The organism is Paracoccus sp. SCSIO 75233 (assembly GCF_027912675.1).
Lineage (GTDB): Bacteria > Pseudomonadota > Alphaproteobacteria > Rhodobacterales > Rhodobacteraceae > Paracoccus.
This window is the reverse complement of record NZ_CP115757.1, coordinates 2,357,501-2,412,083: the sequence shown is the minus strand read 5'-3', so window position 1 is coordinate 2,412,083 and position 54,583 is coordinate 2,357,501. Positions and strand designations below refer to the sequence as shown.

Annotated in this window: 58 protein-coding genes, 1 tRNA gene and 1 pseudogene (2 of these 60 cut by a window edge); 28 read left to right on the top strand and 32 right to left on the bottom strand. The window is 62.1% G+C overall.

Annotated elements, in window-relative coordinates; translation table 11 throughout:
• From aat to hisA, 7 genes are all read right to left on the bottom strand, one after another.
• On the bottom strand, positions 1 to 86 hold the 5' end (the start) of the coding sequence (gene aat, locus PAF12_RS11760) for a leucyl/phenylalanyl-tRNA--protein transferase (protein ID WP_271109698.1). Its footprint begins 526 nt before the window's first position; only the first 86 of its 612 coding nucleotides appear in the window; its start codon is at positions 84 to 86; its stop codon lies off the left edge, out of view.
• Positions 87 to 100: 14 nt separating this feature from the next.
• Positions 101 to 1,450 carry an acetyl-CoA carboxylase biotin carboxylase subunit gene (gene accC, locus PAF12_RS11755; protein ID WP_271107128.1) on the bottom strand — a complete coding sequence of 450 codons (1,350 nt, stop codon included), beginning with the start codon at positions 1,448 to 1,450 and terminating at the stop codon, positions 101 to 103.
• 7 nt (positions 1,451 to 1,457) lie between these two features.
• Entirely contained in the window at positions 1,458 to 1,979 is a 522-nt protein-coding gene (gene accB, locus PAF12_RS11750) for an acetyl-CoA carboxylase biotin carboxyl carrier protein (RefSeq protein ID WP_271107126.1), read from the bottom strand.
• A 188-nt stretch (positions 1,980 to 2,167) separates the two neighbouring features.
• Complete coding sequence (locus tag PAF12_RS11745; protein WP_271107125.1) at positions 2,168 to 2,488, bottom strand: phosphoribosyl-ATP diphosphatase; 321 nt, start codon at positions 2,486 to 2,488, stop codon at positions 2,168 to 2,170.
• On the bottom strand, positions 2,485 to 3,246 hold the full coding sequence (gene hisF / locus PAF12_RS11740) for an imidazole glycerol phosphate synthase subunit HisF (protein WP_271107124.1): 762 nt from the start codon (positions 3,244 to 3,246) through the stop codon (positions 2,485 to 2,487). Before hisF ends, PAF12_RS11745 begins: the two co-directional genes overlap by 4 nt.
• A gap of 72 nt (positions 3,247 to 3,318) precedes the next feature.
• The gene (locus PAF12_RS11735) at positions 3,319 to 3,576 is read right to left on the bottom strand and encodes a hypothetical protein (RefSeq protein ID WP_271107122.1); all 258 of its coding nucleotides are present in this window, start codon (positions 3,574 to 3,576) and stop codon (positions 3,319 to 3,321) included.
• Between the two features lie 28 nt (positions 3,577 to 3,604).
• Entirely contained in the window at positions 3,605 to 4,324 is a 720-nt protein-coding gene (hisA, locus tag PAF12_RS11730; RefSeq protein ID WP_271107121.1) for a 1-(5-phosphoribosyl)-5-[(5-phosphoribosylamino)methylideneamino]imidazole-4-carboxamide isomerase, read from the bottom strand.
• A gap of 161 nt (positions 4,325 to 4,485) precedes the next feature.
• Between hisA and PAF12_RS11725 the strand changes: the two genes are divergently transcribed.
• Entirely contained in the window at positions 4,486 to 4,872 is a 387-nt protein-coding gene (locus PAF12_RS11725) for a DUF2147 domain-containing protein (RefSeq protein ID WP_271107120.1), read from the top strand.
• Between the two features lie 12 nt (positions 4,873 to 4,884).
• Here PAF12_RS11725 and hisH read toward each other — a convergent pair whose 3' ends face one another.
• Together hisH and hisB are read right to left on the bottom strand one after the other, a co-directional pair.
• A complete protein-coding gene (hisH, locus tag PAF12_RS11720) occupies positions 4,885 to 5,520 on the bottom strand; it encodes an imidazole glycerol phosphate synthase subunit HisH (protein WP_271107119.1) in 636 nt (211 codons plus the stop codon).
• Positions 5,520 to 6,107, bottom strand: a complete 588-nt coding sequence (gene hisB, locus PAF12_RS11715; protein ID WP_271107118.1) for an imidazoleglycerol-phosphate dehydratase HisB — start codon at positions 6,105 to 6,107, stop codon at positions 5,520 to 5,522. The genes hisH and hisB overlap by 1 nt, the downstream gene beginning before the upstream one ends.
• Before the next feature lie 171 nt (positions 6,108 to 6,278).
• Between hisB and PAF12_RS11710 the strand changes: the two genes are divergently transcribed.
• From PAF12_RS11710 to zapA, 3 genes are all read left to right on the top strand, one after another.
• Positions 6,279 to 8,057: a BCCT family transporter gene (locus tag PAF12_RS11710; RefSeq protein ID WP_271107116.1), complete on the top strand. Its 1,779-nt coding sequence runs from the start codon at positions 6,279 to 6,281 to the stop codon at positions 8,055 to 8,057.
• A gap of 99 nt (positions 8,058 to 8,156) precedes the next feature.
• A complete protein-coding gene (locus PAF12_RS11705) occupies positions 8,157 to 8,627 on the top strand; it encodes a hypothetical protein (protein ID WP_271107114.1) in 471 nt (156 codons plus the stop codon).
• A 4-nt stretch (positions 8,628 to 8,631) separates the two neighbouring features.
• Positions 8,632 to 8,979, top strand: a complete 348-nt coding sequence (zapA, locus tag PAF12_RS11700) for a cell division protein ZapA (RefSeq protein WP_271107113.1) — start codon at positions 8,632 to 8,634, stop codon at positions 8,977 to 8,979.
• 108 nt (positions 8,980 to 9,087) lie between these two features.
• Here zapA and purF read toward each other — a convergent pair whose 3' ends face one another.
• The 3 genes from purF to radA form a co-directional block, all read right to left on the bottom strand.
• Positions 9,088 to 10,575 carry an amidophosphoribosyltransferase gene (gene purF, locus PAF12_RS11695; RefSeq protein WP_271107112.1) on the bottom strand — a complete coding sequence of 496 codons (1,488 nt, stop codon included), beginning with the start codon at positions 10,573 to 10,575 and terminating at the stop codon, positions 9,088 to 9,090.
• A 125-nt stretch (positions 10,576 to 10,700) separates the two neighbouring features.
• Positions 10,701 to 11,330 carry a CvpA family protein gene (locus PAF12_RS11690; RefSeq protein WP_271107111.1) on the bottom strand — a complete coding sequence of 210 codons (630 nt, stop codon included), beginning with the start codon at positions 11,328 to 11,330 and terminating at the stop codon, positions 10,701 to 10,703.
• 42 nt (positions 11,331 to 11,372) lie between these two features.
• Positions 11,373 to 12,737 (bottom strand): DNA repair protein RadA, encoded by a 1,365-nt coding sequence (gene radA / locus PAF12_RS11685; protein ID WP_271107110.1) that lies wholly within the window; start codon positions 12,735 to 12,737, stop codon positions 11,373 to 11,375.
• Between the two features lie 475 nt (positions 12,738 to 13,212).
• Here radA and PAF12_RS11680 point away from each other — a divergent pair, with 475 nt between their 5' ends.
• Positions 13,213 to 14,502 (top strand): lipoprotein-releasing ABC transporter permease subunit, encoded by a 1,290-nt coding sequence (locus PAF12_RS11680; RefSeq protein ID WP_271107108.1) that lies wholly within the window; start codon positions 13,213 to 13,215, stop codon positions 14,500 to 14,502.
• Positions 14,495 to 15,175, top strand: coding sequence for an ABC transporter ATP-binding protein (locus PAF12_RS11675; protein ID WP_271107107.1), 681 nt, complete (start codon positions 14,495 to 14,497; stop codon positions 15,173 to 15,175). The genes PAF12_RS11680 and PAF12_RS11675 overlap by 8 nt, the downstream gene beginning before the upstream one ends.
• Here PAF12_RS11675 and PAF12_RS11670 read toward each other — a convergent pair.
• On the bottom strand, positions 15,172 to 16,914 hold the full coding sequence (locus tag PAF12_RS11670; RefSeq protein ID WP_271107105.1) for a chloride channel protein: 1,743 nt from the start codon (positions 16,912 to 16,914) through the stop codon (positions 15,172 to 15,174). The two genes, PAF12_RS11675 and PAF12_RS11670, sit on opposite strands and share 4 nt — an antisense overlap.
• A 27-nt stretch (positions 16,915 to 16,941) precedes the next feature.
• On the opposite strand from PAF12_RS11670, the gene PAF12_RS11665 reads away from it, so the two are divergent.
• From PAF12_RS11665 to aspS, 5 genes are all read left to right on the top strand, one after another.
• A complete protein-coding gene (locus tag PAF12_RS11665; RefSeq protein WP_271107104.1) occupies positions 16,942 to 18,321 on the top strand; it encodes an FAD-binding oxidoreductase in 1,380 nt (459 codons plus the stop codon).
• 58 nt (positions 18,322 to 18,379) lie between these two features.
• Complete coding sequence (locus PAF12_RS11660; protein ID WP_271107103.1) at positions 18,380 to 18,562, top strand: hypothetical protein; 183 nt, start codon at positions 18,380 to 18,382, stop codon at positions 18,560 to 18,562.
• Positions 18,563 to 18,669: 107 nt separating this feature from the next.
• On the top strand, positions 18,670 to 19,470 hold the full coding sequence (locus PAF12_RS11655; protein ID WP_271107101.1) for a GH25 family lysozyme: 801 nt from the start codon (positions 18,670 to 18,672) through the stop codon (positions 19,468 to 19,470).
• Positions 19,443 to 20,138: a CPBP family intramembrane glutamic endopeptidase gene (locus tag PAF12_RS11650; protein WP_271107099.1), complete on the top strand. Its 696-nt coding sequence runs from the start codon at positions 19,443 to 19,445 to the stop codon at positions 20,136 to 20,138. The genes PAF12_RS11655 and PAF12_RS11650 overlap by 28 nt, the downstream gene beginning before the upstream one ends.
• An 86-nt stretch (positions 20,139 to 20,224) precedes the next feature.
• Positions 20,225 to 22,000 (top strand): aspartate--tRNA ligase, encoded by a 1,776-nt coding sequence (aspS, locus tag PAF12_RS11645; RefSeq protein WP_271107097.1) that lies wholly within the window; start codon positions 20,225 to 20,227, stop codon positions 21,998 to 22,000.
• Between the two features lie 33 nt (positions 22,001 to 22,033).
• Here aspS and PAF12_RS11640 read toward each other — a convergent pair whose 3' ends face one another.
• Positions 22,034 to 22,768: a response regulator gene (locus tag PAF12_RS11640; protein WP_271107095.1), complete on the bottom strand. Its 735-nt coding sequence runs from the start codon at positions 22,766 to 22,768 to the stop codon at positions 22,034 to 22,036.
• A 154-nt stretch (positions 22,769 to 22,922) separates the two neighbouring features.
• Between PAF12_RS11640 and PAF12_RS11635 the strand changes: the two genes are divergently transcribed.
• Positions 22,923 to 23,192: a DUF1467 family protein gene (locus PAF12_RS11635; RefSeq protein WP_271107094.1), complete on the top strand. Its 270-nt coding sequence runs from the start codon at positions 22,923 to 22,925 to the stop codon at positions 23,190 to 23,192.
• Here PAF12_RS11635 and PAF12_RS11630 read toward each other — a convergent pair.
• Positions 23,182 to 23,865, bottom strand: a complete 684-nt coding sequence (locus tag PAF12_RS11630; protein WP_271107093.1) for an EI24 domain-containing protein — start codon at positions 23,863 to 23,865, stop codon at positions 23,182 to 23,184. The genes PAF12_RS11635 and PAF12_RS11630 overlap by 11 nt on opposite strands.
• On the bottom strand, positions 23,862 to 24,434 hold the full coding sequence (locus PAF12_RS11625) for a nitroreductase (RefSeq protein WP_271107091.1): 573 nt from the start codon (positions 24,432 to 24,434) through the stop codon (positions 23,862 to 23,864). Before PAF12_RS11625 ends, PAF12_RS11630 begins: the two co-directional genes overlap by 4 nt.
• A gap of 87 nt (positions 24,435 to 24,521) precedes the next feature.
• On the opposite strand from PAF12_RS11625, the gene PAF12_RS11620 reads away from it, so the two are divergent.
• The gene (locus PAF12_RS11620; protein WP_271107090.1) at positions 24,522 to 24,788 is read left to right on the top strand and encodes a DUF167 domain-containing protein; all 267 of its coding nucleotides are present in this window, start codon (positions 24,522 to 24,524) and stop codon (positions 24,786 to 24,788) included.
• 15 nt (positions 24,789 to 24,803) lie between these two features.
• Here the strand turns inward: PAF12_RS11620 and PAF12_RS11615 are convergent, their stop codons facing one another.
• Positions 24,804 to 25,049 carry a hypothetical protein gene (locus tag PAF12_RS11615; RefSeq protein WP_271107088.1) on the bottom strand — a complete coding sequence of 82 codons (246 nt, stop codon included), beginning with the start codon at positions 25,047 to 25,049 and terminating at the stop codon, positions 24,804 to 24,806.
• 103 nt (positions 25,050 to 25,152) lie between these two features.
• Here PAF12_RS11615 and PAF12_RS11610 point away from each other — a divergent pair, with 103 nt between their 5' ends.
• The 3 genes from PAF12_RS11610 (at position 25,153) to PAF12_RS11600 (ending at position 27,760) form a co-directional block, all read left to right on the top strand.
• On the top strand, positions 25,153 to 25,968 hold the full coding sequence (locus PAF12_RS11610) for a M48 family metalloprotease (RefSeq protein ID WP_271107087.1): 816 nt from the start codon (positions 25,153 to 25,155) through the stop codon (positions 25,966 to 25,968).
• A 6-nt stretch (positions 25,969 to 25,974) separates the two neighbouring features.
• Positions 25,975 to 27,243: a DUF2254 domain-containing protein gene (locus tag PAF12_RS11605; protein WP_271107086.1), complete on the top strand. Its 1,269-nt coding sequence runs from the start codon at positions 25,975 to 25,977 to the stop codon at positions 27,241 to 27,243.
• A gap of 280 nt (positions 27,244 to 27,523) precedes the next feature.
• Positions 27,524 to 27,760: a hypothetical protein gene (locus PAF12_RS11600; protein ID WP_271107085.1), complete on the top strand. Its 237-nt coding sequence runs from the start codon at positions 27,524 to 27,526 to the stop codon at positions 27,758 to 27,760.
• Here PAF12_RS11600 and ilvN read toward each other — a convergent pair.
• From ilvN to PAF12_RS11585, 3 genes are all read right to left on the bottom strand, one after another.
• Positions 27,757 to 28,317 carry an acetolactate synthase small subunit gene (gene ilvN / locus PAF12_RS11595; protein WP_271109697.1) on the bottom strand — a complete coding sequence of 187 codons (561 nt, stop codon included), beginning with the start codon at positions 28,315 to 28,317 and terminating at the stop codon, positions 27,757 to 27,759. The two genes, PAF12_RS11600 and ilvN, sit on opposite strands and share 4 nt — an antisense overlap.
• A gap of 9 nt (positions 28,318 to 28,326) precedes the next feature.
• Entirely contained in the window at positions 28,327 to 30,072 is a 1,746-nt protein-coding gene (locus PAF12_RS11590; protein ID WP_271107084.1) for an acetolactate synthase 3 large subunit, read from the bottom strand.
• Positions 30,073 to 30,234: 162 nt separating this feature from the next.
• Positions 30,235 to 31,077, bottom strand: a complete 843-nt coding sequence (locus PAF12_RS11585; protein ID WP_271107083.1) for an arginyltransferase — start codon at positions 31,075 to 31,077, stop codon at positions 30,235 to 30,237.
• Positions 31,078 to 31,280: 203 nt separating this feature from the next.
• On the opposite strand from PAF12_RS11585, the gene PAF12_RS11580 reads away from it, so the two are divergent.
• Positions 31,281 to 34,097, top strand: coding sequence for a glutamine-synthetase adenylyltransferase (locus tag PAF12_RS11580; protein WP_271107081.1), 2,817 nt, complete (start codon positions 31,281 to 31,283; stop codon positions 34,095 to 34,097).
• A gap of 21 nt (positions 34,098 to 34,118) precedes the next feature.
• On the opposite strand, the gene PAF12_RS11575 is transcribed toward PAF12_RS11580, so the two are convergent.
• The 3 genes and pseudogenes from PAF12_RS11575 to carA all read right to left on the bottom strand — a co-directional run bounded on the left by PAF12_RS11575 (position 34,119) and on the right by carA (position 37,219).
• Positions 34,119 to 35,504: a glycosyltransferase gene (locus PAF12_RS11575; RefSeq protein ID WP_271109696.1), complete on the bottom strand. Its 1,386-nt coding sequence runs from the start codon at positions 35,502 to 35,504 to the stop codon at positions 34,119 to 34,121.
• Between the two features lie 159 nt (positions 35,505 to 35,663).
• Positions 35,664 to 36,002: pseudogene (locus PAF12_RS11570) on the bottom strand (hypothetical protein); the annotation flags it as partial.
• Between the two features lie 59 nt (positions 36,003 to 36,061).
• The gene (gene carA / locus PAF12_RS11565; RefSeq protein WP_271107080.1) at positions 36,062 to 37,219 is read right to left on the bottom strand and encodes a glutamine-hydrolyzing carbamoyl-phosphate synthase small subunit; all 1,158 of its coding nucleotides are present in this window, start codon (positions 37,217 to 37,219) and stop codon (positions 36,062 to 36,064) included.
• A gap of 129 nt (positions 37,220 to 37,348) precedes the next feature.
• On the opposite strand from carA, the gene PAF12_RS11560 reads away from it, so the two are divergent.
• Together PAF12_RS11560 and PAF12_RS11555 are read left to right on the top strand one after the other, a co-directional pair.
• Positions 37,349 to 37,810, top strand: coding sequence for a GatB/YqeY domain-containing protein (locus PAF12_RS11560; RefSeq protein WP_271107079.1), 462 nt, complete (start codon positions 37,349 to 37,351; stop codon positions 37,808 to 37,810).
• A gap of 160 nt (positions 37,811 to 37,970) precedes the next feature.
• A complete protein-coding gene (locus tag PAF12_RS11555) occupies positions 37,971 to 38,510 on the top strand; it encodes a cytochrome b (protein WP_271107078.1) in 540 nt (179 codons plus the stop codon).
• Here PAF12_RS11555 and PAF12_RS11550 read toward each other — a convergent pair.
• From PAF12_RS11550 to PAF12_RS11530, 5 genes are all read right to left on the bottom strand, one after another.
• The gene (locus PAF12_RS11550) at positions 38,501 to 38,995 is read right to left on the bottom strand and encodes a DUF2244 domain-containing protein (RefSeq protein WP_271107076.1); all 495 of its coding nucleotides are present in this window, start codon (positions 38,993 to 38,995) and stop codon (positions 38,501 to 38,503) included. The two genes, PAF12_RS11555 and PAF12_RS11550, sit on opposite strands and share 10 nt — an antisense overlap.
• 116 nt (positions 38,996 to 39,111) lie before the next feature.
• Positions 39,112 to 40,785 (bottom strand): cytochrome c oxidase subunit I, encoded by a 1,674-nt coding sequence (gene ctaD / locus PAF12_RS11545; protein WP_271107075.1) that lies wholly within the window; start codon positions 40,783 to 40,785, stop codon positions 39,112 to 39,114.
• Positions 40,786 to 40,989: 204 nt separating this feature from the next.
• Complete coding sequence (locus PAF12_RS11540) at positions 40,990 to 41,466, bottom strand: cytochrome c family protein (RefSeq protein WP_271107074.1); 477 nt, start codon at positions 41,464 to 41,466, stop codon at positions 40,990 to 40,992.
• 91 nt (positions 41,467 to 41,557) lie between these two features.
• Entirely contained in the window at positions 41,558 to 42,253 is a 696-nt protein-coding gene (gene lipB / locus PAF12_RS11535) for a lipoyl(octanoyl) transferase LipB (protein ID WP_271107073.1), read from the bottom strand.
• A 47-nt stretch (positions 42,254 to 42,300) separates the two neighbouring features.
• A tRNA-Leu gene (locus PAF12_RS11530) sits at positions 42,301 to 42,387 on the bottom strand.
• Positions 42,388 to 42,578: 191 nt separating this feature from the next.
• Here PAF12_RS11530 and PAF12_RS11525 point away from each other — a divergent pair.
• The 4 genes from PAF12_RS11525 (at position 42,579) to PAF12_RS11510 (ending at position 47,186) form a co-directional block, all read left to right on the top strand.
• Positions 42,579 to 43,682, top strand: coding sequence for an ABC transporter ATP-binding protein (locus PAF12_RS11525; RefSeq protein WP_271107072.1), 1,104 nt, complete (start codon positions 42,579 to 42,581; stop codon positions 43,680 to 43,682).
• 104 nt (positions 43,683 to 43,786) lie between these two features.
• Positions 43,787 to 44,860 carry an ABC transporter substrate-binding protein gene (locus PAF12_RS11520; protein WP_271107071.1) on the top strand — a complete coding sequence of 358 codons (1,074 nt, stop codon included), beginning with the start codon at positions 43,787 to 43,789 and terminating at the stop codon, positions 44,858 to 44,860.
• 52 nt (positions 44,861 to 44,912) lie between these two features.
• Entirely contained in the window at positions 44,913 to 46,211 is a 1,299-nt protein-coding gene (locus tag PAF12_RS11515; RefSeq protein WP_271107070.1) for an ABC transporter permease, read from the top strand.
• Positions 46,212 to 46,214: 3 nt separating this feature from the next.
• Complete coding sequence (locus PAF12_RS11510; protein ID WP_271107069.1) at positions 46,215 to 47,186, top strand: ABC transporter permease; 972 nt, start codon at positions 46,215 to 46,217, stop codon at positions 47,184 to 47,186.
• Positions 47,187 to 47,296: 110 nt separating this feature from the next.
• Here PAF12_RS11510 and PAF12_RS11505 read toward each other — a convergent pair whose 3' ends face one another.
• Both PAF12_RS11505 and trpS read right to left on the bottom strand, forming a co-directional pair.
• Positions 47,297 to 48,898: a heparinase II/III family protein gene (locus PAF12_RS11505; RefSeq protein ID WP_271107068.1), complete on the bottom strand. Its 1,602-nt coding sequence runs from the start codon at positions 48,896 to 48,898 to the stop codon at positions 47,297 to 47,299.
• A gap of 122 nt (positions 48,899 to 49,020) precedes the next feature.
• Complete coding sequence (gene trpS, locus PAF12_RS11500; RefSeq protein ID WP_271107067.1) at positions 49,021 to 50,040, bottom strand: tryptophan--tRNA ligase; 1,020 nt, start codon at positions 50,038 to 50,040, stop codon at positions 49,021 to 49,023.
• An 81-nt stretch (positions 50,041 to 50,121) separates the two neighbouring features.
• Between trpS and PAF12_RS11495 the strand changes: the two genes are divergently transcribed.
• The gene (locus PAF12_RS11495; RefSeq protein ID WP_271107066.1) at positions 50,122 to 50,823 is read left to right on the top strand and encodes a rhomboid family intramembrane serine protease; all 702 of its coding nucleotides are present in this window, start codon (positions 50,122 to 50,124) and stop codon (positions 50,821 to 50,823) included.
• A gap of 311 nt (positions 50,824 to 51,134) precedes the next feature.
• Here the strand turns inward: PAF12_RS11495 and PAF12_RS11490 are convergent, their stop codons facing one another.
• Positions 51,135 to 51,926 (bottom strand): enoyl-CoA hydratase, encoded by a 792-nt coding sequence (locus PAF12_RS11490; protein WP_271107065.1) that lies wholly within the window; start codon positions 51,924 to 51,926, stop codon positions 51,135 to 51,137.
• Positions 51,927 to 51,985: 59 nt separating this feature from the next.
• On the opposite strand from PAF12_RS11490, the gene PAF12_RS11485 reads away from it, so the two are divergent.
• The 4 genes from PAF12_RS11485 (at position 51,986) to PAF12_RS11470 (ending at position 54,183) form a co-directional block, all read left to right on the top strand.
• The gene (locus tag PAF12_RS11485; RefSeq protein ID WP_271107064.1) at positions 51,986 to 52,408 is read left to right on the top strand and encodes a PaaI family thioesterase; all 423 of its coding nucleotides are present in this window, start codon (positions 51,986 to 51,988) and stop codon (positions 52,406 to 52,408) included.
• 272 nt (positions 52,409 to 52,680) lie between these two features.
• Positions 52,681 to 53,145, top strand: a complete 465-nt coding sequence (gene rplM / locus PAF12_RS11480) for a 50S ribosomal protein L13 (protein ID WP_271107063.1) — start codon at positions 52,681 to 52,683, stop codon at positions 53,143 to 53,145.
• Between the two features lie 2 nt (positions 53,146 to 53,147).
• A complete protein-coding gene (gene rpsI / locus PAF12_RS11475) occupies positions 53,148 to 53,666 on the top strand; it encodes a 30S ribosomal protein S9 (protein ID WP_271107062.1) in 519 nt (172 codons plus the stop codon).
• Between the two features lie 202 nt (positions 53,667 to 53,868).
• Positions 53,869 to 54,183: a multidrug efflux SMR transporter gene (locus tag PAF12_RS11470; RefSeq protein WP_271107061.1), complete on the top strand. Its 315-nt coding sequence runs from the start codon at positions 53,869 to 53,871 to the stop codon at positions 54,181 to 54,183.
• A gap of 216 nt (positions 54,184 to 54,399) precedes the next feature.
• Here the strand turns inward: PAF12_RS11470 and PAF12_RS11465 are convergent, their stop codons facing one another.
• Positions 54,400 to 54,583, bottom strand: the 3' portion of a protein-coding gene (locus tag PAF12_RS11465) for a hypothetical protein (RefSeq protein WP_271107060.1). The gene runs 209 nt beyond the window's last position; only the last 184 of its 393 coding nucleotides appear in the window; its start codon lies off the right edge, out of view; it ends in the stop codon at positions 54,400 to 54,402.

The window sequence follows — 54,583 nt, the reverse complement described above, 5'->3', positions numbered from 1 at the left end:
CGCTGCTGCGGATCGAACCAGTGCAAAACCGGATCGCTTGCGGACACCGCCATGGGGAAAATGCCGTTTGCATAACCCCACAGCATTTGCCCGGCGCTTATCAGGCCGGGGTATTCGCCGCCAGCCACCGTTCCAGCCAATGGATCGAGTAATTGCCCGTCAGGATGTCGGGCTCCTGCAGAAGCGCGTCAAACAGCGGCATGGTCGTGTCGACACCGTCCACGATCAGTTCTGACAAGGCACGGCTCAGCCGCGCCAGCGCCTCGGGCCGGTCGCGCCCGTGAACGATCAGCTTGCCGATAAGGCTGTCGTAATAGGGCGGGATGACATAGCCGTCGAAAATCGCGCTGTCGATACGCACCCCAAGCCCGCCGGGGGCGTGAAACTGGGTAATCCTTCCGGGGCTGGGGCTGAAATTCGGCAGTTTCTCGGCATTGATCCTGACCTCAATGGCATGGCCGTTGATGGTCAGATCGTCCTGCGCCAGCTCCATTTCCTCGCCCGCGGCGACGCGGATCTGTTCGCGGACCAGGTCGACGCCGAATATCGCCTCGGTCACGGGATGCTCGACCTGCAAGCGGGTGTTCATCTCGATGAAATAGAACTCGCCGTCCTCATAAAGGAACTCGATGGTGCCCGCGCCGATATAGCCGAGCTTCTTCATCGCATCGGCGCAGATCGTCCCGATTCGCTGGCGTTCCTCTGGCGTGATCGAGGGGCCGGGGGCCTCCTCCAGCACCTTCTGATGCCGACGTTGCAGGGAACAATCCCGCTCGCCCAGATGAACGGCATTGCCCTTGCCGTCGCCGAAGACCTGAATTTCGATATGGCGCGGCTTCTGAAGATATTTCTCGATATAGACATCCGGGTTGCCGAATGCCGCCTTCGCCTCTGACCGGGCGGTGCGGAAGGCGACCTCAAGCCCGCTTTCGTCCTCCGCGACCTTCATGCCGCGACCGCCGCCGCCTGCGGTTGCCTTGATGATGACCGGATAGCCGATCTCGGCGGCGACGCGCTTGGCGTCCTCCACCTCGTTCACCCCGCCGTCAGAGCCGGGAACGACCGGGATGCCAAGCTCCTTAGCCGTGTCCTTGGCGGTGATCTTGTCGCCCATGATGCGGATATGCTCCGCCTTGGGGCCGATGAAGGTGATGCCATGATCTTCCAGCATCTGCGCGAAACCGGCGTTTTCCGACAGGAAACCATAGCCGGGATGGACCGCCTGCGCGCCGCTGATCTCGCATGCCGCGATGACCGCCGCCGGGTTCAGATAGGACTGCGCGGAGGAATTCGGCCCGATGCAGACCGATTCGTCGGCCATGCGGACATGCATGGCATTGGTGTCCGCCGTCGAATGCACCGCGACCGAGGGGATACCCATCTCGCGGCAGGCGCGGATCACCCGCAGCGCGATTTCGCCGCGATTGGCAATCAGGATCTTGTCAAACATCCCGGCCTCATTCCACGACCATCAGGGGCGCGCCGTATTCGACCGGGCTGCCGTCATCGACAAGGATACGCTTCACCGTGCCGGATTTGGGCGACGGAATATGGTTCATCGTCTTCATCGCCTCGACGATCAGCAGTGTTTCGCCCTCGCTGACCTTCTGCCCGATGGAGACGAACGGCGTCGCGCCCGGCTCAGCCGCAAGGTAAGCCGTCCCCACCATAGGCGAGGTCACGGCACCCGGCAGATCCGCCGGATCGTCGCTCGTGGCACCCGGCGTTGCGGTTGGCGTGGCCGGGGCGGCAGGGCCCTGCGGGGCGGCTGCGACAGGCGCAGCGGGGGCCGCCACGGCCTGCGGGGCCATCACCTGTTTTGCATATTTCGACAGGCTGACGGTCAGGCGGTCATTCTCGCCATATTCGCGCTTCACCGAAAGCTCGGAAAGGTCGTTGCTGTTGAGCAGCTCGGCCAGCGATTGAATGAAAGCAACGTCGCCTTCGTGCTGCTTGCCGGATTTGGCGTCTGCGGTCATGAGGATCCTCTGCCTTGTGAAATCCGCGTCTGACGCGCGGTCTTTAGTCTGGCGGCTTATATAGTTTTAACAATCACCAAGTGAAAGCAATTTGGCCACAAATCAAGGGAAAGCGCTACGCAATCGGGTGATTTTGGCGATTTCGCCGCAGGAGGCGGGATGTCACAGGCCGTTTTCCGCAAGTGTTTTCAACCGCGGCTAGCCTTTTCCTCAACGCCGGAACGCCCCTCCCGCCGGGACAGCTCCGTCGCGATATCGGCCAGTGAAAGCCCGCGCGCGGCGAGCATCACGGCCAGATGGTAGACTGCATCCGCAGCCTCCGCCCGCAGCTTCTCGCGGTCGCCTTTCACGGCCTCGATAATCGCCTCGACGGCTTCCTCGCCAAATTTTTCGGCACATTTTTCCGGGCCGCGAGCCAGCAGTTTTGCGGTCCAGCTTGCCTCCGCGTCACCGCCCTTGCGGGCTGCAATGGTGGCGTCCAGCCGCGCGAATGCGTCGTAATCGCTCATGTCAGCCTCACAGGGATACCGGCGGCGGCCATATGCGCCTTTGCCTCGCCAATGGTGTAGGTGCCGAAATGGAAGATCGATGCGGCCAGCACGGCGCTTGCCCCGCCCTTGGTCACGCCTTCCACCAAATGATCCAGCGTGCCGACCCCGCCCGATGCGATCACCGGAATATCCACGGCATCCGAGATCGCGCGTGTCAGGGACAGATTGAAACCCGATTTCGTTCCGTCCCGGTCCATTGAGGTCAGCAGGATTTCCCCCGCACCCTTGGCGGCGATCAGCCGCGCAAACTCGACAGCGTCGATGCCGGTTGGCCTGCGCCCGCCATGCGTGAATATCTGCCAGCTTCCATCTGCGACCGTCTTGGCATCGATGGCGCAAACGATGCATTGGCTGCCGAACCGATCCGCCGCCTCCGCAATCACATCCGGGTTCGCCACGGCGGCGGAGTTGAACGACACCTTGTCCGCCCCGGCCAACAGCAGCGCGCGCACATCCTCATGCGTCCGCACCCCGCCACCGACGGTCAGCGGCACGAAACATTGCTCCGCCGTGCGCGTCACGACGTCAAACATCGTTCCGCGATTTTCATGGGTGGCATGGATGTCGAGGAATGTGATCTCATCCGCGCCCGCGGCGTCATAGGCTTTCGCGGCTTCGACCGGGTCGCCCGCGTCGATGAGATCGACGAAATTGACACCCTTCACCACGCGACCATCGGCCACGTCCAGACAGGGTATGATACGCGTCTTGAGCAATGTCGGATTTCTCCTGAAAGCGCGGGATACATATTCCGAAACGCCGGAAAGCGCCAGAGGACGCGGCAGCCCCTATCGGTCGGGCCCGTTCAGGATCAGCGCGTGAAACAAGGCCGCTGCCGCCGCGCCGAACACGATTGCCCAGAACGGGTTACCGGTGGCAAGCTCCAGCACGGCCCAGCCAGCCGGTGCCACGACACAGGCGATGCGGACCCATTTCCTGCGGAAGAAGGGATGATTCGGATCGACGAGCATGGTGCCGTGATAGCTGTCCTGAGTTGTGCAGGGAAGGGGGCGCTGCCCCCTCGCCACCCTGTCGGGCTGGCTCACCCCCGGGATACTTGAGCCGGGTGAAGGGCTATTGTCTGAGCGCCGCAAGTGCGGTTGTGAGGTCGAGCGCGCCGTCATAAAGGGCGCGGCCCGAGATGGCTCCGGCAATGACGCCGGTGTCGCGCAGCCGGATCAGGTCGTCCATCGACGAGACCCCGCCCGAAGCGATGACCGGGATCGAGACGGCACGGGCCAGTGCCTCCGTCGCCTCGGTATTCGGGCCGCCCATTGCGCCGTCACGGTCGATGTCGGTGTAGATGATCGCGGCGACCCCGGCATCTTCGAAGCTGCGGGCGAGGTCGGTGGCCTCAACCCCGGTTTCCTCGGCCCAGCCCTTTGTGGCGACGAGGCCCTTGCGGGCGTCTATGCCGACCGCGACCTGACCCGGAAAGGCTGTACCAGCCTGCCGCACCAGATCGGGGTTCTCGACCGCGACCGTGCCGAGGATGACGCGTTTCAGCCCTTTCGACAGCCACATCTCGATGGTGGCCATATCGCGAATGCCGCCGCCAAGCTGGGCAGGTATGTCGGTGGCAGCCAGAATTGCCTCGACCGCTGCGGCATTCACCGGCTGCCCTGCGAAAGCACCGTTCAGATCGACCAGATGCAGCCACTCCGCCCCGGCATCCTGAAATGCCTTCGCCTGCGCCGCCGGATCGGTGCCGAACACGGTCGCGGCTTCCATATCGCCGCGCAGCAGCCGGACGCAGTTACCGTCTTTCAGATCGATTGCGGGATAAAGGATCATAGCGCGCTCCGGTATTGTCCGGGCGGGCTTTGCCACAGTCATACGGCGTTCACAAGCGCCGGGGGATGCTGCGTCAGCCAGATGGCGGACCCGACGTCAGCCTTGCCTGACGCGGCGTTCTGTTTTCTGATCTCTGTCAGGATGATCTCAGGGAGGAGACCATGAAGACACTCGCCATCGCCGCCGCATTCGGCCTTTTCGCAACCGCCGCTGCTGCCGATCCGATTGAAGGGCTGTGGCAGACCCAGCCGGATGAGGGAGCTTTCGCCTATGTCCAGATCGGCCCGTGTGGCGGGGCCTATTGCGGCACCATCACCCGGACCTTCCGCAATGGCGGCGAGGAATTTCAGTCGCCCAATATCGGCAAGCAGATCGTGATGAACATGGCCCCGCAGGGCGGCGGTAACTATCGCGGCAAGGTGCTGCGCCCCGCAGATGGCAAGATCTATAACGGCAAGGCGACGGTCAGCGGCAGTTCCATGAGCCTCGCAGGCTGCGTGGCAGGCGGGCTGATCTGCAAAAGCCAGAACTGGGCAAAACTGAACTGACGGCGGCGGCGTTTACGGCCGCCAGCTCAGGAAATTCGCGATGATGCGCAGCCCGACCGCCTGAGATTTCTCCGGGTGGAACTGGGTGCCGATGATATTGTCGCGCCCGACAACGGCTGTGACCGGCCCGCCATAATCCACATCGGCCAGCAGATGCGACTGATCCGCTGTGTGGAATTGCCAGCCATGAACGAAATAAGCGTGATCGCCGTCGCGTACGCCGCCCAGAACCGGATGCGTGCCGCGCAGCTGCAGGTCGTTCCAGCCCATATGAGGGACTTTCAGGGAGGCGTCGGCGGGGCGGATCGCCTCGATCTCGCCCCCGATCCAGCCCAGCCCGGCGGTTTCGCGATATTCATGCCCCAGATCGGCCAGCATCTGCATGCCGACACAGATCCCCATGAACGGCACCGCCCGCCGGATGACGGCGTCCTCCAAGGCCTCCACCATCCCCGGCACCGCATCGAGCGCCGCCTTGCAGGCCGGAAACGCCCCGTCCCCGGGCAGCACGATCCGGTCGGCGCGGGCCACGATGTCGGGATCGGAGGTCACCACGACCTCCACCCCCGTCTCGCGTCCCATCAGGGCGAAGGCCTTCTCCGCCGAATGCAGATTGCCGCTGTCGTAATCGACAAGCGCGACCTGCATCACAAAGCGCCCTTGGTGGATGGCAGCGCATCGCCCATCCGCGGATCGGGCTCGACCGCTTCGCGCAAGGCGCGGGCGACGGCCTTGAAGCTCGCCTCGGCAATATGGTGGCTGTTGATGCCGTGCAGCGCGTCGACATGCAGGGTGATGCCACCGTGGGTCGACAGCGCCTGAAAGAACTCCCGCACAAGCTCCGTGTCGAAACTGCCGATCTTCGCGGTCGGAAAATCCACGTTCCACACCAGATAAGGCCGCGCCGACAGATCGAGCGCCGCGCGCACCAGCGCGTCATCCATCGCCAGCAGGAACGACCCGTAACGGCGAATGCCCTTCTTGTCGCCGAGCGCCTGCACCAGGGCCTGCCCGAGCGCAATGCCGGTATCCTCGACCGTGTGGTGATCGTCGACATGCAGATCGCCCTGCACAGTCACGCGCAAATCGATCAGCGAATGGCGGGAAAGCTGGTCCAGCATGTGATCGAAGAACCCGACCCCGGTCTGGTTGTGATACACCCCGGTGCCGTCCAGATTGACCTCAAGCTCGATCTGCGTTTCCGCCGTGTTGCGGATAATTTTCGCCTGCCGCATGCGCCTGACCTTTCACAATATTCGCCGCCTTATACGTCGCGTGGCATGGAACCCCAATCCCATGCCCATGCGTTTGAGGGGCCCGGGGTGGCCAAACTCGCGCGTTTGTGACATAAGCGCCACCCTTCGCGCGCTCGAAAGAGTAACAGGAACAGAGCTGAAAGGAAGTTTATGTCTGATCCCAACGATCCGCAGCAGCGGACGGCGGTTGATCCCCATAAAAATCAGCCGGGCCATCCCGGTGATCCCGCCTATGAAGAACCGATCCTCGATGGTCGCTATGACGATGCCGTGGAGGAGGAGCCGATTCCGACCCCCGAAGGCCCGACCGAGGTGATCGAGACGGATTACGAAATCGGCCAGGATAACCTCAATCACGAATTCAAGCTGGAATTCGATATTCACAAGCCTGTTTTCACCATTTCCGCGCTGGCCATTCTGGTTGTCACCTTCGCCTCGCTGATCTTCCAGCAGCAACTCGACCCGTTTTTCGCGGGAATGCGTGACTGGCTGACCAGTAATCTGGCGTGGTTCTTCATCCTTTCGGGCAATATCTTCGTGCTGCTCTGCATCGGGTTGATCATCTCTCCGCTCGGCAGTGTCCGCCTCGGCGGGCCGGAGGCGACGCCGGATTTCACCCTGACCGGCTGGTTCGCGATGCTTTTCGCCGCCGGTATGGGCATCGGGCTGATGTTTTACGGCGTCTCCGAACCGATGAGCCATTTCAACAGCTCGCTCGCCGGTCCGGTGGTCGAGAATGGCGTGCGGACCGACTGGGCCCCGCTGGCAGGCGCCGCCGGGGATGAGATCGGTGCGCGCAGGCTCGGCATGGCGGCGACGATCTATCACTGGGGTCTGCACCCCTGGGCGATCTATGCGGTTGTCGCGCTGGCACTGGCGCTGTTCTCGTTCAACAAGGGGCTGCCGCTGACCATGCGTTCGGTGTTCTACCCGATCTTGGGGGAACGGATCTGGGGCTGGCCGGGCCATATCATCGACATCCTCGCCGTCTTTGCGACCATCTTCGGTCTGGCAACGTCGCTTGGCTTCGGTGCGCAACAGGCGACGGCGGGTCTCGACTTCCTGTTCGGTATCCCGGCGAACAATACCAGCATGGTGCTGCTGATCGTGGCGATCTCTGCGGTCGCGACCTTCTCGGTCATCGCGGGCGTCGACAAGGGTGTGAAACGCCTGTCGGAGATCAATATGGTGCTGGCCTTCCTGCTGCTGCTGTTCGTGATCTTTGTCGGGCCGACAATGGCGATCGTCACCGGCTTCTTCGCCAATCTGAAAGCCTACGCGCAGGAGATCATCCCGCTGTCGAACCCGTTCGGGCGCGATGACGATAATTTCCGCCACGGCTGGACGGCGTTCTACTGGGCGTGGTGGATCAGCTGGTCACCGTTCGTCGGCATGTTCATCGCACGCGTCTCGCGCGGCCGGACGGTGCGGCAGTTCCTGACGGCGGTGCTGCTGGTGCCCGCGATCATCTCCGTGCTGTGGATGACCACCTTCGGCGGCACGGCGATCACCATGACGCTGAACGGCTTCACCGGCATCACCGATGCGGCACTTGAGCTGAAACTGTTCCAGATGCTGTCTCAGCTTCCGCTGACCCAGATCACCAGCTTCATCGGGATCGTGCTGGTGGTGGTGTTCTTCATCACCTCCTCCGATTCCGGCTCGCTGGTGATCGACACCATCGCGGCAGGCGGCAAGGTCAACTCGCCAGTGCCGCAGCGCGTCTTCTGGTGCACGGTCGAGGGCCTCGTGGCCATCGCCCTGCTGCTCGCCGGGGGGCTTGGCGCACTTCAGGCGATGGCGGTCTCGACCGGATTTCCGTTCACCATCGTGCTTCTCGGGGCCTGTTGGGCCATCGTGAAGGGCCTGATGGGCGAGCGGCGTGAGGTCGGCGACTCCGACGAGCAGGGTCATAACGCCACGGCATAGGCCGGAGATAGCCGGACGGGCGGGCACAGGCTCGCCCGTCCTTGTTTTTTGTAGTCATTTCTGTACAAGATTGTCAGTATTTTGACGGCAGGACTGCTCATGACCAGCTTCGCTGACAGCGAAAAGCGCCTGAGAGAAGCGCTTAACCGCATTGAAAAGGCGCTTGGCGTTCAACCTGCGCAATTTGCTGGTCTGAGCCATGATTCTGCGGGCGACCAGATCGCGGAGCTATCGGCGGAAATTGAGGCGTTGCGTCTCGAAAACACCGCCCTGAAGCAGCGTCTGGCCGAGGCGGATCAGGAAAAGCAGGACCTGTTGCGAAGCTCCGAAAAACTGGCGGAGGAGAATGCGCGGCTGGTCGAAGGGCAGGGCGACGCGCAGGAAGCGCTTCGGGCGGAGCTTGAGGCGGTCAAGGCCGCGCGCGACTCCGAGGTCGCTGCGCTCGACGAAATCATGACCGGACTTGAGGCGCTTATCGCCCGCGCGCCGAGGGCATCCGACGCTCCCTTCGCCGAAGACGTCGCGCCCGCGCCGGGTGACGTGCTGTCCTTCGACAAGGGCGAGGGCTGAAACAATGGATGTCACCTTCACGATTGGCCATAAAGAATACACAGTGCAGGCGCAGGACGGTGAAGAACGCCTGCTGCGCCGCGCCGCCGGTCTGCTGAATGAGGAAGCCGAAAAAATCGTGGAGCAGGCGGGCCGTATGCCGGAGCCGCGGCTGCTGTTGCTGGCGGGTCTGATGCTGGCTGACCGCCTGTCCTCGATGGAAGACCGGGCGCTCGCGGCGGAGCGTGACATAAACCGCGCCAAAAGCGCCGGCGGTACGGCATCTGACGTTCTCGATTCGGTCTCGGAACTTGCTGACCGGGCCGAAGCCTTGGCCGACAAGGCTGAGCAACGGAAGCCATCCGAAACCTGACCGCAGAAAAACGGGCGTAACCGTATGATGTCCGCTTCGCGGAGGATATTTAAGCCAGCGTGAATTTCATCCTGGTAAAAATATCCCCGCCGGAGGCAGGGTCGTGGCTTATTCTGCCGCGTGGCTTGTCGTGCTTTCGGAGCCGTCTTTCATCTGGAACCCACGCTCCAGCTGATCGAACGGTGCGACCGGATAGTCGCCGGAGAAACAGGCGTCGCAATATTGCGGGCAGGCGGCATTGCGCCCCGCAGCCTCTCCCGCAGCGCGATACAGCCCGTCGAGCGACACAAAGGTCAGGCTGTCGACGCCGATCCATTCACGCATCTTCTCGGGCGTCATCTGCGCGGCGAGCAGTTTTTCCCGCTCCGGCGTGTCGACGCCGTAGAAACACGGCCAGGCTGTGGGGGGGGAGGCGATGCGGAAATGCACCTCCTTCGCACCGGCATCGATGATCATGTCCTTGATTTTGCGGCTGGTGGTGCCGCGCACGACCGAATCGTCGACCAGCACCACGCGTTTCCCCGCAATCAGTGAGCGGTTCACGTTCAGCTTCAGCCGCACCCCCATATTGCGGATCTGATCTGTCGGCTCGATGAAGGTCCGGCCCATATACTGGTTCCGGATAATTCCCATCCCATAGGGAATGCCCGATTCCTGCGCAAAACCGATGGCCGCGGGCGTTCCCGAATCGGGCACCGGGCAGACCAGATCCGCCTCCACCGGCGCTTCGCGGGCCAGTTCCACCCCGATCTGGCGGCGGGTTTCATAGACCGAGCGGCCGCCGATGATCGAATCGGGCCGCGAGAAATACACATGCTCGAAGATGCAGAACCGCGAATTGCTGGGCGCAAAGGGGCGGAAACTCTCGATATTGCCCTTGGAGATCACCACCATTTCGCCCGGTTCCACCTCGCGAAGGAACTCCGCGCCGATAATGTCCAGACCGCAGGTTTCGGATGACAGCGCGAAACCGTCATCCCCCAGCTTGCCGATGACCAGCGGCCGCACACCCAGCGGATCGCGCACCCCGATCAGCTTCGTCCGGGTCATGGCGATCACCGAAAACGCCCCCTCGACCCGGCGCAGCGCGTCCTTCATCCGTTCAGGGATATTGCGTTGCAGCGAGCGCGCCATCAGATGAATGATGCACTCGGAATCGCTGCTGGACTGAAAGATGGAGCCCCGCTCGATCAGCTCGCGGCGCAGCGCGCTGGCGTTGGTGATGTTGCCGTTATGGGCGACCGCGCAGCCGCCCATGCTGAACTCGCCGAAAAAGGGCTGCACATCGCGGATATGGGCGGCCTTGGACCCGGCGGTCGAGTAACGCACATGCCCGATGGCCAGCGGCCCCGGCAGCGTCTCCATCAGCGATTGCTTGGTGAAGTTATCGCGCACATAGCCGAATCGATGGGCAGAGTTGAAGCCGCGCTCGGCGTCGTGGCTGATGATGCCGCCCGCTTCCTGCCCCCGGTGCTGCAAGGCATGCAGCCCGAGTGCGACGAAATTCGCCGCCTCCGCGACCCCGATCACACCGAAAACGCCGCATTCCTCGTGCAGCCTGTCATCATCGAACGGATCGGCGAAGAAAGCTTTCATGACATGCGCACCTGAATCGTCTGGGGTCGGGCGGTACATATGATCTCGTTAACAAAGAGTCACGCCCCGCCGGGCAGGCGGGGCGCTTTTTCGTAACATGAATGCGACAGCTTGTCAGGCGTCTATCAGTTCGCCGGCGTCGCTTCGCTGGCCCCGCTGGCCCCGCTGGCCGGTGTGGTGGCCTCTGCCGGGGTAATCCCGTCGCCGATGCAGCCCGCGACCAGTTGATTGTAACGGTTTGTGATCCAGCCCGGCGCATCCTGCGGGATTTCCTGATCCAGCGTGCCGGTCATCCGTTCCAGCACCTTGGCCGAGCGGGAGTTATCCACCATCGGCACCGTGCCCGAGGTCATCACCCGGTCATAAACGATGAAGGCAATCGCAACCAGCAGGATGCCGCGCGCCACGCCGAACAGGAACCCCATGCCCTGATCCACCCCGCCAAGCGCGGAGCGTTGCACGACCGATGAAAACAGCGGCGTCAGGATGGAGAACAGCACCAGCGCCAGCGCGAAGACCACGGCAAAAGCGACGATCGTTGCAAGCTCGCAGCTGTCGCCCAGAAACTGGTTTAGCACCGGGATCTGTGCGATGATCGGTCGCATCGCCCCGGCGAAGATGAAGGCCAGCACAGCCGCCGCGATCCAGCCCAGAATAGACAGCGATTCGCGCACGAAGCCCCGCGCATAGGCGAGGATCGCCGACAATATGATGACAGCAGCAACGATGCCGTCGATGAGGGTAAAGCCGTCCATATAGCCACCTTTTCGCGGCGATTGAGGCCGCTCTGTCCCAAGTTATCCGGCCCCGAAAACCTCTCCGACGAAACCCGCCAGGTCGGAAATCCGGTCCAGTCGCATGTTGCCCGCGCCATCCGCTTTCTGCGACGCCGGGATTATGGCCTGTGAAAAACCAAGTTTCAGCGCTTCTTTCAACCTGTTTTCCGCCTGCGCGACAGGTCGTAGCGCCCCCGAAAGGCTGATTTCACCGAAAGTTGCACACTCAGCCGGCAGTGCCGCGTCCTCCCGCGCGCTCAGAAGGGCGGCGGCAATGGCCAGATCGGCCGCCGGTTCCATCACCCGCATACCGCCTGCGACGTTCAGGAAAACGTCCAGACCGGCAAAGGGAATACCGCAGCGGGATTCCAGCACCGCAAGGATTGTCGAGACCCGCCCCGAATCCAGCCCGACCACCGTCCGCCGGGGGCTCGCCAGCGTCGACGGCGCGACCAGTGCCTGTATCTCCGTCAGTACGGGCCGTGTCCCCTCTATGCCCGCGAAGACCGCACTGCCGGGGCTGGGCTGCCCGCGTTCGGACAGAAACAGCGCCGAGGGGTTGGCGACCTCCGCCAGCCCGCCCCCAGTCATCTCGAACACCCCGATCTCGTCGGCGGGACCGAAGCGGTTCTTTACGGCGCGCAGAATGCGGAACTGATGGCCGCGCTCGCCCTCGAAATACAGCACCGTGTCGACCATATGCTCGACCACGCGGGGGCCTGCGATCTGGCCCTCCTTGGTGACATGGCCGACAAGAATGACCGCCACCCCGCGTTTCTTGGCGAATGTGACCAGCTCATGCGCCGCCGCGCGGACCTGACTGACGCTGCCCGGCGCGGCCTCGACCGTGTCCGACCACAATGTCTGGATTGAATCGATCACCGCCAGATCGGGACGTTCCGCGTCCAGCGTGGTCAGAATGTCGCGCAGCGCCGTCTCTGCGCCTAGCCGCACCGGCGCATCTGCCAGCCCCAGCCGCTGCGCCCGCATCCGCACCTGTGCCGATGCCTCCTCGCCGGAGATATAAATCGCCTCGACCCCGCGTTTCGCAAAACTCGCCGCCGCCTGTAGCAGCAGCGTCGATTTCCCGATCCCCGGATCGCCGCCGACCAGCAACGCGGAGCCGGGGACGAGTCCCCCGCCCAGAACCCGGTCAAACTCCGCCAGACCCGATTGCGCCCGTGGCGGCGGCGGTTCCTCGGTCGACAGCGCGGTCAGCGGCACCGTCTTCCCTTTCACCGCGCCAAGCCCGCGCCCCGGCCCCTGGCTCAGCGGCGCTTCCTCGACAATGGTGTTCCATGCCCCACAGGTTTCGCAGCGTCCCGCCCATTTCCGATGGGTCGCGCCGCAATTCTGACAGGTGAAGCTGGTGACGGGCTTGGCCATAAGCCGCTTCATGGCAGACCGTTCACGCCCGGACAAGCCTGCGTGGCGGCACCCCGGCAAACCGGCGCTGACGGCGTGACATGGTTCATCGCCCGAACGATGGCTCATGTGCCAGCCCAAGGGTCAGGGGCAGCGTATGGAACGCATCCGACCCGGGAATGGGGTCTCGGGGTATGCGAAGTATATAAGAATAGGCTATAGCAATATAGTAGTACCACCATCCGGAATCAAAAGAGTTTGTGCTTTTACAGCAAGCTGGAGGCCTAGCGACAACTTATGCCAAACCCGCTCCCTCAGCGCTCATTTAAATGACATTCAGCGCGTCCCCCGTTTTGCCGGCCTTTCTCGGGCCGGTGTACAGGCTGTGTACGCCCTGTGTACGCGCGGTGTACGGCTTGTGACCCGGATCACGGCAATGTCGGGTTGCGCTTCTGACGGTTTCGCAGCAGGTTCCGGCCAAGCCAAAGGACTGCAAATGCCTGCCCCAAAACCCTTCTCCCGCTACGAGTTTCTCATCGCCTGGCGCTATCTCCGCGCCCGCCGCGCCGAGGGCGGCGTTTCGGTCATGACATGGATCAGCCTGATCGGCATCGCCCTCGGCGTCGCCGCCCTGATCGTCACCCTCGCTGTCCGCACGGGCTTCAGAGAGGAGTTCGTGGACACAATACTTGGTGCCAACGCCCACACGACAGTCTACATGTCGCCCTCATCCTTCGCGAATGAACTCACCGGGGAAGTCTATCTCCAGCCGGGAACGATCAGCGATTACGACGCCCTGTCCGACAAAATCTCCGCTCTCGACGGCGTCACCCGCAGCGCCCCAGTGGTGAAAGGGCAGGTCATGGCGACGGCGAACAGCAGCGCCAATGTCGCGGAAGTCTTTGGCATATCTTCGGAAAACCTGAAGAAAATCCCCCGCATTGCCGATCCGGAAACCGGCATCGGTGACATCGAACGCTTCAACGACGGCATCGCCATCGGCTCCGGCATCGCTCGCGAACTGGGCGTCGTCATCGGCGATCGGATCCAGCTCATCTCGCCAGACGGCGCGCAAACGGCTTTCGGGACCACGCCGCGCGTCAACGCCTACGTGGTCACCTATATCTTCACCGCAGGCCGCTACGACATCGACCGCACACGGGTCTACATGCCGCTGGTCGAGGCGCAGAGCTACTTCAACCGTGAGAATGTCGTCGACGAGATCGAGGTCTACGTCACCAACCCCGAGCAGATCGGAAACTGGACGGTGCCGCTGATCCAGACGGCGGGCGAGGGGGCGCAGGTCTGGACGTGGAAGGACAGCTCCGGCAGCTTCCTGCGCGCGCTGGATATCGAGGATGACGTGATGTTCATCATCCTGTCTGTCCTCGTGCTGATCGCGACGATGAATATCACCTCGGGCCTGATCATGCTGGTGAAAAACAAGGGCCGCGACATCGGCATCCTGCGCACGATGGGCCTGACGGAGGGCTCGGTGCTGCGGGTGTTCTTCCTTTGCGGGGCGTTCACCGGGGTGATCGGCACGATTGCCGGGGTGGTGATCGGCGTGATCGTTTCGCTGAATGTCGATCATATCATGTCCCTTCTGGGCAGCGGGGCGTGGGACGCCTCGGTCCGTGGGATCTACGAACTGCCCGCGAAACTGCGCGCTATGGACATCGGCAAGGCCGTGGCACTGTCGCTGACGCTCAGCTTTATCGTGACGATCTTTCCTGCCTCACGCGCGGCGCGGATGAACCCGGTGGAGGCCCTGCGGTATGAGTGATGTGCTGCGTCTTGAAGCAATCGAAAAGACCTATAACCGGGGTGAACCGGGCCAGATCGACGTGCTGCGCGCGCTGGACCTGAGCGTGACGCGGGGCGAGGTGGTGGCAATGGTCGCGCCCTCGGGGGCGGGGAAATCGACCCTGCTGCATATCGCGGGGTTGCTGGACACACCGGATAGCGGCCGCGTCGTCGTCAATGGAAACGACCTGACCGGTAAGCCCGACCGGCAGCGAACAGCGGCGCGGCGCAGCGATCTGGGGTTCGTCTACCAGTTCCACCACCTGCTGCCGGAATTCAGCGCGGCGGAGAATATCGTCCTGCCCCAGCTTGCCAATGGCGTGGCGGACGCAGCGGCGAAAACGCGCGCGGCGGAGTTGCTGGACCGGGTCGGTCTGAAGGACCGCACGGATCACCGTCCGGCGGAAATGTCGGGGGGGGAGCAGCAGCGCGTGGCCTTCTGCCGGGCGCTTGCCAACCAGCCCGCCCTGATGCTGGCCGATGAGCCGACCGGAAATCTCGACCCGGAAACATCGGACAGGGTGTTCGCCGTGCTGATGGATCTGGTCCGCGAAACCGGCCTGTCCGCATTGATCGCGACGCATAATCTGGAGTTGGCGGGGCGGATGGACCGTGTGGTCAGGCTGGAACAGGGACGGCTGATCCCGGTCTAGGCATGCTCCTCCGCCGCGGTTTCCGACAGCGCCTGATTGAGCGCCCTGAGCGCGTCGACATGATACAAGACGCCGATAATCTCAGGCGGCGCCGGCGGTCCAATCATCTCTGGCGAGCGTAGTTCCGTGGGCTGAATGACCGGCAGGAAGGCGCCGCCCAGACGGTCGAACTCCGAAAGCGCCAGATCGAGCGTCGTGCCGTCGACGAGGGCGCGCCCCGACATGGCCAGATAACGGACCAGATCGGGGGCGGGGAAGTGTTCCGATCCGGGCGTGCGCATCAGCGTATTGATCCGCATATTCTGCGGCAGCCAGGCTTGCGGCCCCTCGGCCACATGAATGCCGCGCAGTTCAAGCTGGGTCAGGAAGAACGACCGGTGCAGCAGTCGCGACGCCAGCGCGGAGGACAGCGACACGGCGGTCATGACAGCGATCCCGGTCTGAAAATCGCCGGTCATTTCAAAGATGATCAAGGCGGTCGAGATCGGCGCGCCAAGGACGGCGGCACCAACGGCCCCCATGCCAGCCATTGCGTAAATCGTGGTGCCACCCGACAGGTCCGGCGCGGCTGATGTGGCGATCATGCCGAAGGCCAGCCCGGTGAGCGCGCCCAGCACAAGCGCGGGTGAAAACACGCCGCCGCCCATGCGCCCGCCAAGCGTGATTGCCACTGCGAGCACCTTGATGACGGCGAAGACCATGACCTGACCAAGGCCGTAAGCACCGTTCAGGGCGGCAAAAATCGTCTGGTAGCCGACGCCGATAATATGGGGGAACTTGATCGCGATTATCCCCAGCAGCGTACCGGCCAGTGTCGGGCGAAGCCAGCGTGGCCAGCCGGTGCGGGAAAACAGCGCCGCCCCCGCTGCGTCGGCGCGCAATATGGCTGAGACGAGGGCCGCGGCCACAAGCGCGCAGATGATGCCCAGCAGCATGAAGGCGGGCAATTCGACATAGAAGCTGAGGCTCGGCTCGCGCCATAGGTTGAACTCGGTCGCGCCGCCGAAAGCCTGTCGGTTGATGACCGTTCCGGCGACGGCGGAGATCGCGATCGGCGCGAAGGCGTGGGCGGAGAAATGGCGCAGGATGACTTCATGTGCGAATAATGCGCCCGCGATAGGGGCGTTGAAGCTGGCGGCGACCGCGCCGGAAACCGCGCAGCCCAGCAACTCGCGCCCCGTCATCGGGCTGGCACTGATCCGCTGGGCGAACCAGGTGGACACGACGCCCGCCATATGAACCACGGGGCCTTCACGCCCGGACGATCCGCCCATGCCAAGCGTCACCAGCGAGGCAGCGGCGGAGGCCAAGCCTTCGCGGATTTCCACCCGCCCGCCTTCAAGTGCCGCATCCTCGATCACATCGGTCACGGTTCGCGCGCGGCCATCATTGGTGAAACGGTCGAGGATCAGCCCGACGATCAACCCGCCAACCGTCGGAACCGCAATCAGCCACCACCACGGCAGGCTGTGCGCCTCGTTCTTGAGCGCCTGATCGTCAATGCCGTAAACCGTCCGCTGCAACAGGTCGATGCCAAGCCGGAACCCCAAGGCCGCGAGACCGGCGCCGATCCCGATCAACAGGGCCAGAAACCAGAACTGCACCTTGCTTGGCCCCTTGCGCCGGATGATCTCAAGGGCGCGGGCGGCCTGACGGCGCAGCTGCGGCAGCCCGCCGGTCAGCCATATGATGCTGGCAGGTTCACTCTGGGGCTTTCGTGGCGGAGGTGCTTCGGCCATGCTGTCATGAAGCAAAAGGAGTCGGTCATGGTCAACCATCAGAACGCGTTTGACGAAATTCGTGAGTTTCTTGGTGATCGTCTGTCACAGAAGGATGCTGACCGCGATCAGCATGCACAGTCGGAGACGTGGCACCGCGCGCCGCCTCCGGACGCAGTCGCCTGGCCCGAAACGACGGAGGAGGTCAGCCGGATCATGGCGATCTGCAACCGGCATCGCTGTCCGGTGATCGGCTGGGGGACCGGCACGTCGCTGGAGGGGCATGCGCTTGCCACGCAGGGCGGGCTGGTGATGGATCTGATGCGGATGGACCGGATCGTCGATATTCGTCCCGAAGACATGCTGGCCGTCGTGCAGCCCGGTGTCACGCGCGAGGCGCTGAACACCGATCTTCGGGCAACGGGGCTGTTTTTTCCGATTGATCCCGGTGCGAATGCGAGCCTTGGCGGGATGGCGGCGACGCGGGCCTCGGGGACGATGGCGGTCCGTTACGGCACGATGCGCGACGCCGTGCTGGCGCTTGAGGTTGTGCTGGCCGACGGCACGATCATCAGGACCGGCACCGAAGCCGCGAAATCAAGCGCGGGCTACGATCTGACCGCGCTCATGGTCGGCTCGGAAGGTACGCTCGGTATTATCACCGAACTGACCCTGCGCCTGCATGGCCAGCCCGAGGATGTCTCGGCTGCCGTCTGTGCCTTCGACACGCTCGACGACGCTGTGAACACGGTGGCGCTGACCATGCAATCCGGGATTCCGATGGCCCGGATCGAGTTCATGGACGAAATCGCCATGCGCGCCATCAACCAGAATTCCGGCACGGACTACCCCGAGCAGCCGCATCTTATGGTTGAATTTAACGGCTCGCCCGATGCGGTGCGGGCCAATGCCGAAGCGTTTGGTGAGATTGCCGGGGAGTTCAACGGGCAGGGCTTCCACTGGGCCAGCTCTCCCGAGGATCGGCATAAGCTGTGGGAGGCCCGCCATGCAGCCTATTGGGCGACGCTGAAGTTGCGGCCCGGCGCGACCGGGGTGGTGACCGATGTCTGCGTGCCGATGTCGCAACTGCCCGGTCAGGTTGCGGCGGCGGCGCAGGATATGAAAGAGGCGGGGCTGCTCGGCAATATCGTCGGGCATGTCGGCGACGGCAATTTCCACAGCCTGCTGCTGGTCGACCCGAACGCACCGGAGGAGATCGCCCGAGCCAAGCAGATCGCGGAGGCGATGTCGCTGCGCGCCCTGACGGTTGGCGGCACGATCTCAGGCGAACATGGGGTCGGTCTCGGCAAGCGCGGGCTCATGGAGCGTCAGCACGGGGAGGGCTGGGCCGTCATGGGTGCGATCAAGACGGCACTCGACCCCAACAATATCCTCAATCCCGGAAAGCTGGTGCCGGATCGCGCGTAATCTTCGGAACCCTGCCTGCCCGGGCGTGTTGACCCTGCGCAAAGCATAAGGAGGCAGCATGTCGCAAGATCCCGGACAACCCGTTGAGACACAGGCGAAACGGCATATGCCGGCGCTGCTTGGTATTGCGGTCGCGGCTGTGGTTGTAATCGTCGTGCTTTTCATCTTCGGCGCTTTCGGACCCGGTGACGTGACCGACGAACCTACGGCGACGACAGCCGAACCCGCTGCGGTTGAGTAATCGGCATGTTTCTGCGCGCCGTCGCCCTGACGCAGTCGTGACAGCCTGACGGTCGTGACATGTTAAAAGCTTGCTGCGATAACGAACCAAAATCCTCTGAGGTCTCCATGTCGCGCATCGCTGTCATCCTTTCCGCCCTTGCCATCTTGTTGCTCGCCGCCTGCGGGGGCGGCGGCCCTCAGCGCGCCGTCGTCAGCGGCGGTACGGGCTGGGTGGGCGGCGCCGTTCCGCAGCTTGGCGACCGCAAGCCGCATAGCTGGCGCGGCGGCCATCCCTACAACCTTCCGGTTCACGGGATCGATATTTCCCGCTGGCAGGGCACGATTGACTGGAACCGGGTGCGCAGCTCTGGCGTCAGCTTCGCCTTCCTGAAAGCGACCGAGGGCGGCGATCACGTCGACCCGAATTTCCGTCGCTACTGGCGTGAGGCCGGCGCGGCGCGAATTCCGCGCGGCGGCTATCATTATTACTATTTCTGCCGCTCGGGTGCCGAGCAGGCCCGCTGGTATATTCAGAACGTCCCGCGTGAGGTCGGATCATTGCCGCCGGTCCTTGACATTGAATGGACCAACTCGCGCACCTGCCCGCGCCGCCCCGGATCGGCGGAGATCCTGCGCGAAGCGTCGCAGTTTCTGTCGATTCTGGAGCGTTATTACGGGCAACGGCCGATCGTCTACACCACGGTCGATTTCTATCGTGAGACCGGGATTGGGCGGTTGAATGCCGAATTCTGGCTGCGGTCGGTCGCGGGCCATCCGAGGCAGGTCTATCCGGGGCAGAACTGGACCTTCTGGCAATATACCGGCACCGGCATCGTTCCGGGGATCCGGGGAGATGCGGATATTAACGCCTTTGCAGGCAGTGTGGATCAGTGGCGCGCATGGTTGAGCAGACGTCTCGTTCGTTAGGCACCCGTTTCAGATGGGCGCGCCCCGGCCAGCCGGAACATTCATGGTTGCTGGTGGAGTTCTCGGTGCTGTTCGTGGCGATTCCCATAGGGATCGCGTTGTTCCTGCCGCCTCGGCAGATGTTCGAGGCGCTTTTTCTGTTCTCTCTGCTCGGCCTCGTGCTGCTGTGGATCACCGGCGGCTTTGCGTGGCGCGACATGGTGCGGGGCTGGGGCCGGTTTGACTGGCGGGTGTTTCTGGCCTTCGCGGCGATCACCTTTACCGCCTCTGTTGTCGTGCTTTACCTCACACAGCCGGAGGCGATGTTCACGTTTCTGCGCCGCAATCCCGCCTTTCTGCTGCTGATATGGCTGCTCTACCCGCTGTTGTCGGCGCTGCCGCAGGAGCTGATTTTCCGGGTGCTGTTCTTTCACCGTTATGGGCGGCTGTTCAGCGGCCCGAAGCAGGCCGTACTGGTCAACGCAGCGATCTTCAGCCTTGCGCATCTGATGTACTGGAACTGGATCGTTGCGGTTTTCACCTTTTTCGGCGGGCTGGCCTTTGCGGTCGGTTATCTGCAACGTGGCCTGCCTTGGGCATGGGCGCTGCATGCGATTGCGGGGAATATCCTCTTTGCGGTCGGCATGGGTGTCTATTTCTACTCCGGTAACGCTGTGAGGCCGTTCTGAGGCCGAACCGCGCGGCAATCGTCCGCCCCGGCTTGACTTCCGACGTTTCGCACGTTTGATGCGGGGCTGAACGAAAGAGGTCCGCCATGCACGCTTACCGCAGCCACAACTGCGCCGATCTGACTGCCGAAAACGCCGGGGAAACCGTCCGCCTGTCGGGCTGGGTCCATCGGGTTCGCGACCACGGGGGCGTTTTGTTCGTCGATCTGCGCGATCATTACGGCATGACGCAGGTGCTGGCCGACAGCGACTCGCCCGCCTTTGCCGCGATGGAGAAGCTGCGGGCGGAGACCGTGATCCGCATCGACGGCCGTGTGAAGATGCGGGACGAGGCGCTGCGTAACCCGAAGCTGCCGACCGGCGATATCGAGGTTTATGCGAGCGATCTGGAAGTGCTTGGCCCGGCGGAAGAACTGCCGCTGCCGGTCTTCGGCGATCAGGACTATCCGGAGGAGACCCGGCTGGCCTATCGCTTCCTCGATCTGCGTCGCGAGAGCCTGCATAACAATATCATGCTGCGCTCCAAGGTGATCCGCAGCTTGCGCAACCGCATGTGGGATACCGGTTTCACCGAATTCCAGACCCCGATCATCACGGCTTCCAGCCCAGAAGGCGCGCGGGATTTCCTTGTGCCGTCGCGTCTGCATCCGGGCAAGTTCTACGCGCTGCCGCAAGCGCCGCAGCAGTTCAAGCAGCTGATCATGGTGGCGGGTTTCGACCGCTATTTCCAGATCGCGCCTTGTTTCCGCGATGAGGATCCGCGCGCCGATCGCAGCCCCACGGATTTTTACCAGCTTGACGTGGAAATGAGCTTTGTCGAGCAAGAGGATGTCTTTGCTGCCATCCAGCCCGTCATTCAGGGTCTGTTCGAGGAATTCGGCGGCGGACGTCGGGTTGACGCGGACTGGCCGTGCATCCCCTATGCCGAGGCCATGCTGAAATATGGCAGCGACAAACCCGACCTGCGCAACCCGATCGAGATGCAGGTGGTCAGCGACCATTTCCGCGGCTCGGGTTTTGCGATCTTCGCCAAGCTGCTGGAACAGGACGGGACCGAGGTTCGTGCTATTCCCGCCCCGACAGGTGGCAGCCGTAAGTTTGCCGACCGGATGAACGCCTTTGCCCAGAAGGAAGGGCTGCCGGGGATGGGCTACATCTTCTGGCGCAAGGCCGATGACGGCAGCACCGAAGCCGCTGGCCCCATTGCCAAGAATATCGGCCCCGAACGGACCGAGGCGATCCGCCAGCAGCTTGGTCTGGGCGAGGGCGACGCGGCCTTCTTCCTCGGTGGCAAGCCCGATGCCTTCGAGGCCGTCGCCGGCCGCGCCCGGAACGAGATCGGCCGCGAACTGGGTCTGACCGTTGAGGACCAGTTCAAATTCGCATGGATTGTCGATTTTCCGATGTATGAGAAAACCGACGAGGGCAAGATTGATTTCAGCCACAACCCGTTCTCCATGCCGCAGGGCGGGATGGAGGCGCTGTCGGGCGATCCGCTGGCGGTCAAGGGCTATCAGTATGACCTCGCCTGCAACGGCTATGAACTGGTCTCGGGCGCGATCCGGAACCACAAGCCGGAAATCATGTTCAAGGCGTTTGAGCTGGCGGGCTATCCGGCCTCCGAAGTCGAGAACCGCTTTGGCGGCATGGTCAAGGCCTTCCGCTATGGCGCACCGCCGCACGGGGGCTGCGCGGCTGGCATCGACCGGATCGTGATGCTGCTGGCGGATGAACAGAACATCCGCGAGGTCATCATGTTCCCGATGAACCAGCGGGCCGAGGATCTGATGATGAACGCGCCCAGCGAGCCCACGAACGAACAGCTTCGCGAGTTGCGGCTGCGGGTTCTGCCGAAAGAATGACGCGCCTCACGGGCGGGGCGGGGCGGATTTCCGTCAGTTGATCCCCGCCCCGGCAAGCCGCGTGTTCACCAGTGAACTGATCTGGCGAAGGCCTGCATCGACATCCTGCCCGGCCTCGTGCGCCCGGGTCAGTTCCTCCGCCGCACGGGCCAGCGGCGCGTCATGTGCCCAGCGGGCGACCCCGGTCAGAAACCGCGCGAGATAGCCGACAGACGCGCCTTCGCAGGGTTCCGCCAGCGCCTCGGAAATCCGGGTCAGATCGGCGTAGAGTGCGCTTTGGTCCGGGATAATCATGTCATTGGGAAGGATGCGCGGGCCCTTTGGTGCGCTGCCCTTCGGCAGGGCGCCGAGGATGGTTTGCTGGAACATGGCAAGGCTTTCCACAGGCTTCTCCATGAATGCGGCGGCCCCGGCGTCCAGCGTGGGTTGGCGCATCTGCGGATCGCCGGAGATGCCGATCACGACAGGTGCCTTTGTGCCGAGCTGACGGATCTTGTCGATCAGCTCCGCCCCGCTGCCATCGGGCAGGCCAATATCTACGATCACCACTGCGGGCCGGTATATCTGGAGGTGGCGCATCGCTGTCCTGAGCGAATCCGCCCGCCTGATCCGCGCACCGGAGCGCAGGCAGAGAAGTCGTATCGCCTCGGCCGCGATGCGCGAATCTTCAACGACAAGGACGGTCAGCCCTGATAAGGGTCGCCCCGGAAGCTGTGCCTGCCAGAGCGGTTCTACGTCGCGGTGCGCGCTGATTTGGGTCTGCTGCATCTGTCGTCCCCTCGTGGAATCATCTGTCGATTCACTATAAGCGGCCAGAAGCTAAGCGATGGTTAACCCGCAAAGCGGCCTTGGCTTCGTGCGGCGCCGCGCGTAGAACGTGATGCGCGCGGCAGAACCGCCGTCCCGATCAGGAGCGGAGCAGATGAACCTCACCGGCGGAATCGTTCTTTATGCAGTCTTGTGGTTCCTGACCATGTTCGTGTTGCTGCCAATCGGCCTGGTCAGTCAGGAAGAGGCGGGCGAGATCGTCCCCGGAACCCATGCCGGGGCACCGCACAAGACCAATTTCCTGAAGAAATCCATCTGGGCGACGGTTATCTCTGCCGTGCTCTGGGCGGGTTGTGCCTATCTGATCCTGGGCGGGGTGTTCACCCGCGAGGATGTCATGGGCTGGGACCAGTTTATCCGCTGAGCAGGTGATACAGATGGGTGAATGACGCGGCGGCGAGCACTGGCACCGCGATATTCGCCACCGGGATGGTCAGGGCAAAGGCGATCATGATCCCGAGAACTGTCACCGTCGGCCCGTGGCGTTGGCGTATCGCCGTTGCGCTTGCTTCGTCCAGATGTCGGCGCGCTGCCATCTGAAAGAACTCCCGCCCGAGAAGCCAGCCGTTTGCCCCGTAAAAAAGCAGCGGCGCGAACGGACCAAGAAACGGCGTCGCGATCAGCGTCACGAGACCCACCAGCAGAACCGCGCCCATCAGCGGCAGCGATTCCAGCAATCCGTCCCAGACATCCACGTCACCGCCTTGCATTGCAGGGTAGTGGATCGCCTCGACCCGATCCGCTACGCGTTCCGCATAGAGGCCCGAAAACGCCGCGGCGACCGGGGCCATCAGGAAAAAGCCGATGATCGGAAACAGGGCAAGACTGCCCCAGCTCAGGGCCGGGCCAAGCGTGATCTCGCCCCAGAAAGGCAGTGTCAGGCTGCCCGGTGCCAGCGTCCGGATTGACCAGAATAAGCCGATCTGAAGCAAGATGAACAAGCCTATCGTCAGGCCGATCCCACGCAGCACCAGACCGAATATCTGCGGGCGGAGCATGTCGCCCCAGCCCAGAAACAGCGCGCGGATCGACGTCATTCGGGGTAGCTGGTTTTCGATGCGATATCGGGGCGGGGCCGTTCGGGCGGCGTCGAACTGCCGCGATTGCCGATATGGATGAAGCCCGCGATCCGCTCATTTCCGGACAGGCCAAGATGCTCGGCTGCGAACCCGGTGGATGCAGCGACGCCAGTGAGCCAGCTTGCCCCGAAGCCCGATGCCAGCGCGGCATTGACGAGGCTGACGCAGACCGCCCCGGCAGACAGGAACTGCTCCCATTCAGGGATCTTGGCGCTGTCGACCGGGCAGAACACGACCGCGACCACCAAGGGGACCCGGAACGCATCGCCATGCTTGGCGGCCTTCTCCGCCGGGTTGCCTTGCGCGGTTGAGGCCGCTTCGACAAGCGGTGCAAGACGTTCCAGGGCCGGCCCGCGCAGGACGATGAAACGCCAGGGCTCCAGCTTGCCGTGGTCGGGGACGCGGGCGGCAAGTGTCAGCAGTTCGGTCAGTTCGGCTTCGTTCGGGCCGGGGCCGGTCAGCAGCGCGGGCGGGTGCGAGCGGCGATGGCGCAGAAAATCCAGAGCACCTTGATTGATCTCGGTCATGCGTTTCTCCTTTAGGGGAAGGTTTATCCACACCCGCGCCGCTCTCCAAGGCTTGACCGGGAGGGATTGAGGCGAAATGAACGGATCATGGTGAAAGAAAATACCGATCTGTCCCGCCTCGCCGTGCCGGGCGAAAGCTTCGATGTTCGTGTCACGCCACGCGCTGCCGCCAACAGGATAACCGTGGATGAGGCGGGCAGCCTGCGTGTATCGGTGACGACCGCGCCGGAGGGCGGAAAGGCCAATGCAGCCGTCATCAAGCTGCTGGCAAAGGCGATCGGCATTCCGAAATCGCGCCTGTCGCTGATCCGGGGCGAGACCGCGCGCGACAAGAGTTTCCGCGTCCTGCCGTAGCGTTCCGCGCCCGGCTCAGCCCCGCTTGGGCCGGCCCAGCCTGTAGCCACCCTCGGGCAGGTTCAGCGCGGCGCGAAGCTCATCAAGCTGGCGCTGGCTCAGCGTGACTTCGCTGTAGCGATCCGTTTCCGGTTCATCCTGCCGGACAACCACGCGGTCATCGAATGCTGTGATCGTGATATCGCCCTGAAGCGGCGCGCCGTCAGGCTCGTCGATCAATGTGATCACAGTGGCGTCGAAATCGTGCTCGATGGTGAACATGGTCTTCCTTTATCGCAAACTGTGGTTCAGGGTGGCCCGAACTGAATTGCCTCGCAAGAGGGGCTCGACTATCCTGATCGAACCTGCCCGGAGTTTACGAAACATGCCATCGAAAAGCCGTTTTATCGCAAGCTGTTTACTCGGTGCCGTGTTTCTGTCGGCCTGTGCCCCGGTTGTTGAAACGTCGACGCCACAGTCTTCGACGCCACAAGTTTCCACGCCCCCGCCATCCTCTAGCGCGCCGCAAACCCGCGAAGCTCCGGTCGAGACGAGGGTATCGGCCCCGGTCCGCACCACGCGGCAATCGCCGCGGGAAGCCGCGCGCAATTTCATCAGCGTGCTGAGCCGGATGGAACCAGCGGTTGAGCGCGAGTGTCTGGCGCGCCGGACCCGCAGCATCAACTGCGATTTCCAGTTCGTTGTCGATGATCGGCTGGATCTGGAGCCGAATGCCTTCCAGACCGAGGATTCGATGGGTCGTCCGGTGATCGGCTTCACCGTTTCGCTGATCGCGGCTGCCAATAACGCCGATGAGTTGGCATTTGTCGTGGGGCACGAGGCGAGCCACCATGTTCTGAACCATCTCGACCGCAAATCCGGCTCTGCCGCTGCGGGTGCGGTCATCCTGGGCGGTTTGGCGGCTGCGGCTGGCGCGGATCAGCGGACGATCAGCACCATTCAGCAGGTCGGTGCGTCGGTCGGCTCCCGGGTCTATTCCCGTGAATGGGAGCTGGAGGCGGATTATCTTGGCGCGGTTGTGACGCTGAATGCCGGGTATGATCCGGTGAACGGCGCGGAGTTCTTCCGCCGCATGCCCGATCCCGGTGACCGCATTCTGGGATCACATCCGTCGCGGGCGGCGCGCATGGCGCAGGTGCAGCGGGCCGTCGCTGATGTGCAGGCCGGGCGCATTCGGTAACCTGTTGTGAGCTGGTCCAAGTTTTCCTTCCGGCTGCGCGAACTGCTCGGCCAGGTCTGGTTGCGCGTGCTGGTGTTTGCCGTCATGGGCATCGTGACCGCCATCGCCGCGCTTCTGCTGCGTCCGTTCATACCGGATTCGCTGACAGACTGGCTGGGGGCGGATGCCGTCGGTTCGGTGCTGGAGATCATCGCGACGTCGATGCTGTCCGTCACCATCTTCGCCCTGTCCACGCTGGTCAGCGCCTGGGCCGCGGCGGAGCAGAACTCAAGCCCGCGTGTGCTGCCGCTGATCGTGTCCGACGGTCGCTCCCAAACCGTGCTGTCGACCTTCATCGGTGCGTTCGTCTTCAGCCTGGTCGGGATCATCATGCTACGAACGGGGGTTTACGGCGGCTCGGGCCGGGTGGTGGTTTTTGCTGCGACGGTTGTGGTCGTGCTGCTCATCATCGGGACTTTGCTGCAATGGATCGAGGTGCTCAGCGATCTGGGCCAGATCCGGGATTCGCTGGACCGGCTGGAGGAGGCGACAACGAGAGCGATCCGCAACCGCCAGAAGGAACCCTATCTGGGGGGCAGGCTTTGGGTCGGTGATCCGCCGGCGGGGGCGGAGGCGATCTTTGGCGATAAGGTGGGCCGGGTGCGTCACGTCGATGTATCGACCCTGTCCCAGCTTGCCGAGGAGTTTGAGTTGACCCTGTATCTCGATGGGATACCGGGGACGCTGGTTCACGCGGCCCGCCCGCTGCTGTTCGTGACCGGGCTGGATCAGGATGACGAGGAAAAGCGCAAGCCGATCCTGAACAGTCTGAACAATGCGTTTACCATCGGGCAGGCCCCGAGCTTCGAGCAAGACCCGCTGCATGGCATCACGGCGCTGTCCGAAGTGGCGCAGCGCGCGCTGTCGCCGGGTATCAACGATCCCGGAACCGCGCAGGATGTTATCGTGCGGCTGGTTCGGGTGCTGTCGGACACCGGCGCGGTTGCGGAGGACCACGAGATTGAAAGGCAGCGGCTTTTTGTCCGGGAAATAACGGCGGACGATATGATGCAGGCAGCCTTTGCGCCGATCATCCGTGATAGCGCAGATGTGTACGAGGTCCAGATATCGCTTCTTGACGGATTGCGCGCACTGAGTAAGCTGCAGCCGCAGTTTTATGCAGAGTCAGCCGGGAAACTGGCAGCGTTTATTCTGCATTATGTTGAAAGATCAGAGATGCCTCAACCTCAAGTTGAGAAAATTCGTGATCTTTCCGGTAATCTGGTTAGCGATTAGGTTGTTGGGCGGAAGGGCAGGAAACGCCGCACCGCAGCCAAGTTGATGATTTGTATCACTTCTTAAGCCAGACCATTTGGTTTATATGAACGCGCGATCTAGGAAGTTTGCCCGGTGTTCAGCGCCGGACTTAGGAGACAGCATGATAGGCGTAGTAATTTGGAGTGATGAAAGCAGCGAAAAGGCAGTGATATGGTGTGAAGATCAGGGCGCGCTGGCATTTCTTGACGGCGCAGACAACCTGACCGTGCCTGCCAAATGGCCGGCTGCAGGGGATTTGATGGATTTCGAATGCGAGGATGCCGAGGGCCTGCGGCGTGCATCATCCGCGACGGTCGTGGCGACCGGCGCATGTCCTTCACTGCCGGAGGCACTGCTTGGACAGACCAACCGCCCGGCCTCGCATTTGAGGCTGGTGGCGGGGACGGCGATTGACGGAACGTCGACGCGCGCGGCGGACAACGACGCCGGGGCGGAGGTCAAGCTTGGTGCGGCGATGAGTTCGGGGCGGCGCTAAACGCCCCGAGCCAGAGCCGCAACCCCGGTTCGCGCCTGATCCGACAGGCCGAGAGGGCGCATCAGATCCGCGAAGGCATCCAGCTTTTCCGGTGCGCCGGTGATTTCGAACACGAAGCTTTTCAGCGTCGAATCAACCACATTGGCGCGGAAAATCTCGGCAATGCGGAGCGCTTCTACCCGCTGATCGCCCGCGCCGGTGACCTTGAACAGCCCCAGCTCGCGTTCGACACTCGGCCCTTCGGAGGTCAGGTCATGCACGTCATGAACCGTCACGATCCGGCCCAGCTGCGCCTTGATCTGTTCGATCACCTCCGGCGTGCCGCTGGTGACAATGGTAATTCGCGACAAATGGCCCTCGTGATCGGTTTCGGCCACGGTCAGGCTGTCGATATTGTAGCCACGACCGGAAAACAGCCCGATCACGCGGGCCAGCACGCCCGGTTCGTTCTCCACGATAACGGCGAGGGTATGACGTTCTTCGACGTTGGCGTTCGGGTCGCGCAGATCATACGCGGCGTGGCTGGACGAGCCTTTCTTGATGTTCAGTGCCATGATCTCGTCTCCTTAAACCAGTGCCGCGCCGCCGCTGAATGCCTCGGCCTCGGGCGATAGCAGCATCTCATTATGCGGCTTGCCGGACGGGATCATCGGGAAGCAGTTTTCGTGTTTTTCGACCAGCACATCGAGGATGAACGGACCGTCATATTCCAGCATCTCGCGGATCGCATCGTCCAGCTCTGCCGGGTCGCTGACCTGCCGCCCTTTGCAGCCGAATGCCTCGGCCATCTTCACGAAATCGGGCAGGCTTTCCGACCAGGACTGGCTGTAGCGTTCGCCATGCAGCAATTGCTGCCACTGGCGCACCATGCCGAGCCGTTCGTTGTTCAGGATGAACTGCTTGACCGGCGCGCGGAACTGAACCGCCGTGCCCATCTCCTGCATGTTCATCAGCCAGGAGGCGTCGCCCGCGATATTGATGACAAGCGAGTCAGGATGTGCGACCTGAACCCCGATGGAGGCGGGCAGGCCGTAGCCCATCGTGCCCAGCCCGCCAGAGGTCATCCAGCGGTTCGGTTCATCAAAGCCGAGGAACTGTGCAGCCCACATCTGGTGCTGACCGACTTCCGTGGTGATGTAGCGGTCCTGCCCGGCGGTCAGCGCCTCCAGCCGCTGCAGCGCGTGCTGGGGTTTGATGATCTGATCGGAATTCGTGTAGGCGAGGCAGTTCGCGCCCTTCCACTGCTCGATCTGCACCCACCATTTCTGGACCGCTTCGGAGGCGGTTTTCCGGCCCCGAGACTTCCATATCTTCAGCATGTCCTCCAGCACATGACCGACATCACCCTGAATCGGGATGTCGACATGAATGATCTTGTTGATCGAGGAGGGGTCGATATCGACATGCGCCTTGACAGATCCGGGGCTGAAATCATTGACCCGCCCGGTAATCCGGTCATCGAACCGCGCGCCGAGCGCAATCATCAGATCGCAGCCATGCATGGTCAGATTGGCCTCATAGGTACCGTGCATCCCCAGCATGCCGAGCCAGTTCTTGCCGGAAGCCGGATACGCCCCGAGCCCCATCAGGGTCGAGGTGATCGGAAAGCCGGTGGCATCGACAAGCTCACGCAGAAGCTGGCTGGCCCCGGGGCCGGAATTGATGACGCCGCCGCCGGTGTAGAAGATCGGCCGTTCCGCGGTTTCCATCGCTTCGACCAGCTTGGTGATCGCCTCGATATCGCCTTTTCGATTGGGGCGGTACGGACCCGGCTCGACCTGCTTCGGCGAGACATATTCGGCCTCGGCAAACTGCACGTCTTTGGGAATGTCGATCAGCACCGGACCCGGTCGGCCCGATGTGGCAACGTGAAATGCCTGATGGATCGTGGGCGACAGCTTTGCGGGTTCCTTCACCAGCCAGTTATGCTTGGTGCAGGGGCGGGTGATGCCGACCGTATCGGCCTCCTGAAACCCGTCCGTGCCGACCAGGAAGGTCGGAACCTGACCCGACAGCACGATCAGCGGGATCGAGTCCAGCAGCGCGTCGGTCAGCCCGGTCACGGCATTCGTCGCACCGGGGCCGGAGGTAACCAGAACCACGCCCGGCTTGCCGGTCGAGCGGGCATAGCCTTCCGCCATATGGACCGCGCCCTGTTCGTGGCGCACCAGAATATGCTGGATGTCGTTTTGTTGAAACAACTCGTCATAGATGGGAAGTACCGCGCCGCCGGGATATCCGAATACCGTGTCTACGCCCTGATCGCGCAAGGCTTCGACAACCATTCTCGCACCCGTCATTTTTCGGGACATGTTACCCATCCTTATCCTGTGATTGCGGGCCCCTTACGACCGCCTGACAACAGCCACATCGTGCCGCGCCGCCGCAAACTATGTGTGCTGCGCGACAGCGTCAATGGGCAATTTTCGCAAAAATGGCGCAAAATGACCGATCATTGAAATATTGTTGCGCGATTACGGCAGGTCGATCCGGGCCACCTGTTCGACAATGGGATCTACGGCGAGCGGGTGCGCTTCTTCGTTGTGATCCGCAGGGTTGCCGATGTCCTGCCAGACGCCGCCCTTGTAGATTTCCAGCGCACTGAACTTCGATTTATAGTCCATCTTGCGGCTGCCCGGCACCCAGTAGCCGAGATAGACATAAGGAAGCCCGGCTTCGCGCGCGAGCCTGACGTGGTCCAGGATCACATATGTGCCAAGGCTACGGCCGCTGAGCCTTGGGTCGAAAAAACTGTAGACGAGCGACAGGCCGTCATCCAGCACATCGGTCAGACACACTGCCGCGAGATCGGGATCGCTGAGCAGGGGATCGGCCTCGGGGCTGATCTCCTGATAAAGACCCGTACCGCGATATTCGATGACCCGCGTCCGGACCGGCGTTTCCTCGACCATTGCGGCGAATTCGAAGATGTCCATATCCGCCATGCCGCCATCGGCGTGCCGCCCGTCGAGATAGCGGCGGAACAACTCGAACTGCTCCTCCGTTGCCCAGGCGCTTGTCGCGAGCTGGTTGAGATCGGCGCTTTTCCGCAAGATGCGCCGTTGTGTCCGGCTGGGCTTGAAGTCCTTCACCCTGATCCGGGCCGACATGCAGGCGACGCAGCTTTCGCAGCTTGGCCGGTACAGCACGTTTTGTGAGCGTCGAAACCCCTGACGCGACAGGGCATTGTTCAACTCCTGCGCGTTCGCCCCATGCAGCGCGGTAAACAGCTTCCGTTCCGCGCGGCCATGCAGATAGGGACACGGCTGCGGGGCCGTGACGTAGAACTGGGGGGCATGTTTCAGTGTATGACGCATCCTGCGACCCTATGTGATGCCGATGGCGATTATACCATCGGCCAAATATGCGGCGCAGTTATTCGCAGCCATGCAAAACCATCAAATTTTCCTTTTCGTATAGACGGTAACAACAGAATCCGTTCGCGCCAAGCAAAGATCGCCGGAACGATATTTTTGAGCGGATGATTGACCTTACGCGCATGACTTGCCTTATTCGGATCATGGATTTTGCAGCTTCGATGACCCGCCACCCGATACCGCATGACAGCGTTCGTGCGCAGGACGCGGCGGCGCTTTTTTCTGGCCTGGATGAGCGGGTCCGTGATCTTCTCGCCGGCACAGCGGGATGCAGCCCTTATCTGTGGTCCCTGATGCAGAAAGAGCGTGAATGGCTGCCCGATGCCCTTGTTAGGGCTGATTCGGGTCTGGTAGCGCGCGAATTGCAGGGTCTGGAAAATCTGGACGCAGCCGAACTCGGCCCCGAATTGCGACGGGCGAAAAGACGGGTGGCGCTTCTGGCTGGCCTGGCCGATCTGGGCGGCGTCTGGTGTCTGGAGCAGGTGACGGGCGCACTGACAGAGCTTGGCGAACGTGCGTTCGATCTTGCCCTTCGTGCGCATCTGCGGAAGGAGATCGATCGCGGCAAGCTGCCGGAAACGGATGCCGATGCTGGCGGTCTCTTCGCGATGGCTATGGGCAAGATGGGTGCCGGGGAGCTGAATTACAGCTCCGACATCGACCTGATCGTGCTGTATGACGACGCGGCCTATTGCGATGACGATCAGCACGAGGCGCGCGCCGCGCTGATCCGCGTGACCCGCAAGGCCGCAGCGACGCTGTCTGACAATACCGAACACGGTTACGTTTTCCGCACCGATCTGCGCCTGCGGCCCGACGCTGCCGTGACGCCTGTCTGCCTGTCTGCCTCCGCCGCGCTTGCCTATTACGAGGCCGAGGGCAGGACATGGGAGCGTGCGGCCTATATCAAAGCGCGTCCCTGTGCCGGTGATCTGGCAGCGGGCGAGCGCTTTCTGGCAGACCTGCGACCGTTTGTCTGGCGCAAGCATCTCGACTTCGCCGCCATACAGGACGCCCACGACATGCGGCTGAGGATCCGGGATCACAAGGGGCTCGGTGGCAGGCTGACCATTCCCGGCCATAATATGAAGCTGGGGCAGGGCGGTATCCGCGAGATCGAGTTCTTTACCCAGACAAGGCAGTTGATTGCGGGTGGCCGTGATCCGGACTTGCGCGAAAGGGCGACGGTTCCCGCCCTCAGGGCACTTGCCGCGAAAGGCTGGGTGCCTGATGATATCGCCGAAGAGCTCATTGAGCATTACCGCGAGCATCGCGATATCGAGCACCGCATTCAGATGGTGAACGATGCCCAGACCCATGACCTCCCAAAGGATGAGGAGGGGCTGGAGAATATCGCCAATATGATGGGCGAGGCCGATCTGGCTGCCTGGAAGGACCGTCTGCGCAACCGGCTGGAACGGGTGGAAACGCTGACGGACGCGTTTTTCGCGCCCTCCGAGACCGAAGCCCTGCCGGAGATTTCCGAGGAAGCGCGGGCGATCATTGACCGCTGGGACAGCTACCCGGCACTCCGGACCGCGCGGGCGCAGCAGATATTCCGTCGCATCAAGCCGGACCTGCTGTCGCGCATGACTCGCGCCGCCCATCCCGAGGAGGCCCTGTCACGGTTTGACGGGTTCCTTCAGGGCCTGCCCGCCGGTGTGCAATTGTTTTCGCTGTTCGAGGCGAACCGCTCACTGATCGACCTGATCGTGGATATCTGCGCAACCGCACCGGGCCTCGCCGCCTATCTCGGTCGGCATTCGGAGGTGCTGGACGGGGTTCTGGGCGGCAGCTTCTTCGCGCCGTGGCCGGGTCTGGACGAATTGAAGGCGGATCTCTCGCAGCGTCTGGCGCAACAGATGAAGGCGCGCGACGGCGGCTATGAGCGCGCGCTGGACGAAGCGCGCCGCTGGGCGCATGAATGGCAATTCCGGGTCGGCGTTCATCACCTGCGGGGCCTGTCGGATGCGGCGCAGGTCGGTCAGGAATATGCCGACATCGCCGATGCCGCGGTTGCCTCGCTGCTGCCGCTTGTGGTCGACCAGTTGGCTGAACGCCACGGACCGCCGCCCGGACGCGGCGCGGTCGTGCTGGGCATGGGCTCGCTTGGCGCGCAACGGCTGAATGCGGCGTCGGATCTGGATCTGCTGGTGATCTATGATGCCGATGGTGTCGATGAATCCGCCGGGCGCAAGCCGCTTGCCCCGCGTGCATGGTATTCACGGCTGACGCAATCGCTGATTACGGCGCTTTCCGCGCAGACCGCGACTGGCAGGCTGTATGAGGTGGATATGCGCCTGCGCCCCTCGGGGCGGCAAGGCCCGGTGGCGACCTCCATCCAGTCCTTCCGCAATTACCAGATGACAGAGGCGTGGACGTGGGAACATCTCGCCCTGACGCGAGCGCGTGTCATTGCCGGTTGTGGCGAGGAGGGGGATGCGCTTGGGGCGGAGGTGGAGGCATTCCGGGTCGACGTTCTCGCTGAACATGGCGGCGATGCGCGTGTTCCGCATGATCTGGCGGAGATGCGGCAGCGGATCTTCCGCGCCAAGGCCCCGGACGGCAATTGGGAGGCCAAGATCGGCAAGGGCAGGCTTCAGGATATCGAGCTTCTCGCACAAAGCTTCGCCCTTCGTGGCGCCGATCCGGCGCGCAAGCTGGATGCGCAACTCAGGGCCGGGGCGCGGAACGACATCCTTCCCCGCGATCAGGTGGAGAAATTGCTGTCGGCGCAGCGCTTTTTGTGGCGGCTTCAGGCTGGCGGGCGGCTGATCAGCGAGACGGCCATCAATATGGATGATCTGGGGGCCGGGGGGCAGGAGTTTCTGCTGCGGGAAACCGATTGTGCCGATCTGGATGAGTTGGCAAATCGCCTCGCGGATGCCGTGGCCGACGCCGGCGAGATCATAGACGGCGCGCTGCCAGAGGTTGCCGATGACGACCCCCAGGCCGAATAGGCTGGATTTTGGCGCGTTCGATCAGCTTGCCTTGTGGAGTGGTATCTCGTGCTGAGCCGGTTCGCCCGCCGTGCTCTCCTTGATCGAACCGCGCAGCGGAACAAGGGCGATGCCATCGTGCGTCGCCATCGTCACGGTTTCCACGGCCCCCTCATCGAATACGCCATGAGCCGTCTTGTCCCAGTAAAACGGCCGCGTCACCATTTCGTAGACCGCTTTCCAGGCGGCAACGCAGCCGATCGGAAAATAGAAGCATGTCAGCGGCACCCAGGGCAACAGGTGACGGTGCGGCTTCCCCCGAACGGCCCAAAACCTGACAGCCATCGACACAAGCTCCGAGATGACGAAAAGCGAAACCAGCAGTGTTGTCGCCCGACCATTTGCGATCTCGGCCAGCGGATGCGGCAACCCGAATGCAAGCAGCCAGAAGCTCCAGACCAACGGTGCGAGCAGCGACTGTGAGACCGATCCGAGAAGCTGAAACTGAAGGGCGATGAAACGCCGGGCGCCAAGCTGACGGCAAAGACGCACCGGGTTTCGCATATGCACTGCCCATGTCATCAGATAGCCCTTCATCCAGCGTGATCGCTGTCTGATCCAGGCCGTCGGGCGGCAATTCGCCTCCTCATCCGTGGTTGTCTCGATGATTTCCGTGCGCCAGCCGTGGCGGGAGAGGCGAACGCCCAGATCGGCGTCCTCGGTCACATTCCAGGCGTCCCAACCGCCGAGCGGCTCCAGGACCTCGCGGCGGATAAACATGGTTGTGCCGCCAAGCGGGATCGTCAGCCCGAGACGGTCAATCCCCGGCAAAATTGCACGGAACCAGCTTGCATATTCGATGGTGAAACAGCGGGCGAGCCAGTTGCTGCGCGGGTTGAAGTAATCGAGCCTACCCTGAAGGCAGGCGACATCGTCATCCGCGAAGTGGAAGGTGTGCGCGACCTTGCGCAGTTGATCTGGCTCGGGCCGGTCCTCCGCGTCCCATATGCCGATGATCTCCCCACGGCAGAAATTCAGCGCATAGTTGAGGGCGCGAGGTTTTGTCTGAACATTCCCGGGCGGAACAAAGACGACGCGGATCCAGCCGGGGAGATCCGCTTTTGCAAGCGCATCGCGTGTCCATCGATCTGTGTCCTCGACGACCAGAACGATGTCGGTCGATTGGCGCGGATAGTCCAGCCGCTCCAGCCGACGAAGAAGCTCGCCGGTGACCCGGTCCTCCTCAAAAAGCGGGATCATGACTGAGATGATCGGCAGTTTCCCGAGAAACTCAGGCGGCGCATTGGCTTCCGTTGCGACGGTAAGGCCCGCTGCGCGCTGCATCGGGCGCTGTCGATGAGCGGCCATGAAGGCGAGGATCTGGATCGTCGTTCCGCCCAGCAGCGTGATTGCGATCCAGCCGGTCATTGCAAGCAGCAGCGATTTTGGCGTCACTAAAGCAAAGATAGCAACTGCGGCCAGCAAAATAACGACCGCGCTGCGGATCGTCACCGCGGAACCGCTTCGGCAACTTTCGTTTGCGGGGACGCTCAACTCCGCCTGCCGGGTCAACTCCTCCGCGCGGAGCGATATGATACCTTGGTGGATGTCCGTTTCTGAGGCGAGCACCATGCGCACTGGTCCGAAACCAGCAGGCAGTTGTTTCGCCAGTTCCCCGAAGGCTTCAGGTCTGGCAGTTGCAATCAGGCTGATGTCGCCTCGATTCCGCAAGGGAAGGACCAGATTTTTCAGGCAGAACCGCACGCTGAGCCGGTCGATCATTTCTGCGTCTGGCGTGGCAGTGCGCGGATCGAAGATCGGGCAGTTCCACTGCCGGGCCAGCACACGTTGACGGACCGGCGAACGCGGCGAAGTGCGTCGGGGGTACGATTGCGATGCTGTATTGCGTGCAGAATCCGGGGTCATGACCAGCCTTTGAAGGTTTGGTCATGACTGGCAGAACGCCTTCTAAAATCGCGTTAAGTTCAGCCCCGACGAGCCTGCATCGCGTCGGCAAAACGCGTAAAAAGATATGCAGAATCCTGTGGGCCGGGGCTCGCCTCCGGGTGATACTGGACGGAGAAGACCGGCTTGTCGTCGACCGCTATGCCGCAGTTGGACCCGTCGAACAGGCTGATATGGGTCTCGCGCACGCCTTTGGGCAGGGTTTGCGCATCGACGGCAAAACCGTGGTTCATCGAGGTGATCTCCACCTTGCCGGTTTCCACATCCCGCACCGGATGGTTTGCACCGTGATGGCCGTGGCCCATCTTCACGGTCTTCGCCCCAAGCGCCAGCGCAAGCATCTGGTGACCGAGGCAGATACCAAAAATCGGCAGGTCGCGGGCCATCAGTTCGCGGATCATCGGAACCGCATACTCGCCGGTCGCTGCCGGGTCGCCGGGACCGTTCGACAGGAACACGCCCTCCGGCTTATGTGCCAGCACCTCTTCCGCCGTGGCGGTTGCGGGAAGCACCGTCACGTCAGCGCCCGAGGCAACCAGCGAGCGCAGGATATTCCGCTTGGCACCGTAATCGAGCGCCACGACCTTGAACGGCTTGTCCTCGCGCGGCGCGCCGAATGTGCCCGGCCATTCCCACAACCCGGCGTCCCAGCGATAGCTTTGCCGGGTGGTCACCTCCTTGGCGAGATCCAGCCCGACCAGCCCCTGCCAGCCCTTGGCGCGGGCAATCATCGCCTCGATATCGAACTCCCCGTCGGCATTATGGGCCAGCACGACATGCGGGCTGCCCTGCTGCCGGATCGCGCGCGTCAGCCGCCGCGTATCGATGCCGCCGATCCCGACCCGGCCCCGCTTGCGCATCCAGTCCTGCAGGTCGGAGGTGGCGCGCCAATTCGACGGCTCCGTCGGGTCCCATTTGACCACGATGCCGCTGGCAACCGGGTCCGCGGCCTCGTCATCCTGCTCGGTGACGCCGGTATTGCCGATATGGGGGAAGGTGAAGGTAACGATCTGGCTGGCATAGCTGGGATCGGTCATGATCTCCTGATAGCCGGTCATCGCCGTGTTGAACACCAGCTCGGCCAGCACCTCGCCCGGTGCACCGAAGCCCTGACCCATGAAAATCGTGCCATCCGCAAGGGCAAGGCAGGCGGTCGGTTTCGCGGCTTGCGCGGTCATGGCGGGGCTCCTGATCTGGTAATCGCGCGGAACCTAGTGAAGCGGCGCTGCGTGGTCAAGCGACGGCGGACTTGATACGGACTGAAACCGCACCTATTTGATGGCGCTTAGGCAAATCTGGGGACGATCATGGACCTTAAGACGAAGATTCAGACTGCAACGAAAGATGCCATGAGGGCCAAGGATCAGCTGCGCCTTTCGACGCTGCGGCTGATTTCTGCCGCCGTCAAGGACCGGGAGATCGCGGCGCGGACCGGCGAAGGCGAGGGCAAGGGGCTCAGCGATGCCGAACTGATCGCGATCCTTGCCAAGATGGTCAAGCAGCGTCAGGAATCGGCCCGGTCCTATGAAGAGGGCGGGCGGTTGGAGCTTGCCGAAAAGGAAAACGCTGAAATCGCGGTGATCGAAGAATTCATGCCGCGCCAGATGAGCGAAGACGAAACCCGTGCCGCTATCGACGCCGTTCTGGCAGAGCTTGGCGCGGATTCGGTGCGCGACATGGGCCGGGTCATGGGCGAGTTGAAAACGCGCTATGCCGGGCAGATGGATTTCGGATCTGTCGGCCAGAAGGTGAAAGAGCGGCTGCTCTGATTTCCGCCGCTCCACCGATCCGATTTACGCGGCCCGGTCTTTTGACCGGGCCTTTTTGTCCTCGCGCGTTTGTTTGGTTTCTGTTTGGGCTTGGTGCTGTAGGGCGCAGCTACAAACGACAGGCAACCTACTTTTCATTGAGGTAATTGATATGCAGATCATGGATAGCCCTGACCGCTACGGCGCAGTCACACGCTTCTTTCATTGGTCCATCGCGGTCCTGATCATCTGGCAGCTGGTCAGCATGGCGGTGAAGAATGCGCTTGGCCGCGAATCCGAACTGGCGTCATTCATGGTGGGAACCCACGCAAGCGTCGGGTTCACCGTGTTCATTCTGGTCTGGCTGCGGGTGATCTGGGTTTTCGCGAATCGTGACCGTCGACCGGTACACGAGGCCGGGCTGCTGGGAACGGCGGCGAAACTCGGACATCTGGCACTTTATCTGCTGATGCTCTTCGTGCCGACTGTGGCGGTTCTGCGGGCCTTTGGCGGCACCCGGCCCTTCACAGTGTGGGGGATTGAGTTGTTCGCAGGTCGTCCCGAGGGGCAGGAGGTCGCGGTCCTCTCCAATGCCGGGAACCTGCATGGGGAAATGGGCTGGGTGATGGCGTTGCTGATCGCCGGTCACGTCGCGATGGCGCTTTTCCACGGCATTGTGCTGAAGGACCGGACGCTGACGAAGATGGCCGGTCAGTCCTGACGTCGGGAGGCCGCGAGGGCGCGATTGACCTCTCCCTCAAGCTGGGCGCGCTCCTCTGGTGTGAGGAATGCGCCCAGTTCTATCGTTCTTCCTGATTCGTGATCTCCGGTCAGGACCAGATATTTCTCTACCGGTCCGGGCCTGATCTCGGCGCGGATCCAGTAGGGGTTGGCGGACCATTCCCGATCTGGGCGTCCGGGGTCGCTGCGTGTCAGGGTGATTCGGTCGCTCGTGATGCTCAGCTTTTCCAGCGTCCTGCCGCTGCGATAGCTGTGCTGGAGCGCCCACCATATGCCGGCGATTGCGGCCAGCATGAATGGCAGCAAACCCCACAGCACCGAACTGCCCAGCACGGCGAGCAGGGGAAGTGTCAGTAATACCGCTGTGGCCCCGATGAACCAGACAAAACCGCGTCTTGGCAGCGAGCGATGCGGCCAAACGCGCAGAAGCCGTTCGCCATCGCGTTCTTGCCATTCATACGGCATGGGATCGCGTGGTCGGGTTGCGGCTGTGACGAAGGATCAGGGTCAATTGCATTGTGAGGCTTGATATGAAAACGGCCCCGGATCGCTCCGGGGCCGCGTTAGTCAGGGTGTTGCCGTCAATGGGCGTGGCCGCGATCCCAGTCCTCGCGCTTCGGCAGTTGCTCGAACGTGTGTTCGGGCGGCGGCGAGGGAAGGGTCCATTCCAGCGTATCGGCGTATTCGTTCCAGTAATTGTTCTCGGTCACGCGCTTGCCCTTGAACAGGGTGTAGAACACGATCCCGATGAAGAACAGGAACGAGGCGAAGGCGATATAGGCACCGATCGACGAGATATTGTTCCAGAACGCGAAGGCTTCCGGATAGTCGATATAGCGGCGCGGCATGCCCTGACGGCCAAGGAAATGCTGCGGGAAGAAGATCAGGTTCGACCCGATGAACATCGCCCAGAAATGCAGCTTGCCGGCCCATTCCGGGTACTGACGGCCCGACATCTTGCCGATCCAGAAATAGACCCCGGCAAAGATGGCATAGACAGCGCCAAGCGACATCACATAGTGGAAGTGGGCGACGACATAATAGGTGTCGTGATAGACCCGATCCAGCGGCGCCTGGCTCAGCACCACGCCGGTCACGCCGCCGACGGTGAACAGGAACAGGAAGCCAAAGGCCCAGAGCATCGGCGTCTTGAACTCGATCGAGCCGCCCCACATCGTCGCGATCCACGAGAAGACCTTGATGCCGGTCGGCACCGCGATCGTCATGGTCGCCAGCATGAAGTAGCTCTGCTGGGTCAGCGACATGCCCACGGTATACATGTGGTGCGCCCAGACGACGAAGCCGAGGATACCGATTGCCGCCATTGCCAGAACCATCGGCAGATAGCCGAAGATCGGCTTGCGCGAGAAGGTGGCGATGACATGGCTGATGATGCCGAAGCCGGGCAGGATGATGATATAGACTTCCGGGTGGCCGAAGAACCACAGGATGTGCTGGTACAGGATCGGGTCACCGCCGCCCGCCGGGTTGAAGAAGTTCGTCCCGAAATTGCGGTCCATCAGCAGCATGGTGATCGCGCCCGCCAGAACGGGCAGCGACAGCAGGATCAGCCAGGCGGTAATGAAGACCGACCAGGCGAACAGCGGCACCTTGAACAGCGTCATGCCGGGGGCGCGCATGTTCAGGAAGGTGGTGATGATATTGATCGCGCCGAGGATCGACGAGGCACCCGAGACGTGGACGGCGAAGATCGCCAGATCCATCGAATAGCCGCCTTCGTTGGTGGACAGCGGCGGATACAGCACCCAGCCCACGCCGGAGCCCATCTGCTGGTTGCCGCCCGGCGACAGGAGCGAGGCCACGCCAAGCGCCACACCACAGACATACATCCAGTAGCTGAGATTGTTCAGACGCGGGAAGGACATGTCCGGCGCGCCGATCTGCAGCGGCATGAAGTAGTTGCCGAAGCCGCCGAACAGGGCGGGAATCACCACGAAGAACATCATCAGCACGCCGTGATAGGTAATCATGACGTTCCAAAGATGGCCGTTCGGGGTGCATTCTTCCGCGCTCGGGAACAGCCGCGCGCCTTCGAGGCACATATATTGCACGCCCGGATGCTGAAGCTCCATGCGCATATAGACGGTGAAACACACCGAAATCAGACCGACGATACCGGCGGTGAACAGATAGAGGACACCGATGTCCTTGTGGTTGGTGGACATGAACCAGCGGGTAAAGAACCCGCGTTCGTCGTGATGTCCGCCGGATTCGTGAACGGCAGCGTCAGCCATATCGCGATCTCCCTGGGTTAATCCTGAGGTGCCGGTGACGCCGGCAGATGCCTGCACCATAGACCCAGCGTCGGGATGCGGCAATCCGCCTCAGCCATGAAACTTAACGCTGAAAGGTAGTTTTTGTCTGAAAAAAGCCCTCCGAGGCTGTATGCTTCGGAGGGCTGTGCTATGCTTGCGACATTCTGTCGCGCTGGTGCGGCTTTATTCGGCCGGTGCCTGCGGGCTGCCGTCGCCCTCGGCGGGCTGTTCGGGCGCGTCGGGCGACACGCTCAGCAGATAGGCGACCAGATCGGGCTGATTCTTGGTCATCTTGAAGGTCATTTTCGAACGCGCCTTCTCGTCGCCCGAATATTCGTCGAGATAGCCGGTCGGGTCGGTGATATAGGCCGTCAGCGAATGGACGTCCCAGACCGCGTCGGGATTGCTTTCCGCGAGCTTCAGAATGCCGTCGCCATATTTATAGTCTTCGACGGCGGCGAATTTGCGTCCGACGATCCCATACAGGTTCGGGCCGGTGCGGCCACCTTTAACGATGCTTTCGCCTGCATCGTCCTGAATCATGTGGCAGGCCTTGCATTTGTTGAATTCCTTTTCGCCTGCCGCGGCATCGCCGTCCTGGGCGAGCGTCGGCGTTGCGAGGGCGAGCAGGGCCAGAGTGGCTGGGAGGCTGATCTTCATGCTGCATTCCTTTCTGGGTTCGCTGCGCATGGCAGTGCATGAGGCTGGCTAACATCTTCATGTGCAATGTCGCATGACATCAGTCAAAGCTTTATCGCGCGGCAAAGTGGCGCGGAAAACTGCGGTGCAATGCCGTGTCGAGGTCTTCCATCGTCACCGGCAGGCCCATATCGACAAGGCTGGTGACGCCGTGGCCGGTGATTCCACAGGGCACGATCCCGCTGTAATGGCTCAGATCCGGTTCGACATTGATCGAAATGCCGTGAAAGCTGATCCAGCGGCGCAGCTTGATCCCGATGGCTGCGATTTTATCTTCCCGGACAGAGCCATCGGCGAGCGGCGGCTTCTCCGGTCGCGGCACCCAGACGCCGACCCGGCCTTCGCGGATCTCGCCCCGAATGCCGAACTCGTTCAGCGTGTCGATCACCCAGTTTTCCAGCGATTTCACGAATCGGCGAACATCGCGCCCACGCCGGTTCAGATCGAGCATGACATAGACGATTCGCTGACCCGGTCCGTGATAGGTATATTGTCCGCCGCGTCCGGTCTCATGCACCTCGAACCGCGCATCCAGCAGGTCCGCGGGCCGGGCAGATGTCCCCGCCGTGTAGAGCGGCGGATGCTCAACCAGCCAGATCCGTTCGCCCGCGCAGCCTGCATGCATCTCCGCGACATGTGCCTCCATCGCCGCCACGGCTTCTGCGTAGGGGGTCAATCCCGGCGCAATCAGCCATTCCGGGTCCGGCAGAGGCTGAGAAGCGTCAAAATGCGGGGCAGGATCGGGCATATCGGCTCTCCGAAAGCAAAACGGCGCCTCTGGGGCGCCGGTTTCGCTGGTGCGGTCGAGAAGACTCGAACTTCCACTCCGGTTAGGGAACAGCGACCTCAACGCTGCGCGTCTACCAATTCCGCCACGACCGCATCGCGACACTGCGTGCAGATAACGACTATCCGCGCGGTTGAAAAGGGGGATTCGATCCAAATGCCCACGAAACGCGCATCGGACATTTCTGACCGGATCGGCCTTCGGACGGTGTTGCAATCCTGCGCGACAGCCGCTTAACCTGCGCTCAGCGGAACAAGAACCACAAACCACAACAGGGGAACCGCGCTTGACGACCACGACCCACGACGACGATTTCGTCGTCTTCGATCATGTGCAGAAAAGCTATGACGGACAGATACTTGTCGTCAAAGACCTCAATCTCACCATCGGGCGGGGCGAGTTCCTGACCATGCTCGGGCCGTCCGGTTCGGGCAAGACCACCTGCCTGATGATGCTGGCGGGGTTCGAGACGGCGACGCATGGTGAAATCCGCCTCGACGGGCAGAATATCAACAATGTCCCGCCCCATAAGCGCGGCATCGGCATGGTTTTCCAGAGCTATGCGCTGTTTCCGCATATGACCGTCGGCGAAAATCTCGCTTTCCCGCTTGAAGTCCGCCAGATGACAAAGGCGGAGCGGGAAGAACGGATCACCCGCGCGCTCGACATGGTGCAGATGGGCGGCTTTGCTAATCGCCGTCCGGCGCAGCTTTCGGGCGGGCAGCAGCAGCGGATTGCACTGGCCCGCGCGCTTGTCTTCGATCCGCAGCTTGTGCTGATGGATGAACCGCTCGGCGCGCTCGACAAGCAACTGCGCGAGCATATGCAGTTCGAGATCAAGGCGCTTCACGAACGGCTCGGCATCACGGTGGTCTATGTGACCCATGACCAGACCGAGGCGCTGACAATGTCCGACCGGATCGCCGTGTTCAACGATGGCCGCATCCAGCAGCTTGCCCGGCCCGCCGATCTGTATGAGCGGCCGGAAAACAGCTTCGTTGCCGGGTTTATCGGCGAAAACAACGCGCTCGGCGGAACGATTTCCAGCCTCGACGGCGATCAGGCGACCGTGAAACTGTGGAACGGAGAGCTGATCGATGCAACCGCGGTCAATATTCGCGAGGTCGGTCAACCCACGACCGTGTCCATCCGGCCCGAACGGGTGGAGTTCAAGCCCGACATGATGTCGGATGCCCAGCACACCATCGACGCCGAGGTGATGGAGGTGGTCTATATGGGCGATATCCTCCGTGCGCGGCTCAAGGTTGCCGGGCAGGACGATTTCGTCATGAAATTTCGCAATACGCTGGGCCAGACGAAGCTGTCCCCCGGCGAACATATCCGCGTCGGCTGGCATCCGCAGGATGCCCGCGCGCTCGATCCGGTCTGACAGGGACCGGCCCCGGCGCGCTTGCCGCGCCAATGACGACCCGGCGCAATCCCGCGTCCAACGATAACGGCCAATGCGCCAATCAAATCAAACGGGAGATTTCGATGAAAAATACCCTGATCCTGACCACTGCTCTCTGCGGCATGGCCTTTTCCGCATCCGCGCAAGAGGTGAACCTGCTGACCTGGGGCGGCGCTTACGGCAACTCGCATCTGGAAGCCTATGCGAAGCCCTTCACCGCTGAAACCGGCGTTGCGGTCAATATTGCCGACGCCGACAACCCGGCGACCCCGATCAAGGCGATGGTGGAGGCGGGCAACGTCACCTCCGACGTGGCCTCGGTCGAATATGCCGATGCCGTGCGTCTGTGCGATGAAGGTCTGCTGGAAGAAATCGACGCCTCCAAGCTGGAAGCGGCAGAAGACGGCACCGCCGCGATTGACGACTATATCGAGGGCGGCGTGACGGACTGCTTCGTCGGCACCGATGTCTATTCGATGGTCATGGCCTACGACGATTCGCAATTCGCCGATGCCAAGCCCTCTACTCCGGCGGATTTCTTCGATCTGGAGCAGTTCCCGGGCAAGCGTACCATGCGCAAGGGTGCGAAGTTCAATCTCGAATTCGCGCTGATGGCGGACGGTGTGCCGGCGGCTGAGGTCTATGACGTGCTGGCGACGCCGGAAGGCGTCGACAAGGCGTTCGCCAAGCTCGACAGCATCAAGGACGACGTGATCTGGTGGGAAGCCGGCGCACAGCCGCCGCAGCTTCTGGCCGATGGCGAGGTCTCGATGGCCTATGCGTTCAACGGCCGGATCTTCAACGCCGTGCAACAGGACGACAAGCCGTTCAACATCGTCTGGGACGGCCAGATCTACGAGATGGAAGGCTGGGTCGTCCCGAAAGGCGCGCCGAACATGGATGAGGCGATGCAGTTCATCGCGTTCTCGACCGCGCCGGCCAATCAGGCCCGTGCGGCTGAGTTCATCAGCTACGGCCCGCCCCGCGTCTCCGCCGCAGCGCTTGTCGGCAATATGGAAGGCGGCGACGAGCCGATGGGTCCGAACCTGCCGACCTATGAGGAGAACATGACCAATGCGCTTGGTTCCAACCTCGATTTCTGGGTCGACTACGATTCGGAACTGAACGAGCGTTTCAATGCCTGGCTGGCAGGCTGATTGACTTGCCCGGCTGCGCATTCGCGTGGCCGGGCGCCTGAAGGATGACGACATGGCGACTGCACTTGATCCACATGCAGCCATAGCGGCAAAGGCGGGCGGGCTGGATGACGGTGTTCTGCGCACCGCCGACGGTCAGCGGCTGGACCGCGCTTTGGCCCGCAGCTCCCGCGCGGCGCGACGGCGGGCGTTTTTTCTGGTCGCCCCGCTGTTGGCGTTTATCGTCATCACCTTCATCATTCCGATCGGGCAGATGCTGTATCGCTCGGTCCATAATGACGGCTTCTCCGCCAATATGCCGCAGATCTCGGCGTGGTTTGCGGAAAACCCCGTCGGCACCGATCCGGGCGAAGATGCCTATGCCGCCCTTTCTGCCGATCTTCTGGCTTCGGCCGAGGCGCGGACGATTGGCGTCGTCGGCACACGGATCAACTATGAGATGTCCGGCACGCGCTCGCTCTTCACCTCCACCGGGCGTCAGGTCCGGCGCGGGATTGAGCCGCCCTATCGCGAGGCCCTGCTAGGGATCAATGACGATTGGGGCGACCCGGAGCTTTGGGGCGCGATGCGCAATGTCTCCACCCCCTATACGGATGGGTTCTACCTCGCCTCCATCGACCGGACGCGCAATGCCGAGGGCAAGATCGTGCAGGTGGAGGAACATCGCCGCGTCTATATCATGCTGTTCCTGCGCACGCTCTGGCTGTCGGCGCTGATCACCGGGCTGACATTTTTGCTGGGGTTCCCGGTTGCGCATTTGCTGGCGACGCTGCCGATGCGCCGGTCGAACCTGCTGATGATCCTGGTGCTGTTGCCGTTCTGGACCTCGCTTCTGGTGCGGACGACATCGTGGATGGTGCTGCTGCAACAACAGGGCGTGGTGAACGACATCCTTGTCTGGCTGGGCGTGATCGACGATCAGGGGCGGTTGCAGATGATCTACAACCAGATGGGCACGATCATCGCGATGACCCATATCCTGCTGCCGTTCATGATCCTGCCGCTCTATTCGGTGATGCGCACGATCAACCCGTCCTATGTCCGCGCCGCGCGCAGCCTCGGGGCGACCAGCTGGACCGCGTTCCGCCGGGTCTATTTCCCGCAGACCTTGCCGGGTCTGGGGGCTGGGGCGCTGCTCGTCTTCATTCTCGCGGTCGGTTACTACATCACCCCGGCGCTTGTCGGCGGCTCGTCGGGCCAGCTTATTTCCAACATGATCGCCGAGCATATGACCGGCACGCTCAACTGGTCGATGGCGGCAGCCCTTGCCGCGATCCTGCTGGGTGGGGTGCTGATCCTCTACTGGATATATGACCGGCTGGTCGGCATCGACAATCTGAAACTGGGATAGATCATGGCGCTACCGAGCTACGCATCGCCGCTGGAGCGGATCTGGCACTGGAGTTATCTGGTGATCTGCGGGTTGATCTTCTTCTTCCTGATCGCGCCGATCATCATCATCATCCCGCTGAGCTTCAACGCCGAGCCCTATTTCACCTTCACCGACGCCATGCTGGAATTCCGCCCGGAAGGCTATTCACTGCAATGGTATGACGAGCTGATGACCTTCGGCATGGGCCAACCCGAAGCGCCGCGCGATGCGTCCTGGCTTGCGGATATGTGGGCCAATGCGAAATGGGTGAATGCGGCGAAGAACTCGATCATCATCGGGATCTGCTCGACCCTGCTGGCGACGGTGCTGGGGACGCTTGCAGCACTTGGCCTCTCGCGTCCGGAAATGCCGTTCCGCCGGATCATCATGGCGACGCTGATTTCCCCGATGATTGTGCCGCTGATCATCACGGCAACGGGGTTGTTCTTCTTTTATTCATCGGCCTGCGTCCCGCAGGGTTCATGGGCCTATCGGCTGTTCGGGGTGTTTCTGTCCAATAGCGGTTGTGTCGCGAACACCTATCTGGGCGTGATCCTTGCCCATGCCACGCTGGGCATTCCCTTCGTCATCATCACGGTGACCGCGACGCTGATCGGTTTCGACCAGTCGCTGAACCGCGCCGCCGCCTCGCTCGGCGCGGGTCCGCGCCGGACATTTTTCAAGATCACCATGCCGCTGATCCTGCCCGGCATCATTTCCGGCGCGCTCTTCGCCTTTGTCACCTCCTTTGACGAGGTGGTCGTAGTCCTGTTCATCGCCGGCCCGGAGCAGCAGACCGTCCCGCGCCAGATGTGGACCGGCATCCGCGAACAAATCTCCCCCGCAATCCTTGCCGTGGCGACATTGCTGGTGCTGTTCTCCATCGCGCTGCTAACAACGGTCGAATTGCTGCGGCGAAGATCGGAGAGGATACGCGGCGTGACGCCGAGTTAGCACTCGCCGTCGACCCAATGACGCGCTTCCTATCTGAGCGGGTGTGGTTTGCCCCGCTGCCGGTCATGCAGCATCCCCAGCAGCGACAACCTCACCTGTGGTGTCTCACCCTAACTAAATGACAGACGGAATCTGATCTGATCTGTCTTCACCGGGCCAAACACGATCACCTTCGATGGCTCGCATTTGTTATGGGCACCGCTGTGAAGGCTCCAAAATTCGCCCTCCCGTCCGGAGAATACCCTGCAACCGCCGACCTCTCCCGAAGCAACCCGGATGGAGAGCTCTTTTTCTCGACCTATTATGCGGGCGACAGTGGGTGATGTCCTGATCTGCTTGTTCTTGGGGGTATGGAACAGGATAAATACTTCCGCCTCGGACTTGCCGCTTATCGCGTTGTCGACGATCTGAAAATTATCTTTGTTTTCGACGATGACAGTGCGCCGCAGCCTGATGCCGCGATACATTCGGGTTTCGCCGCGAAACACGGCTTCGGCATTGCTGATCGCGCTGTCATCAAGCTCGATCGATGCAAAGTCAGGTGCTATGTTGTTGCGTGAGGGGAGCACGCCCTGAACAAACGGAACATTATGCGCCATTGCAGAGCGCATATATTTCCTGATCTCGTCATGCTCGTTATGATTATAGAGCCCGCTATCGATCAGCCAGGGCTCCCCATAAGCATGGAGCAAAATGTTCAGGTCGTCGTCTTGCCGATGATATCGGCTCAGAAAACCCGATTTCATCACCAGATGAACATGATCGCGCCAAGGCTGCCAGTTGGACCGGTAGACCGCATACCCTGCGTGGGGAAAGATCGCGACCTTGTCCTGTAGCGGCTGACCTTGCGCACCCCCGCTTGCGGCGTAAATCGCATGCTGGAAATTGGGAAGCCCCTCTAATTCTGACGGAGCTGTGCCCCCGCGTTCCGTGGAGTCTCCCAGCAAGGCAAGCTTTCGATCCGGACCGATCATCCATGATGTGAACAGAAGGGCTTTGTTAAGCAGTTCGTCGAAGTCGAAATCCAGCGTCAGATCCAGCGCCTCCAACAGCAATCGGGCACGGACCAGGTTCGCCGTCATGCCCACATGATAGGCCGGGCTATTTTCGACGTGAACACCTTCTTCATTGAATGCGAAACGCAATTCGTCGGACAGACGAGCGAGCCCGATTTTCTGCCATTCCGTCGTATCGCAGACGTCGCTGAATGCGTATGACGCGAACAGTAGCGCAAGCGCCTGATCGTAGCCGTGATTGGTGTGTTTGCTGTAGAAATCCTCGCAAAGCAAAAGCTTCGCGTGTTGCTCGGCCAGTTCCGGGAATGTCTTGCCATCCGTGGCTAGGGCGATCAGCGACAACCGGTCGAGGCGTAGTGCCGTTGCGTGATCATGCCACGGAAATTCGCTCGGATTTGAGCTCATTCTTTCTGCGAAATCGGCGACCCATTCTTGGATCAGCTTATCGATCGTCTGCCATTCTCCGGTCACCATCAACGCATTCAGAACTGAAAAATTATGTAATGAGAACATCCATGCCCTGTTGTCCTGATCTCCGCTCAGCCAGAACTTTTCAGCAATTGGAACGTCTTTATAGGAACTGATGGTTATCCCGCGCCTCTCGACGATGTCTTTGGCAGCCTTGCTTACCGAGTCTGAAGGTGCCGGCAGATATTTCTGCAATACGTCATAGGAAATTCTATTTGAGCGCATCATGAGTATGTAGTTTGCCTCTTTGCTGCGTAGGCGAAATCAGATTTTGGGCTGTCTGCAAATAGTGAGCTCCCGACACCGGCACAGAAATAAGCCTGTGAGGTCGGGGATATCCAATTCAATCGTTAGCGCGACAGGATCATCCCCATGATTTCCCGTGTCCGGGCCACGATGGGGGCGGAGATCGCTTCTGCTTTGCCGGCGCCTTCGCCTAGGATGCGGTCGATTTCTGCCGGGTCGGCTAGGAATTCGCTCATCCGGGTGGAGATCGGGGCGAGGACGGAAACCGCGACATCGGCCAGTGCGGGTTTGAAATCGCCGAAGCCCTTGCCCTCGAATTGCGCCAGAACCTTGTCCTGTGTCTCGCCCGACAAGGCGGCGTAGATATTGACCAGATTGCGCGCTTCAGGGCGGTCGGACAGGGCGTCCATGCTGCCGGGCAGGGGCTCGGCATCGGTGCGGGCCTTGCGGAATTTCTGTGCGATCGTGTCGGCGTCGTCGGTCAGGTTGATGCGGCTCATGTCCGAGGGGTCGGATTTCGACATCTTCTTCGATCCGTCGCGCAGCGACATGACCCGCGTGGCGGGCCCCTCGATCACCGGCTCGGGCATGGGGAAGAAATCCACGCCGTAATCATGGTTGAACTTGGCGGCGATGTCGCGGGTCAGCTCCACATGCTGCTTCTGATCTTCGCCGACGGGGATATGGGTCGCGTGATAGGCAAGAATATCGGCTGCCATCAGCGCCGGGTAGGCGTAGAGGCCGAGGCTGACCTTTTCCGCGTTCTTGCCGCCCTTTTCCTTGAACTGGGTCATGCGGTTCATCCAGCCCATGCGGGCGACGCAGTTCAGCAGCCATGCGAGTTCGGCATGGGCGGAGACCTGGCTCTGGTTGAACAGGATGGAGCGCGCTGGATCGATGCCGGCGGCCATGAAGGCGGCGGCGGCTTCGCGCGTCTGTTGTCGCAGGGCTTCGGGGTCCTGCCAGACGGTGATGGCGTGGAGATCGACGAGGCAATAGACGGTCGGGATCCCTTCTTCCTGCCGCTCGACAAAGCGGCGGAGCGCGCCGAGATAATTGCCCAGCGTCAGATGGCCGGAGGGCTGGATGCCGGAGAAAATGCGGGTTGTCGTCGCGTCGGTCATAACTTGCCTGCTTGGAAAATCGCCTTCGCTGGCTTAACCCTGCACGCACAGGGGCGCAACCGCCCTGATGAGGAGAATGCGATGCGCCCCGGTTACGACGAATCCCCGATCAACCAATTGCCGCCCGTGGTCTGGGCGCTGGTTTTGCCAATGATTGCTGCGGAAATCGTTTTCGGGCTGGGCTCGATCGGGATGATTGGCGGGGCCGAGGGGATCGGGCTGAGGCTGAATGCCCTGCAAATGGCGGCCTATATTCCCGAATATCCGATCCGCATGTGGGAGCTTGGCATCTTCGATGCGCGGCAGGCGGCGCGGGTGCTGAGCTATCCCTTCGTGCATGGCTCGGTCACGCATGCGCTGTTCGTCATCGTCTTCACGCTGGCGCTTGGCAAGATGGTGGCGGAGCAGTTCCGCCCTTGGGCGTTCTTTGTCCTGTTCTTTGGCGCGGCGATTGGCGGAGCTTTGGTTTATACGCTTTTCGCTGCATTTACAGGGATTCGCGTGGAGCCGCTGATTGGCGGTTATCCCCCCGTTTATGGGCTGGTCGGGGCGTTCACCTTCCTGCTTTGGGTGCGGTTGGGGATGGAGAATGCGAACCGGATGCGGGCTTTTACGCTGATCGGGATGCTGCTCCTGTTTCAGCTGACCTTCGGGCTGATCTTCGGGAATGCCGGATATAGCTGGATCGCGGAGATTGCGGGCTTCGGCATCGGGTTCTTGCTGTGTTTCGTGTTGGTGCCCGGCGGATGGCGTCGCGCGATGCAGGTGATCCGGCGGCGATAGGCGAGGCGTGGCGCCGCGTGCAACGGGGTGCGAACGGTGGGTGTTGCGCGGATGCGTGCATTGGCGCGGTTTGGCTAGCGATTGCAGGGGAAATGGGGCGCACAGCCCGTGCACCGGGTGTACACAGCGCGTACACAGGATGTGCACCGGGCGGGGCCGGGGCATGGTGCGTTGAAACGCGCCGTGCCGGGTGGTGCGATGTGTGTGGTTGAGTTGAGGTGCGTTGAAACGCACCCTACGGGGTGAGGTGATGGGCGTTGAAACGCAACCGAAGGAAGCGATGTGCGTTGAGAAATATCCGGCGGGGTTGATTATTCGGCGGCCCAGGCGGGTTTGCGCTTTTCCAGGAAAGCGGTGATGCCTTCGTCGGTGTCGGGCAGCATCATATTGGCGCACATCGTGTCCCCCGCGGCCTCGTAGGCGTCGGCGGTTTCGTGGGCGAGTTGTTCGTAGAAGCCGCGCTTGCCCATTGCAACGGCGGCAGGCAGCTTGGTCGCGATCTGCTGGGCGAGGGCCATTGTTTCCTCCTGCAGCTTCGTTGCCGCCACGACGCGGTTGATGAGGCCCAGCCGTTGCGCTTCGGGCGCGTCGATGAAATCGCCGGTCACCAGCAATTCGAACGCCGCTTTGCGCGGGATCGCGCGGGACAAGGCGACGGCGGGGGTGGAGCAGAACAGGCCGAGATCGACGCCGTTCACCCCGAACCGGGCCGCCTTCGCCGCGACCGCCAGATCGCAGGAGGCGACAAGCTGGCATCCGGCGGCGGTCGCAATGCCCTGCACCTCGGCGATGACCGGTTGGGGCAGGGTGGCGATCAACTGCATCAACTGGGCGCAGCCGTTGAAAAGCGCCTCGTATCCCTTGCGCCCGCCATCAGGATTGGCCCGTGCCGCCTGCATCTGGCGCAGATCGTGACCGGCACTGAACGCCTTGCCATTGGCGGCGAGGATAATGACGCGGATATGATCCTCCGTCGCGATCCCGGCCAGCGTCGTGTAAAGTGTCGCGATCATCTCTGCCGAGAGTGCGTTGAAGTTCTCGGGGCTGTTCAGCACCAGCCGCGCGACATGGCCATCGTCGTGGCGCTCGATCAGATCAGACATTATTGCGTTCCTCCCACTGCTCGGGGCAGCATACGCAGAAAGCGGAGAGGGAGGGAACCGTGGGATTGCAGATGGATGCGGCGGCGCTGAACGGGTTTCTGGGGCGGGAATTCCCGCAGGTCGCGGCGGATTTCCGGGTTGAGCGGGTGGCGGAGAATCTCGCCGAGCTGCGCCTGATCGCGTCGGAGCGCAATCTGCGACCGGGCGGGACCGTGTCGGGGCCAAGCATGTTCGCGCTGGCCGACCTGGCGATCTATTGCGCGATTCTGGCGCGGATCGGGCCGGTGGCGCTGGCGGTGACGACCAATGCCTCGATTGATTTCATGCGCAAGCCCGCAGCGGGGGTTGATCTGCTGGGCGAGTGCCGGTTGCTGAAGCTGGGCCGGGTGCTGGCCGTGGGCGATGTGATGATCCGGTCCGAAGGGGTGGACGCGCCGGTGGCGCGGGCCTCGATGACCTATTCGATTCCGCCGAGAGGGTGAGGGTTCTATCGCCGCCGGGAGGCTCCCGTTCCGGAAGCGAGGGCGAAGCCGGCCCTGTGTCAGAATGTGACTTGATGAGTTGGGGTGTGTTTCGATCCGCCCGGAATCGGGGGAAACGGCACGAGAATCGGTATTTATGATGGGGTATTTTAATACCTATTTATCAAGCTATTGATATTGCTGTATAAATTAAGGAGCACGGCGCTTGACCTGCGCTGCGCGATTTCCGATATACCCGCATCTCGAATTTGAACCCCCAAAAGGGCAGCAGCATGAAAACCTACACCGCAAAACCGGCGGATATCGAGAAGAAGTGGATCCTGATCGACGCCGAGGGCGTCGTGCTGGGTCGTCTTGCCTCGATCGTCGCCAACCGTCTGCGTGGCAAACACAAGGCCACCTACACGCCGCATATGGATATGGGCGACAATGTCATCATCATCAACGCCGACAAGGTCCAGATGACCGGCGCCAAGCGCGATGACAAGAAATATTACTGGCACACCGGCCATCCGGGCGGCATCAAGCATCGCACGGCACGTCAGGTGCTGGAGGGTGCGCATCCCGAGCGCGTGGTGATCAAGGCGGTCGAACGCATGATCTCCCGCAACAAGCTGGGCAAGCAGCAGATGACCAATCTGCGCGTTTATGCCGGCACCGAGCATCCGCACGAGGCGCAGCAGCCGGAAGTGCTGGACGTCAAGTCGCTGAACAAGAAGAACACCCGGAGCGCGTAATCATGGCCGAAGACATCAAATCCCTCGACCAGCTGAAAGACGTGGTCACGGAAACCGCCGCCCCGACCGCTGTCGCCGGTGACGAAACTGCAACCGAAATCCTCGCTGCGCCGCGCGAGCCGGTGCGTGACCAGCATGGCCGCGCCTATGCGACCGGCAAGCGGAAGGACGCCGTGGCCCGTGTCTGGGTCAAGGCCGGTTCCGGCAAGATCAGCGTGAACGGCAAGGAGATGAACGAGTATTTCGCCCGTCCCGTGCTGCAGATGATCCTGCGCCAGCCCTTCGACGTGGCCGGTGTTGCCGGTCAGTACGACGTGGTCGCGACCGTCAAGGGCGGTGGCCTGTCGGGTCAGGCCGGTGCGGTCAAGCACGGCATCTCCAAGGCGCTGCAGCTGCATGAGCCGAGCCTGCGCGCGGCGCTGAAAGCTGCGGGCTTCCTGACCCGCGACAGCCGTGTGGTCGAGCGGAAGAAATACGGTAAGGCGAAAGCCCGCCGGAGCTTCCAGTTCTCGAAACGCTGATCCTGTCTGGATCCTGGAAATTGGGGCGGTCCTTCGGGGCCGCCTTTTTCGTTCGGCAGGTGGTTGCCATTTTGCCGCGCTGGCGGGCCGAGTTTCGCCGGTATCTTGCCCCGATCCCGGAATATAGTATCTGTTCCGCATCGGAGACGGCTCCGGCCATGAAGGCAGCCAATCGGGACGGCCCGGATCGATTGAGGATATCATGATCTGGTTACAACTCGTCATCGCCGGCCTGCTGGAAACGGTCTGGGCCTACACCATGAAGCAGTCGCACGGGTTTTCGCGGCTGGGCTACAGTGCTGTCACCATCATCGCCATGATCGTCAGCTTCTGGCTGTTGTCGCGCGCCATGCGGGAATTGCCGCTGGGCACGGCCTATGTCGTCTGGACCGGCATCGGTTCGGTCGGCGCGTTCCTGCTGGGGCTGTTCCTGCTGGGGGAATCGGCCTCTCCGCTGCGGCTGGCGGCGGCGGCGATGATCGTCGGGGGCATTCTGCTGATGAAAGCCTCCTCCTGAGGGGGCAGGGTGCGGCCCGCGGGGGCTGTGCCTGTGGCTGAAATGCGGAATTCTCCGGGTATCGGGGCGTTACCTTTGTAAGCGAGCCTTCGCGGCAGGCTGATCGCCGCGAAGGAATCGCTTCAAGCCATTGATTCCCAATATTTCACGCGGTCTTCCCGCCGAATCTGCGGGATTCACGTCATATCTCTGTCGTGATTCTGTGAGACTCTTCGATCAGCCGCTGTTCAGGGACAGTTCAGCAGGCTCTGCGAGTGGATAAAAACAGCGCAATATCAATGTGTTGCGTGTTTTTTCTGGTTTTTGGAAAAAATCCGCTTGCAAGCTCCGGCGTGCAGACCTAAATACCCCCTCACCGAACGGCGGCAACGCGGTTCGGGACACTTCGGAACCAGCGGCT

What these genes read in the sequence shown, in the direction of transcription:
- PAF12_RS11665 (WP_271107104.1), top strand. Translation starts at nt 16,942, where the DNA reads ATGGTCAACCATCAGAACGCGTTTGACGAAATTCGTGAGTTTCTTGGT.
- PAF12_RS11555 (WP_271107078.1), top strand. Translation starts at nt 37,971, where the DNA reads ATGGATAGCCCTGACCGCTACGGCGCAGTCACACGCTTCTTTCATTGG.
- PAF12_RS11610 (WP_271107087.1), top strand. Translation starts at nt 25,153, where the DNA reads ATGCCATCGAAAAGCCGTTTTATCGCAAGCTGTTTACTCGGTGCCGTG.
- PAF12_RS11630 (WP_271107093.1), bottom strand. Translation starts at nt 23,865, where the DNA reads ATGACGTCGATCCGCGCGCTGTTTCTGGGCTGGGGCGACATGCTCCGC.
- hisA (WP_271107121.1), bottom strand. Translation starts at nt 4,324, where the DNA reads ATGATCCTTTATCCCGCAATCGATCTGAAAGACGGTAACTGCGTCCGG.
- PAF12_RS11505 (WP_271107068.1), bottom strand. Translation starts at nt 48,898, where the DNA reads ATGATGCGCTCAAATAGAATTTCCTATGACGTATTGCAGAAATATCTG.
- PAF12_RS11600 (WP_271107085.1), top strand. Translation starts at nt 27,524, where the DNA reads ATGGATTTCGAATGCGAGGATGCCGAGGGCCTGCGGCGTGCATCATCC.
- PAF12_RS11635 (WP_271107094.1), top strand. Translation starts at nt 22,923, where the DNA reads ATGAACCTCACCGGCGGAATCGTTCTTTATGCAGTCTTGTGGTTCCTG.
- purF (WP_271107112.1), bottom strand. Translation starts at nt 10,575, where the DNA reads ATGAAAGCTTTCTTCGCCGATCCGTTCGATGATGACAGGCTGCACGAG.
- PAF12_RS11625 (WP_271107091.1), bottom strand. Translation starts at nt 24,434, where the DNA reads ATGACCGAGATCAATCAAGGTGCTCTGGATTTTCTGCGCCATCGCCGC.
- PAF12_RS11690 (WP_271107111.1), bottom strand. Translation starts at nt 11,330, where the DNA reads ATGGACGGCTTTACCCTCATCGACGGCATCGTTGCTGCTGTCATCATA.
- PAF12_RS11725 (WP_271107120.1), top strand. Translation starts at nt 4,486, where the DNA reads ATGAAGACACTCGCCATCGCCGCCGCATTCGGCCTTTTCGCAACCGCC.
- PAF12_RS11585 (WP_271107083.1), bottom strand. Translation starts at nt 31,077, where the DNA reads ATGCGTCATACACTGAAACATGCCCCCCAGTTCTACGTCACGGCCCCG.
- hisB (WP_271107118.1), bottom strand. Translation starts at nt 6,107, where the DNA reads ATGCGGCAGGCGAAAATTATCCGCAACACGGCGGAAACGCAGATCGAG.
- PAF12_RS11560 (WP_271107079.1), top strand. Translation starts at nt 37,349, where the DNA reads ATGGACCTTAAGACGAAGATTCAGACTGCAACGAAAGATGCCATGAGG.
- hisH (WP_271107119.1), bottom strand. Translation starts at nt 5,520, where the DNA reads ATGCAGGTCGCGCTTGTCGATTACGACAGCGGCAATCTGCATTCGGCG.
- lipB (WP_271107073.1), bottom strand. Translation starts at nt 42,253, where the DNA reads ATGCCCGATCCTGCCCCGCATTTTGACGCTTCTCAGCCTCTGCCGGAC.
- PAF12_RS11615 (WP_271107088.1), bottom strand. Translation starts at nt 25,049, where the DNA reads ATGTTCACCATCGAGCACGATTTCGACGCCACTGTGATCACATTGATC.
- radA (WP_271107110.1), bottom strand. Translation starts at nt 12,737, where the DNA reads ATGGCCAAGCCCGTCACCAGCTTCACCTGTCAGAATTGCGGCGCGACC.
- zapA (WP_271107113.1), top strand. Translation starts at nt 8,632, where the DNA reads ATGGATGTCACCTTCACGATTGGCCATAAAGAATACACAGTGCAGGCG.
- ctaD (WP_271107075.1), bottom strand. Translation starts at nt 40,785, where the DNA reads ATGGCTGACGCTGCCGTTCACGAATCCGGCGGACATCACGACGAACGC.
- PAF12_RS11620 (WP_271107090.1), top strand. Translation starts at nt 24,522, where the DNA reads ATGGTGAAAGAAAATACCGATCTGTCCCGCCTCGCCGTGCCGGGCGAA.
- PAF12_RS11705 (WP_271107114.1), top strand. Translation starts at nt 8,157, where the DNA reads ATGACCAGCTTCGCTGACAGCGAAAAGCGCCTGAGAGAAGCGCTTAAC.
- PAF12_RS11675 (WP_271107107.1), top strand. Translation starts at nt 14,495, where the DNA reads ATGAGTGATGTGCTGCGTCTTGAAGCAATCGAAAAGACCTATAACCGG.
- PAF12_RS11590 (WP_271107084.1), bottom strand. Translation starts at nt 30,072, where the DNA reads ATGTCCCGAAAAATGACGGGTGCGAGAATGGTTGTCGAAGCCTTGCGC.
- PAF12_RS11495 (WP_271107066.1), top strand. Translation starts at nt 50,122, where the DNA reads ATGCGCCCCGGTTACGACGAATCCCCGATCAACCAATTGCCGCCCGTG.
- PAF12_RS11550 (WP_271107076.1), bottom strand. Translation starts at nt 38,995, where the DNA reads ATGCCGTATGAATGGCAAGAACGCGATGGCGAACGGCTTCTGCGCGTT.
- PAF12_RS11650 (WP_271107099.1), top strand. Translation starts at nt 19,443, where the DNA reads ATGGTTGAGCAGACGTCTCGTTCGTTAGGCACCCGTTTCAGATGGGCG.
- PAF12_RS11670 (WP_271107105.1), bottom strand. Translation starts at nt 16,914, where the DNA reads ATGGCCGAAGCACCTCCGCCACGAAAGCCCCAGAGTGAACCTGCCAGC.
- PAF12_RS11490 (WP_271107065.1), bottom strand. Translation starts at nt 51,926, where the DNA reads ATGTCTGATCTGATCGAGCGCCACGACGATGGCCATGTCGCGCGGCTG.
- trpS (WP_271107067.1), bottom strand. Translation starts at nt 50,040, where the DNA reads ATGACCGACGCGACGACAACCCGCATTTTCTCCGGCATCCAGCCCTCC.
- aspS (WP_271107097.1), top strand. Translation starts at nt 20,225, where the DNA reads ATGCACGCTTACCGCAGCCACAACTGCGCCGATCTGACTGCCGAAAAC.
- PAF12_RS11710 (WP_271107116.1), top strand. Translation starts at nt 6,279, where the DNA reads ATGTCTGATCCCAACGATCCGCAGCAGCGGACGGCGGTTGATCCCCAT.
- PAF12_RS11680 (WP_271107108.1), top strand. Translation starts at nt 13,213, where the DNA reads ATGCCTGCCCCAAAACCCTTCTCCCGCTACGAGTTTCTCATCGCCTGG.
- rplM (WP_271107063.1), top strand. Translation starts at nt 52,681, where the DNA reads ATGAAAACCTACACCGCAAAACCGGCGGATATCGAGAAGAAGTGGATC.
- PAF12_RS11655 (WP_271107101.1), top strand. Translation starts at nt 18,670, where the DNA reads ATGTCGCGCATCGCTGTCATCCTTTCCGCCCTTGCCATCTTGTTGCTC.
- PAF12_RS11660 (WP_271107103.1), top strand. Translation starts at nt 18,380, where the DNA reads ATGTCGCAAGATCCCGGACAACCCGTTGAGACACAGGCGAAACGGCAT.
- PAF12_RS11515 (WP_271107070.1), top strand. Translation starts at nt 44,913, where the DNA reads ATGGCGACTGCACTTGATCCACATGCAGCCATAGCGGCAAAGGCGGGC.
- PAF12_RS11510 (WP_271107069.1), top strand. Translation starts at nt 46,215, where the DNA reads ATGGCGCTACCGAGCTACGCATCGCCGCTGGAGCGGATCTGGCACTGG.
- accC (WP_271107128.1), bottom strand. Translation starts at nt 1,450, where the DNA reads ATGTTTGACAAGATCCTGATTGCCAATCGCGGCGAAATCGCGCTGCGG.
- rpsI (WP_271107062.1), top strand. Translation starts at nt 53,148, where the DNA reads ATGGCCGAAGACATCAAATCCCTCGACCAGCTGAAAGACGTGGTCACG.
- PAF12_RS11580 (WP_271107081.1), top strand. Translation starts at nt 31,281, where the DNA reads ATGGATTTTGCAGCTTCGATGACCCGCCACCCGATACCGCATGACAGC.
- PAF12_RS11520 (WP_271107071.1), top strand. Translation starts at nt 43,787, where the DNA reads ATGAAAAATACCCTGATCCTGACCACTGCTCTCTGCGGCATGGCCTTT.
- accB (WP_271107126.1), bottom strand. Translation starts at nt 1,979, where the DNA reads ATGACCGCAGACGCCAAATCCGGCAAGCAGCACGAAGGCGACGTTGCT.
- PAF12_RS11640 (WP_271107095.1), bottom strand. Translation starts at nt 22,768, where the DNA reads ATGCAGCAGACCCAAATCAGCGCGCACCGCGACGTAGAACCGCTCTGG.
- PAF12_RS11745 (WP_271107125.1), bottom strand. Translation starts at nt 2,488, where the DNA reads ATGAGCGATTACGACGCATTCGCGCGGCTGGACGCCACCATTGCAGCC.
- carA (WP_271107080.1), bottom strand. Translation starts at nt 37,219, where the DNA reads ATGACCGCGCAAGCCGCGAAACCGACCGCCTGCCTTGCCCTTGCGGAT.
- PAF12_RS11540 (WP_271107074.1), bottom strand. Translation starts at nt 41,466, where the DNA reads ATGAAGATCAGCCTCCCAGCCACTCTGGCCCTGCTCGCCCTCGCAACG.
- PAF12_RS11470 (WP_271107061.1), top strand. Translation starts at nt 53,869, where the DNA reads ATGATCTGGTTACAACTCGTCATCGCCGGCCTGCTGGAAACGGTCTGG.
- PAF12_RS11575 (WP_271109696.1), bottom strand. Translation starts at nt 35,504, where the DNA reads ATGACCGGCTGGATCGCAATCACGCTGCTGGGCGGAACGACGATCCAG.